General features: G+C 62.1%; 51 protein-coding genes and 2 pseudogenes (1 of these 53 running past the window's edge). 20 read left to right on the forward strand and 33 right to left on the reverse strand.

What is annotated here, in order from left to right; all coding sequences use genetic code 11:
* On the reverse strand, window positions 1–443 hold a 443-nt coding region (locus PGX04_RS22325), incomplete at its 3' end, for an enoyl-CoA hydratase/isomerase family protein (protein WP_273740509.1).
* 129 nt (window positions 444–572) lie between these two features.
* Here PGX04_RS22325 and PGX04_RS22330 point away from each other — a divergent pair.
* Window positions 573–1,742 (forward strand): acyl-CoA dehydrogenase family protein, encoded by a 1,170-nt coding sequence (locus PGX04_RS22330; protein WP_273740511.1) that lies wholly within the window; start codon window positions 573–575, stop codon window positions 1,740–1,742.
* Between the two features lie 168 nt (window positions 1,743–1,910).
* On the opposite strand, the gene PGX04_RS22335 is transcribed toward PGX04_RS22330, so the two are convergent.
* Together PGX04_RS22335 and PGX04_RS22340 are read right to left on the reverse strand one after the other, a co-directional pair.
* Window positions 1,911–2,369: a MaoC family dehydratase gene (locus PGX04_RS22335; RefSeq protein WP_273740512.1), complete on the reverse strand. Its 459-nt coding sequence runs from the start codon at window positions 2,367–2,369 to the stop codon at window positions 1,911–1,913.
* Between the two features lie 72 nt (window positions 2,370–2,441).
* Window positions 2,442–3,221 (reverse strand): enoyl-CoA hydratase/isomerase family protein, encoded by a 780-nt coding sequence (locus PGX04_RS22340; protein WP_273740513.1) that lies wholly within the window; start codon window positions 3,219–3,221, stop codon window positions 2,442–2,444.
* A 200-nt stretch (window positions 3,222–3,421) separates the two neighbouring features.
* On the opposite strand from PGX04_RS22340, the gene PGX04_RS22345 reads away from it, so the two are divergent.
* Window positions 3,422–4,240, forward strand: a complete 819-nt coding sequence (locus tag PGX04_RS22345) for an enoyl-CoA hydratase/isomerase family protein (protein ID WP_273740514.1) — start codon at window positions 3,422–3,424, stop codon at window positions 4,238–4,240.
* 96 nt (window positions 4,241–4,336) lie between these two features.
* Window positions 4,337–5,107, forward strand: a complete 771-nt coding sequence (locus PGX04_RS22350) for an SDR family NAD(P)-dependent oxidoreductase (protein ID WP_273740515.1) — start codon at window positions 4,337–4,339, stop codon at window positions 5,105–5,107.
* A 1-nt stretch (window position 5,108) separates the two neighbouring features.
* Here the strand turns inward: PGX04_RS22350 and PGX04_RS22355 are convergent, their stop codons facing one another.
* Complete coding sequence (locus PGX04_RS22355; RefSeq protein WP_273740516.1) at window positions 5,109–5,903, reverse strand: enoyl-CoA hydratase/isomerase family protein; 795 nt, start codon at window positions 5,901–5,903, stop codon at window positions 5,109–5,111.
* 175 nt (window positions 5,904–6,078) lie between these two features.
* Here PGX04_RS22355 and PGX04_RS22360 point away from each other — a divergent pair, with 175 nt between their 5' ends.
* Both PGX04_RS22360 and PGX04_RS22365 read left to right on the forward strand, forming a co-directional pair.
* Window positions 6,079–6,339 carry an acyl-CoA dehydrogenase family protein gene (locus PGX04_RS22360; RefSeq protein WP_273740517.1) on the forward strand — a complete coding sequence of 87 codons (261 nt, stop codon included), beginning with the start codon at window positions 6,079–6,081 and terminating at the stop codon, window positions 6,337–6,339.
* The gene (locus PGX04_RS22365; protein WP_273740518.1) at window positions 6,326–7,543 is read left to right on the forward strand and encodes a CaiB/BaiF CoA transferase family protein; all 1,218 of its coding nucleotides are present in this window, start codon (window positions 6,326–6,328) and stop codon (window positions 7,541–7,543) included. Before PGX04_RS22360 ends, PGX04_RS22365 begins: the two co-directional genes overlap by 14 nt.
* A gap of 75 nt (window positions 7,544–7,618) precedes the next feature.
* Here the strand turns inward: PGX04_RS22365 and PGX04_RS22370 are convergent, their stop codons facing one another.
* The 5 genes from PGX04_RS22370 to PGX04_RS22390 form a co-directional block, all read right to left on the reverse strand.
* Window positions 7,619–8,188: a carboxymuconolactone decarboxylase family protein gene (locus PGX04_RS22370; protein WP_273740519.1), complete on the reverse strand. Its 570-nt coding sequence runs from the start codon at window positions 8,186–8,188 to the stop codon at window positions 7,619–7,621.
* Window positions 8,189–8,341: 153 nt separating this feature from the next.
* The gene (locus PGX04_RS22375) at window positions 8,342–9,547 is read right to left on the reverse strand and encodes a CaiB/BaiF CoA transferase family protein (RefSeq protein WP_273740520.1); all 1,206 of its coding nucleotides are present in this window, start codon (window positions 9,545–9,547) and stop codon (window positions 8,342–8,344) included.
* Window positions 9,548–9,732: 185 nt separating this feature from the next.
* Complete coding sequence (locus PGX04_RS22380) at window positions 9,733–10,134, reverse strand: Zn-ribbon domain-containing OB-fold protein (protein ID WP_273740521.1); 402 nt, start codon at window positions 10,132–10,134, stop codon at window positions 9,733–9,735.
* Window position 10,135: 1 nt separating this feature from the next.
* Entirely contained in the window at window positions 10,136–11,284 is a 1,149-nt protein-coding gene (locus PGX04_RS22385) for a thiolase C-terminal domain-containing protein (protein ID WP_273740522.1), read from the reverse strand.
* A gap of 121 nt (window positions 11,285–11,405) precedes the next feature.
* A complete protein-coding gene (locus PGX04_RS22390; RefSeq protein ID WP_273740523.1) occupies window positions 11,406–11,852 on the reverse strand; it encodes a MaoC/PaaZ C-terminal domain-containing protein in 447 nt (148 codons plus the stop codon).
* A 164-nt stretch (window positions 11,853–12,016) separates the two neighbouring features.
* Here PGX04_RS22390 and PGX04_RS22395 point away from each other — a divergent pair, with 164 nt between their 5' ends.
* Entirely contained in the window at window positions 12,017–13,198 is a 1,182-nt protein-coding gene (locus tag PGX04_RS22395) for a CaiB/BaiF CoA transferase family protein (RefSeq protein ID WP_273740524.1), read from the forward strand.
* A gap of 291 nt (window positions 13,199–13,489) precedes the next feature.
* Here the strand turns inward: PGX04_RS22395 and PGX04_RS22400 are convergent, their stop codons facing one another.
* The 4 genes from PGX04_RS22400 to PGX04_RS22415 all read right to left on the reverse strand — a co-directional run bounded on the left by PGX04_RS22400 (window position 13,490) and on the right by PGX04_RS22415 (window position 18,192).
* A complete protein-coding gene (locus PGX04_RS22400) occupies window positions 13,490–15,484 on the reverse strand; it encodes a TRAP transporter permease (RefSeq protein WP_273740525.1) in 1,995 nt (664 codons plus the stop codon).
* A 25-nt stretch (window positions 15,485–15,509) separates the two neighbouring features.
* Window positions 15,510–16,553: a TAXI family TRAP transporter solute-binding subunit gene (locus PGX04_RS22405; RefSeq protein WP_273740526.1), complete on the reverse strand. Its 1,044-nt coding sequence runs from the start codon at window positions 16,551–16,553 to the stop codon at window positions 15,510–15,512.
* A 258-nt stretch (window positions 16,554–16,811) separates the two neighbouring features.
* Entirely contained in the window at window positions 16,812–17,978 is a 1,167-nt protein-coding gene (locus tag PGX04_RS22410; protein ID WP_273740527.1) for an acyl-CoA dehydrogenase family protein, read from the reverse strand.
* A 34-nt stretch (window positions 17,979–18,012) separates the two neighbouring features.
* Complete coding sequence (locus PGX04_RS22415; RefSeq protein ID WP_273740528.1) at window positions 18,013–18,192, reverse strand: hypothetical protein; 180 nt, start codon at window positions 18,190–18,192, stop codon at window positions 18,013–18,015.
* 245 nt (window positions 18,193–18,437) lie between these two features.
* Between PGX04_RS22415 and PGX04_RS22420 the strand changes: the two genes are divergently transcribed.
* A complete protein-coding gene (locus PGX04_RS22420) occupies window positions 18,438–19,727 on the forward strand; it encodes an acyl-CoA dehydrogenase family protein (RefSeq protein WP_273740529.1) in 1,290 nt (429 codons plus the stop codon).
* 117 nt (window positions 19,728–19,844) lie between these two features.
* On the opposite strand, the gene PGX04_RS22425 is transcribed toward PGX04_RS22420, so the two are convergent.
* The 6 genes from PGX04_RS22425 to PGX04_RS22450 form a co-directional block, all read right to left on the reverse strand.
* On the reverse strand, window positions 19,845–20,759 hold the full coding sequence (locus PGX04_RS22425; RefSeq protein WP_273740530.1) for an SDR family NAD(P)-dependent oxidoreductase: 915 nt from the start codon (window positions 20,757–20,759) through the stop codon (window positions 19,845–19,847).
* Window positions 20,759–21,520 (reverse strand): citryl-CoA lyase, encoded by a 762-nt coding sequence (locus PGX04_RS22430; protein ID WP_273740531.1) that lies wholly within the window; start codon window positions 21,518–21,520, stop codon window positions 20,759–20,761. Before PGX04_RS22430 ends, PGX04_RS22425 begins: the two co-directional genes overlap by 1 nt.
* A gap of 31 nt (window positions 21,521–21,551) precedes the next feature.
* Window positions 21,552–21,710, reverse strand: a complete 159-nt coding sequence (locus tag PGX04_RS22435; protein WP_273740532.1) for a hypothetical protein — start codon at window positions 21,708–21,710, stop codon at window positions 21,552–21,554.
* 13 nt (window positions 21,711–21,723) lie between these two features.
* Window positions 21,724–21,867, reverse strand: a complete 144-nt coding sequence (locus PGX04_RS22440; RefSeq protein ID WP_273740533.1) for a hypothetical protein — start codon at window positions 21,865–21,867, stop codon at window positions 21,724–21,726.
* Window positions 21,864–23,558 carry an acetate--CoA ligase gene (locus PGX04_RS22445; protein WP_273740534.1) on the reverse strand — a complete coding sequence of 565 codons (1,695 nt, stop codon included), beginning with the start codon at window positions 23,556–23,558 and terminating at the stop codon, window positions 21,864–21,866. Before PGX04_RS22445 ends, PGX04_RS22440 begins: the two co-directional genes overlap by 4 nt.
* Before the next feature lie 302 nt (window positions 23,559–23,860).
* The gene (locus PGX04_RS22450; RefSeq protein ID WP_337959484.1) at window positions 23,861–25,069 is read right to left on the reverse strand and encodes a CaiB/BaiF CoA transferase family protein; all 1,209 of its coding nucleotides are present in this window, start codon (window positions 25,067–25,069) and stop codon (window positions 23,861–23,863) included.
* 205 nt (window positions 25,070–25,274) lie between these two features.
* On the opposite strand from PGX04_RS22450, the gene PGX04_RS22455 reads away from it, so the two are divergent.
* The 3 genes and pseudogenes from PGX04_RS22455 (at window position 25,275) to PGX04_RS22465 (ending at window position 28,517) form a co-directional block, all read left to right on the forward strand.
* Window positions 25,275–26,951 carry a thiamine pyrophosphate-binding protein gene (locus tag PGX04_RS22455; protein WP_273740536.1) on the forward strand — a complete coding sequence of 559 codons (1,677 nt, stop codon included), beginning with the start codon at window positions 25,275–25,277 and terminating at the stop codon, window positions 26,949–26,951.
* A gap of 220 nt (window positions 26,952–27,171) precedes the next feature.
* Window positions 27,172–27,357 (forward strand): annotated as a pseudogene (locus PGX04_RS22460) (SDR family NAD(P)-dependent oxidoreductase); the annotation flags it as partial.
* Between the two features lie 392 nt (window positions 27,358–27,749).
* Window positions 27,750–28,517 carry an IclR family transcriptional regulator gene (locus PGX04_RS22465; protein ID WP_273740537.1) on the forward strand — a complete coding sequence of 256 codons (768 nt, stop codon included), beginning with the start codon at window positions 27,750–27,752 and terminating at the stop codon, window positions 28,515–28,517.
* Window positions 28,518–28,729: 212 nt separating this feature from the next.
* On the opposite strand, the gene PGX04_RS22470 is transcribed toward PGX04_RS22465, so the two are convergent.
* The 3 genes from PGX04_RS22470 to PGX04_RS22480 form a co-directional block, all read right to left on the reverse strand.
* Window positions 28,730–29,479, reverse strand: a complete 750-nt coding sequence (locus tag PGX04_RS22470; protein WP_273740538.1) for an SDR family oxidoreductase — start codon at window positions 29,477–29,479, stop codon at window positions 28,730–28,732.
* Between the two features lie 175 nt (window positions 29,480–29,654).
* Entirely contained in the window at window positions 29,655–30,827 is a 1,173-nt protein-coding gene (locus PGX04_RS22475) for an MFS transporter (RefSeq protein WP_273740540.1), read from the reverse strand.
* A gap of 206 nt (window positions 30,828–31,033) precedes the next feature.
* Window positions 31,034–32,194, reverse strand: coding sequence for an acyl-CoA dehydrogenase family protein (locus PGX04_RS22480; protein ID WP_273740541.1), 1,161 nt, complete (start codon window positions 32,192–32,194; stop codon window positions 31,034–31,036).
* Window positions 32,195–32,430: 236 nt separating this feature from the next.
* Between PGX04_RS22480 and PGX04_RS22485 the strand changes: the two genes are divergently transcribed.
* Entirely contained in the window at window positions 32,431–32,892 is a 462-nt protein-coding gene (locus tag PGX04_RS22485) for a VOC family protein (RefSeq protein ID WP_273740542.1), read from the forward strand.
* A gap of 9 nt (window positions 32,893–32,901) precedes the next feature.
* Here PGX04_RS22485 and PGX04_RS22490 read toward each other — a convergent pair whose 3' ends face one another.
* Complete coding sequence (locus PGX04_RS22490) at window positions 32,902–33,909, reverse strand: LLM class flavin-dependent oxidoreductase (protein ID WP_273740544.1); 1,008 nt, start codon at window positions 33,907–33,909, stop codon at window positions 32,902–32,904.
* Window positions 33,910–34,002: 93 nt separating this feature from the next.
* On the opposite strand from PGX04_RS22490, the gene PGX04_RS22495 reads away from it, so the two are divergent.
* Window positions 34,003–34,560, forward strand: a complete 558-nt coding sequence (locus PGX04_RS22495; RefSeq protein ID WP_273740546.1) for a carboxymuconolactone decarboxylase family protein — start codon at window positions 34,003–34,005, stop codon at window positions 34,558–34,560.
* Window positions 34,561–34,633: 73 nt separating this feature from the next.
* Here PGX04_RS22495 and PGX04_RS22500 read toward each other — a convergent pair whose 3' ends face one another.
* The gene (locus PGX04_RS22500; RefSeq protein WP_273740547.1) at window positions 34,634–35,869 is read right to left on the reverse strand and encodes an MFS transporter; all 1,236 of its coding nucleotides are present in this window, start codon (window positions 35,867–35,869) and stop codon (window positions 34,634–34,636) included.
* A gap of 97 nt (window positions 35,870–35,966) precedes the next feature.
* Window positions 35,967–36,386: a universal stress protein gene (locus PGX04_RS22505; protein ID WP_273740548.1), complete on the reverse strand. Its 420-nt coding sequence runs from the start codon at window positions 36,384–36,386 to the stop codon at window positions 35,967–35,969.
* A 301-nt stretch (window positions 36,387–36,687) separates the two neighbouring features.
* On the opposite strand from PGX04_RS22505, the gene PGX04_RS22510 reads away from it, so the two are divergent.
* The gene (locus PGX04_RS22510; RefSeq protein ID WP_273740549.1) at window positions 36,688–37,830 is read left to right on the forward strand and encodes an acyl-CoA dehydrogenase family protein; all 1,143 of its coding nucleotides are present in this window, start codon (window positions 36,688–36,690) and stop codon (window positions 37,828–37,830) included.
* Window positions 37,831–38,185: 355 nt separating this feature from the next.
* Here the strand turns inward: PGX04_RS22510 and PGX04_RS22515 are convergent, their stop codons facing one another.
* From PGX04_RS22515 to PGX04_RS22525, 3 genes are all read right to left on the reverse strand, one after another.
* Window positions 38,186–39,490 carry an MFS transporter gene (locus tag PGX04_RS22515; protein WP_273740550.1) on the reverse strand — a complete coding sequence of 435 codons (1,305 nt, stop codon included), beginning with the start codon at window positions 39,488–39,490 and terminating at the stop codon, window positions 38,186–38,188.
* A 10-nt stretch (window positions 39,491–39,500) separates the two neighbouring features.
* A complete protein-coding gene (locus tag PGX04_RS22520; protein WP_273740551.1) occupies window positions 39,501–39,641 on the reverse strand; it encodes a hypothetical protein in 141 nt (46 codons plus the stop codon).
* 70 nt (window positions 39,642–39,711) lie between these two features.
* Window positions 39,712–40,677, reverse strand: a complete 966-nt coding sequence (locus PGX04_RS22525) for an LLM class flavin-dependent oxidoreductase (RefSeq protein ID WP_273740552.1) — start codon at window positions 40,675–40,677, stop codon at window positions 39,712–39,714.
* Between the two features lie 710 nt (window positions 40,678–41,387).
* On the opposite strand from PGX04_RS22525, the gene rdfA reads away from it, so the two are divergent.
* A complete protein-coding gene (gene rdfA / locus PGX04_RS22530) occupies window positions 41,388–42,035 on the forward strand; it encodes a rod-determining factor RdfA (protein WP_273740553.1) in 648 nt (215 codons plus the stop codon).
* Between the two features lie 360 nt (window positions 42,036–42,395).
* The gene (locus tag PGX04_RS22535) at window positions 42,396–44,270 is read left to right on the forward strand and encodes an archaea-specific SMC-related protein (protein ID WP_273740554.1); all 1,875 of its coding nucleotides are present in this window, start codon (window positions 42,396–42,398) and stop codon (window positions 44,268–44,270) included.
* Window positions 44,271–44,441: 171 nt separating this feature from the next.
* On the opposite strand, the pseudogene PGX04_RS22540 reads toward PGX04_RS22535, so the two are convergent.
* A pseudogene (locus PGX04_RS22540) lies at window positions 44,442–45,380 on the reverse strand (IS630 family transposase).
* Between the two features lie 1,237 nt (window positions 45,381–46,617).
* The gene (locus PGX04_RS22545) at window positions 46,618–49,383 is read right to left on the reverse strand and encodes an efflux RND transporter permease subunit (RefSeq protein ID WP_273740555.1); all 2,766 of its coding nucleotides are present in this window, start codon (window positions 49,381–49,383) and stop codon (window positions 46,618–46,620) included.
* Between the two features lie 560 nt (window positions 49,384–49,943).
* On the opposite strand from PGX04_RS22545, the gene PGX04_RS22550 reads away from it, so the two are divergent.
* A complete protein-coding gene (locus tag PGX04_RS22550) occupies window positions 49,944–50,552 on the forward strand; it encodes a TetR/AcrR family transcriptional regulator (RefSeq protein WP_273740556.1) in 609 nt (202 codons plus the stop codon).
* A gap of 211 nt (window positions 50,553–50,763) precedes the next feature.
* On the opposite strand, the gene PGX04_RS22555 is transcribed toward PGX04_RS22550, so the two are convergent.
* Entirely contained in the window at window positions 50,764–51,801 is a 1,038-nt protein-coding gene (locus PGX04_RS22555; RefSeq protein ID WP_273740557.1) for a sodium:calcium antiporter, read from the reverse strand.
* A 366-nt stretch (window positions 51,802–52,167) separates the two neighbouring features.
* Between PGX04_RS22555 and PGX04_RS22560 the strand changes: the two genes are divergently transcribed.
* A complete protein-coding gene (locus tag PGX04_RS22560; protein ID WP_273740558.1) occupies window positions 52,168–52,599 on the forward strand; it encodes a zinc ribbon domain-containing protein in 432 nt (143 codons plus the stop codon).
* Between the two features lie 11 nt (window positions 52,600–52,610).
* Here the strand turns inward: PGX04_RS22560 and PGX04_RS22565 are convergent, their stop codons facing one another.
* Entirely contained in the window at window positions 52,611–53,234 is a 624-nt protein-coding gene (locus PGX04_RS22565) for a TetR/AcrR family transcriptional regulator (RefSeq protein ID WP_273740559.1), read from the reverse strand.
* A gap of 180 nt (window positions 53,235–53,414) precedes the next feature.
* Here PGX04_RS22565 and PGX04_RS22570 point away from each other — a divergent pair, with 180 nt between their 5' ends.
* Genes PGX04_RS22570 through PGX04_RS22580 form a run of 3 tightly spaced genes read left to right on the forward strand, consistent with a single transcriptional unit; the run spans window position 53,415 to window position 56,304 of the window.
* The gene (locus tag PGX04_RS22570; RefSeq protein WP_273740560.1) at window positions 53,415–54,014 is read left to right on the forward strand and encodes a TetR/AcrR family transcriptional regulator; all 600 of its coding nucleotides are present in this window, start codon (window positions 53,415–53,417) and stop codon (window positions 54,012–54,014) included.
* Window positions 54,011–55,483 (forward strand): MATE family efflux transporter, encoded by a 1,473-nt coding sequence (locus PGX04_RS22575; RefSeq protein WP_273740561.1) that lies wholly within the window; start codon window positions 54,011–54,013, stop codon window positions 55,481–55,483. The genes PGX04_RS22570 and PGX04_RS22575 overlap by 4 nt, the downstream gene beginning before the upstream one ends.
* A 2-nt stretch (window positions 55,484–55,485) precedes the next feature.
* Window positions 55,486–56,304, forward strand: coding sequence for a polyprenyl synthetase family protein (locus PGX04_RS22580; RefSeq protein WP_273740562.1), 819 nt, complete (start codon window positions 55,486–55,488; stop codon window positions 56,302–56,304).
* Window positions 56,305–56,425: 121 nt separating this feature from the next.
* Here the strand turns inward: PGX04_RS22580 and lonB are convergent, their stop codons facing one another.
* Window positions 56,426–57,335, reverse strand: partial view of an ATP-dependent protease LonB gene (gene lonB / locus PGX04_RS22585; protein ID WP_273740563.1) — the end only. Its footprint extends 1,235 nt past the window's final position; only the last 910 of its 2,145 coding nucleotides appear in the window; the start codon falls outside the window, past its right edge — the gene reads right to left on this strand; it ends in the stop codon at window positions 56,426–56,428.

Consider the following 57,335-nt stretch of genomic DNA (forward strand, 5'->3'; position numbering starts at 1 on the left):
AGGCGCTGGGTGCCGCCACCGCCGGGGAGGATCCCGAGGCCGACTTCCGGGAACCCGACCGTTGCGTCCGGCGTCGCGACGCGCAGATCACAGGCGAGCGAGACTTCGAGGCCGCCGCCGAAGGCGTAGCCGTCGATCGCGGCGATCGTCGGCTTGGTGAGATCCGCGACGTCGTTGTACAGTCCCTGGCCGTAGTTCGTCAGGTACTCGAGCGCGTCGACCCGATCGAACTCGGCGAACGCCTCGATGTCGCCGCCGGCGATGTACGAGTCGCCCTTTCCCCGGAGGATGACGACCCTGATACCGTCGTTCGCGTCGATATCGTTGAGACGGTCGCGAAGCGCGGTCCGCGTTTCCCGATCCATTGCGTTCCGCTTATCCGGATTGTTGACGGTCAGCGTGGCTATTCGATCCGAAACGTCGAGCAAGACCTTCTCGGACATCAGTGGCCCTACGACCGATCGCTAGTTAGTCGTTAGCATTGGCAGTAGTACGGCTTGGCAGCCGCGAGACGAGCGGCCGAAATTCCGACTACCGGTGCCTATAAGTTTTCTTCCCGAAAACCACTTGGTATGGACTTCGAGCTCAGCGATGAGCAGCGACTCATCAGAAGCGAGATTCAGGACCTCTGCGACCAGTTCGGCGACGAGTACTGGCGCGAAAAGGACATGCAACACGAATTCGGGTGGGAGTTCTACGAGGAGTTCGCCGACGGCGGCTGGTGCGGCGTCACGATTCCGGAGGAGTACGGCGGACAGGGGTACGGCGTCCAGGAGGCGAGCATCATCCAGCAGGAGATCGCCCGCTCCGGCGCTGCGATGGCCGGCACGTCGATCACGTCACACCACGTCTTCAGCGCCGCGCCGCTGGTGGAGTACGGATCGGACGACCACAAGGAACGGTACCTGCCGGAGATCGCCGACGGATCGGTCATGGTCTGTACGGGCGTCACGGAACCGAACGCGGGGACCGATACGTCGCAGATCGAGACGTTCGCGGAGCGAGACGGCGACGAATACGTCGTGAACGGCCAGAAGATCTGGACCTCGAAGGCACAGGAAGCGGACGTCATCATGCTCCTCGTGCGGACGCAACCGCGCGAGTCGAACGACCGGTTCGGCGGCCTCACGCTGTTTTTCACCGAGTTCAACAAGGACATGGACAGCGTCGACGTGAGCGAGATACCGAAGGCCGGTCGCGGTGCGGCGGATTCGAACGAGGTCTGGTTCGACGACTTCCGCGTTCCGGCCGCCGATCGAATCGGTGAGGAAGGGAAGGGATTCAAATACCTGCTCTCGTTCGCGAACTCAGAACGGATCAGCATCGCTGCGAACGCTGTCGGGACCGGACAGGCCGCACTCGAGACGGCCGCATCGTACGCCAGAGAGCGCGAAGTCTTCGACAACTCCATCGGCACCTATCAGGCGATTCAACATCCACTCGCGGACTCGTGGACCAAACTGACGCAGGCCGAACTGATGATTCGGAAGGCCGCGTGGCTGTACGACAACGACAAGAATTCCGGGCCGGAGGCCAACGCCGTCAAACTCCGCGCGAGCGAGGACGCGATCGAGGCCTGCGAGCGCGCCGTTCGGGTTCACGGCGGAATGGGGTACGCGAAGGAGTACGACGTGGAGCGATACTGGCGCGAAGTCATGATCAACGTGCTCGCACCGATCTCGAACGAGATGGTCAAAAACTACATCGCACAGCACGTCCTCGATCTCCCGCGCTCTTACTGAGTCGGTTTCGGCGACCGCGTTTTTTCGGCGCATGACGTGCTGCCGGTCGTGTGGTTGGTTTCCCGTCCTCGAGCGGTAACAGGACTTCGAGCGGGAAGAACCTCGAGCGCCAACAGGCCTCGAGCGGTATAGCACCGTGAACGATAGCAGAACGCCGCTTACGGACGCTCAACTCTCCTCGTCGGCCGCACGCCGTCGAACGATGTTGTGCGAGATGACCGACATCACTTCGTCTCCGTCGTCGTTGTAGACCCGGCGCTTGAAGTCGACGTAGCCGCGATCAGGGCGGCTGTCGCTCGGTGTCTTCTCGAGTATCTCCGCGCGGACGGTGAGCGTGTCGCCGGGACGAACCGGCGCGTTCCACCGAAGTTCGTCCATGCCGCTCCCGCCCATGTTTTCGATTTCGCTGAGGCAGTCGTCGACGGTCAGCCGGGTGGCGAGACTGAGCGTGTGCAGTCCGCTGGCGACCAACCCGCCGAACATCGAGTCCTCGGCCGCCGCTTCGTCGACGTGAAACGGCTGCGGATCGAACTGTTCCGCGAACGAGACGATCTCCGATTTCGTCACCGTGTGCGTTCCGCTCTCGAACGTCTCTCCTTCGTGCAAGTCTTCGAATAGCTTCGGCATGGACGGGGAGACGAAAGCGACCAATAAATAGCTAGCGGCGCTTCCGTCGTCGGATTCGAATCGCCGGACCGCCTACCGCCCCTGAAACTCCGGCTCCCGGTTCTCGAGGAACGCTGCCATCGCCTCTTGTTGATCGTACGTGTCGAAACAGGCGGCGATCGTCTCGAGGCTGTGATCGATACCCGATTCGACGCCGTTCGATCGGAGCGCCCGAAAGACCTGCGTCTGCCACTGGATGATGCGCGGACTCTTGCTCGCCAGCGTCTCGACGAGGTCGGCGACGGTCTCGTCGTACGCCTCGGGCGCGACCGCCCGATTGACTAACCCAAGTTCCTCGGCTTCCAGCCCGGAGACCGGCTCGCCCGTGTAGACGATCTCTTTTGCGGCCTGAAGGCCGACCAGTCGAACGAGGAGTCCGCCCTGGATACCGGTGACGAGCCCCGCGTCGATCTCCGGGAGCCCGAGCGCGGCGTCCTCGGTCGCGACGCGAAAGTCACACGACATCGCGAGCTCGAGCCCGCCGCCGAGCGCGTACTCGCCGCACCGACAGACGGTGACCGCGTCGAGGTTCCGGACCCCTTGCATGAGTTCGTACAGGTTCGTCAGCATCGCCCGCGCTTCGGAAACGGAGTAGTCCTTCACCTCGTCGAGTTTCAGGCCGGCGGTCAGTCCGCCGACGCCGTCGTCGGTATCGGGGCCGATAGTGAGGACGGAAACGTCGTCGGGAACGGATTCGACCCGGTCGCGGAGGGTGACGATCGCGTCGGGAGAGAACAGGTTCAGGTCGCCGAAGTCCAGTCGAAGATGGGCGACGCTGTTCAGGTCGGTATCGGGCTCGAGGGTTACGGCCATGCACACGAGTTCACGGGAGACCGACGTTAACCTTTGTGCCGCGGTCACGTGAGTCGTGGATGGACGGACGGTGATCGCAGCGTCGTCGGCCCATTCGGGCGACCCGAGGGGTGATCGCAGCGTGTACTGGCCGCACCCTCCCGACGCCCGACCGAACGGGACACAGTAATTATTGCTACGGCTACCGTGGTCTCCATCGTATGTCATCATTTCACAAGGTATCGGTGACGACGGCCGAGGCGAACGACAGCGTCGCCCGCGTCTCGCTCGACAACGAGGCCCAGCACAACACGCTCGATCTCCGGACGATCCAGGAGTTAGACGACGCGTTCATGGCGGCCGACCGCGACGCGGAGATCGACGCGATCGTCCTCGGGACGACCGGTGACGTCTTCTGCTCGGGAGCCGACCTCGGCGACCTGACCGAGATGGCGTTCGAGGAGGGAACGCGCTGGATGAGTCAGTACTTCGAGACGATCGACGTGCTCAGGGACACGGGCAAGCCCACGGTCGCCGCCATCGAAGGGATTTGCGCCGCGGGCGGCAACGAACTCGCGATGGGGTGTGACCTGATCGTCGCGGGCGAATCGGCCAGGTTCGGGCAGCCCGAAGTCGGCGTCGGCTCGACCGCCGCCGGCGGCGGCGTGCAACTGCTCCCGCTGCTCGTCGGTGAGAAACGGGCGCGAGAGATGCTGCTGCTCGGGGAGATGTACCCCGCATCGCAGATGCAAGAGTGGGGACTGGTCAACCGCGTCGTCGACGACGGGTCCGCTCGAGACGAGGCGGTCTCTCTCGCGAACGATATCGTCTCCACCAAAAGCCCGCAGGCGTACCGCGCCATCAAGACGATCATGAAGACCTGGACGAACATCGGCATGGTCAATCAGGAGATGGCTCGAGACATGACGGCCGCGGTCTGGGACTCCGAGGAGTTCCGCGACCGCGCCGAGGCGTTCGTCGACAGGGAGGACCAGACCCCGCGATCGTTCACCGGATCGCAACCCGTGGACGGGGAGTGACGCCGCGGCCGTATTCGGGTTCGAACGACGCATCTTCGGCGTCGGGTTCCCGTTCGATCGCAATCGTTATGCGGTGTGTTGTCATTGATGAAGAGCATGCGTGGACTCAGCGACAAGCGCGTCATCGTCACCGGGAGCGGCCGCGGTATCGGTCGCGGTATCGCACGGCGACTCGCCGAGGAGGGCGCGGTCGTCGTGGTGAACGACATCGACGAAGCGAACGCCGACGAAACGGTCTCGTTGATCGAAGCGGACGGCGGCGAGGCCGTCACCGGGATCGCCGACGTGATGGATGTCGACGCCGTCGAAGAGATGGTTTCGGAAGCGGTCGACGAACTCGGCGGCGTCGACGTGCTCGTCAACAACGCCGGCTGGGACCGCATCGAGTGGTTCGTCGACCAGGATCCCGAAATCTGGGACCGCCTGATAGATATCAATCTCACGGGACAGATCAACTGTTCGCGGGCCGTCGCCGACCACTTCGTCGAGTCGGGAACTGAGGGCTCCATCGTGAACATCTCGTCGGACGCCGGACGCGTGGGGAGTTCCGGCGAAGCGGTGTACGCCGGCTGTAAAGGCGGCGTCATCGCGTTCACCAAGACGCTCGCACGGGAGCTGGCCCGAAACGACGTGAACTGCAACGTCATCGCGCCCGGTCCCGCGGATACGCCGCTCGTCGCAGAGATGCGAGAGGACTCCGAACTGGGGGACAAAATCCTCGGCAGCGTGGCGGACCAGATCCCCCTCGGACGGATGGCCGAACCGGAAGACATCGCGGGTGCCGTCGCGTTCATGGCGTCGGACGACGCGGCGTTCGTCACCGGTCAGGTGCTGAGCGTCTCCGGCGGGCTCACGATGGTCGGGTAGGTTACTCGCCCCGGAACTCGGGTTCTCGTTTCTCGTCGAACGCGGCGATGGCCTCCGCGTGGTCGTCCGTTTCGCGACACTCGCCGAGCGCCTCGATCGCGTGCTCGAGCCCCGTCTCCATGTTGATGTCGTGGGCCTCGTTGACGAGCTGTTTCGCGTTCCCGAGCGCTACGGTGGGCCCGTCCGCCAGCTCGCGGGCCCGGTCGAAGGCGACCTCTCGAGTGCGCTCGGCGTCTCCATCGACGACCGTCGAGGCGATTCCCAGTTCCTTGGCCTCCGTCCCGGAGATGCGACGACCGGAGAAGATCAGGTCCTTGGCGACCTCTTCGCCGACGAGACGGGGAAGCATGTACGCGCCGCCGTCCCCCGGCGACAGCCCCACGTTCACGTACGATTGGCTCAGCTCGGCGTCGGCTCGGACCACTCGGATGTCACAGCCCAGCGCGAGATCCATCCCCGCTCCCATCGCGTAGCCGTTGACGCCGCCGACGACGGGAAGCGGCGCGCGTCGGAGCGCCTTGAGCACGCGCTGTGCTCGGTGGACGGTATCCAGCGCCTCCGGCGTCGATTCCGAGAGCCCGCCTTCGTCGCCGAGGTCGACTCCGGCGCAGAACGCCCTGTCACCGGCGGCCGTGAACAGGATCGCACGGACGTCGTCGTCCGCCTCGAACGACCGAATCGCGTCGTGTAACTCCTCGAGGACGCGAGGGGTGAACGCGTTCAGACTCTCCGGCCGTTCGATTCGCATGCGACCGACTCCTTCCGTAACCGTGGCAGTAACTACGTCATCGGACATGAGAGAGTCCACGGAACGTCGGGGAATAACGTTTTCCCTCGATCGCGGTCGCTGTCCTACCGGGCCGTCGTCTCGAACTCGAGAGGTGCTCGTGCACTGTCCCGCGTCGCGGTGAGTCGTGACGCACACCGACGGCGGCGTAACAGATATGGGTCCGGTCGCAGAACGGTACACCGTGATAATTGATACCACCCCCTCCCTCCGGATGTGGCGGGATATCGTCCACGAGTTCATGGACGAGAAGATCGGCGTCGAGTACTGCCGGAAGTGCTACGCGAACCGGGAGTACCCACACCGGATCTACGACGGCGTCGTCGAAAACGACTGGATCGGGTTGCTCGTCCCGGAGGAGTACGGCGGGCAGGGCGGCGATATGATCGAACAGGTGATGAACCACCTCGTACGATACAGACACGCACACCATGACAACCACTGAGTCAGCAGCGCGACTCCCGCTGTCCGGCATCACCGTCGTCGAACTCGGCAACCTCGTCGCGGCACCCTTCACCGGACTCATGCTCGGCGATCTCGGTGCCGAAGTGATCAAGGTCGAACGGCCCGGAACCGGCGACGTGATTCGCCAGTCCGGCGACTCCGGCGACGCGATCTTTACCGCGCTCAACCGGAACAAACGCAGCGCGACGATCAATCTCCAGAGCGACGCCGGACGCGAGGCCTACCACGAACTCGTCGCGGCGGCCGACATCGTCGTCGAGAACCTCCGACCCGGCGTCACCGAACGACTGGGTATCGGGTACGACGCGCTCAGCGACGAGCGCGACGACCTGATTTACGTCTCCATCGCCGGCTTCCTGCAGGGCGGCCCGTACGAGGACCGGCCAGGTATGGACGTCGTCGGCCAGGCCATGTCGGGGATGATGCGAATGACCGGCCAGCCGGGCGGAAAGCCGCTTCGAGCGGGAACGTCGGTGATCGACATCGGAACCGGCGTCTACGGTGCGTTCGGGGCGATGCTGGCGCTGTGGATGCGCGAAACGACCGGGACGGGTCAGAAGATCGACGCCGGGCTCTTCGAAACGGCCTCCCACTGGAGCCACTACTGGACGATCTTCGCGCAGCTCTTCGGCGACCATCCGCCGCTCGGCTCCTCCCATCCCGCGTTCGGTCTCTACGACGTGTTCGAGACCGAACCGGACGAGTGGCTCTTTGCCGGCGTCATCACCGAACGCCACTGGCCGGCGTTTTGCGAGGCCATCGACGCACCGGAGTTGCTCGCGGACGAGCGCTTCGAGACGAACGAGGGCCGACAGGAGAACGACGACGTTCTCTACGATTCGATTCAGGAGACACTTCGCGGTCGGGACCGGTCGACGGTAGTCGACGCACTACTAGATGCGGGCGTCCCGGCGGCTCCCGTCAATCATCCGTCGGAACTGCTCGACGATCCGCACCTGACTGCACTGGACCTCCTCGTGGAGACCCAGTCGGACGACGACGAAACGGTTCAGGCGATACTCACGCCGTTGGCGGGGACTGACATCGGCGTCTCGCACCGCCGAGACCCTCCGAAGCTCGGCGAAAACACGGCGGCCGTTTTCGAATCGCTCGGGCTGAGCGATCGGTACGCCGAACTCGAGGCGAACGGCGCGTTCGGCGACGAGTCGGCGAATAACGAGTGAGGCGGGGTCGTCCGAGGACTGAATCGGACGAGCAGTTCCAGCGGTGAACGCGTGCCGTCGATCGAGAGTTACGACCTACTCATCGTCGCGATCGTACGTCTCGATCGTCTCGTCGTCGGGCTCCCAGCCGACGAACGCGGTCTCCGGACGCAACGAGAGCGCGTCGATGACGACGGCAGTGCCGAGGTAGTGGCCGACCAGCGACGCGATACCCGCGATCGTCTCGTCGTCGAAGTGGTCGCCGATCTCCTCGTGTGCCTCGTCGTCGACCGCCCGTCTCGCGGCGAGTTTCGCGTACTCGAGCAACGCGCTATCCGCGGGGTCGAACTCGTCGACGCGGTCGGTGCCGATCGCTCTGATCTCCTCGTGCTCGACGCCGACGTCTCGAGCGAGTCCGACGTGCTGGTGCCACTCGTACTCGTTTTCCAGTTCTCGAGCGATGGCCAGAATAACCAGCTCGACGTCCCGCGAGGCGAGGCCGGCGTGTTCCCACAGCGCGGTCCCGTGGCGCATGTACGTCTGGAGAACGGGCGGGTTGGATCCGATCGCCTGCAGCAATTCGAGTTCGCCGAGCGCGTCTTCGCTCAGGAGATACTGATACTCCGCCGGGAGATCCGACTGTCGCGGGAGCGGGATGCGAGCCATATCTGAGAGGGGCCGCAAATCGACTTAGTTCTTCGGTCCCGACCGGGAGAGGGCCGGTTGATGCCAGGGACGGACGCGGGTCCGTGTCTGTCACTTCCGGAATGGCTGCGGGTCCCCGTCACCTCGCTACGGCCCGGTTCCGGTCCCGGTCCACTACTGGATGACGCCGTCCTCGCGAAGCTGGGAGAGTTCGTCCGCCGAGTAGCCGTGGCGCTCGAGGATCGAGTCGGTACTCTCTCCCAACTGCTGGGGTGCGACCTCGAGTCGGGTTCCGAGCTGGGCGAAGTGGACGGGTTGATCGATCACGTCCGCGTCCTCCCGGTCGTCGCGTTCCATGATCTGATGGAGTTCGCGCTGTTTCACGTGTTCGTCCTCCCAGACCGTTTTCGTATCGTAAATCGGGCCGGCGGGGACGGTCTCCGCGTGAAGCCGATCGAGCCAGTACTCGATCGGTTCCGATTCCAGAATCGGTTCGAGGATGTCGTCCAGTTCCTTCCGGTTTTCGACCCGGTCGTCCATCGTGGCGAACCGATCGTCTTCGAGCAGTTCCGGGCGCTCGAGCGCCCGGCAGAAGCCGCGCCAGAAGTCCGGCGTCCCCGCTGCGATGATGATCGGCCCGTCGGCGCAGTCGTACTTTCCGAAGGGGACGATCGACGGGTGGTGCGTGCCGAGGCGAGGGAACGGCTCGTCGTAGCCGAACGTGTAGCCGGCGCGAGCGGTGAGCCAGGTGATGGCGGCGTCTAACATGGGAACCTCGATCCACTCGCCGTCGATGCGGCCTCGCTCTCGAGCGTACAGCGCGGCGAGAACGCTCTGGCTGGCGTAGGAACCGGCGATGAGATCGCCGCTGGGAAGCCCCGACCACAGCGGTTCCCCGCCTTCTTCGCCGGTGATGCTCATGATCCCGCTCATTCCCTGGATCAGCATGTCCCACGCCGGTAGGTCTTCGTACGGGCTGTCGCGGCCGAATCCGGAGATCGAACAGTAGATGAGTTGTGGATTCAGTTCGGCCACGGTCTCGTACCCGAGTCCGAACGAGTCGGCGCGTCCCGGTTTCGTGCTCTCGATGAACACGTCGGCGTCGGCGACGAGCCGTTGGGCCGCTTCCTGCCCCGCGTCGCTCTTGAGGTCGATGGCGACGCTGTACTTGTTCCGATTCAGGGTATCGAAGTAGGCGGGCGTGGGCTGAATGTCCCGACTCCGATCGCCGCGTCCGACCGCTTCGATCTTGATCACTTCCGCGCCGAGGTCGCCGAGGGCCATCGTCGCGAACGGACCGGCTGCGACCTGGGTCAGATCGACGACGGTGATTCCGTCCAGTGGTAACACGTCCGTTTCAGGGGACTTCGCTGCCTCCATACCTGTCCCTACTCTTGATCTGGGGTAAGTGTTTGGGAACGACACCTACTGGTCGTCGAGTCGGACCCGTGATACCGACGGGTGGGCGGATAGACGGCTGGTCGGGATATCCGATCGGCCACGTCACTGCCGGCGGAAACCTGTGTCCGAGAGGAAGCAAGCCTGTATCCGAAAAGAAGCGTCGGCTATCGCTCCGCGAGTTCGAACTGGTACAGCTGCTGGTCGCCGCGTTCCTCCCAGAGCAGCTCTACCGAGTCGCCGACGGAGACGTCCGCCGGCTGGGCGAGGACGTTCGCCATCACCGTCACGTCGGCCCCCATCGCGACGAGCGCGACGACGTACGGCGTCTCCCCCTCGAACGCCTCCGTCGGAGCGCGGTGGACGACGGTGAACGATTCGACGGTTCCGCTCCCGTCCAGTTCGACTTCTTCGGACGCCGTGTGCCAGCAGTTCGGGCAGGCGGCCGCCGGGTAGAATCGCTCGTGTCCGCAGTCGGTACATCGCTGGACGACGAACCGCCCGTCGTTGCAGGCGTCCCAGAATCGGGTCGTGTCTTCCGACGGCGTCGGAACGGGTTTGTCGGCCATTTCACCACGCCTCCATGAGCAGCGTCGCGTTCGTAGACAGGACGCCGCCGACGCCGTGAGCGAGCGCGAGGTCGGCGTCCACCTGCGTCTCCGCGGCGTCCCCTCTGATCTGCCGTGCGGCCTCGAGAATGTGGAAGACGCCCGCGCCGGCGTAGGAGAGTTCCCCGCCGTGCGTGTTCACCGGTAGTTCGCCGTCGGTCGTGATCCCCCGCTCGCGGACGAACGAGCCGCTTTCGCCGTTCTCGCAGAAGCCGAGATCCTCGAGGAGGAGGAGCGGCGTGATCGTAAAGCAGTCGTACAACTGCGCGACGTCGACGTCGTCGGGGGTTCGATCGGCCATCTCGAACGCCGTCGTCCCGCTCGCTGCCGCTGGTGTCTCCAGCAAGTCGTCGCGTCGGTGGATGTACTCCGACCCGTGTCCCTCCCCGTACCCGGTCAGCTCGACCGGGGCTCGCGTCTCCGCGGCCGCATCGGCCGAGGAAACGACGACGGCACCGGCACAGTCGCTGATCAACGCGCACTCGAGTTTGTGCAGCGGCGACGAAATCAGCCCCGAGGAGAGGACGTCGTCGACGTCGATCGGTTCGGTGTGCTGTCCGGCCCCGCGCATCGACGCGTGTTCGCGGCAGGCGACCGCGACCGTCGCGAGCTCTTCCGCGGTCGTTCCGTACGTCGCCATGTGCTTCTGTGCGAGCAGCGCGTACATCGACGGCACCAGCGGCCCGAACGGGTTCTCGAATTCGGGGTGGCCGACCTCCGTCGCGAGGCTGCTGACCCCGTCGTCGCCCTTCGCGAATCCCGTTTGCCGATTGTCACCGAACGCGACGACGACGTTTTCACACTGGCCCTGTCGGACGGCGTTCGCAGCGTGACAGACCCCGACGAACGGCGTCGCCCCGCCGAGTCGAAGGCTCTCGTTGTACGTGAGATTCAATCCCAGGTAATCGGCGACGACCGTGCTGTGCATCAGCTTCGGATCGACGAGCGAGTACCCGGTGACGAGTCCGTCGATATCCGCTTTCTCGAGGCCGGCGTCGTCGACCGCCTCGAGACAGGCGCTCGCGTAGAGATTGATCGAGTCCATATCCGGCGTCTTCCCGATCGGCGATTCGCCGATACCGGTCACTGCGACCCGCTGTGTCGAACCCATGTACTGGTACCCGCCACAGATCTACATAATTCTTGTTGAAGCGAGCGCCTCGGTCGCGAAAAACGGGGCCAGAGCGGTCGTTCCGATCGACCCGTGGTCGCGACACCGCCGATCCCCTCAGTTACTCGTCGTCGGCGTACTGGACCATCTTCCGATGGTCCCAGACGACACAGACGTCGTCGTCCTGATTGGAAACGGTCGTCCGGAGCGTGACGACGCCGCCTTTCTCCTTCTCCTCGAGGTCGGTGACTTCCTGGACCGTTCGAACGGTATCGCCCGGGAAAACGGGGGTCGGGAACCGCATGTTGTCGATCCCGTAGAGGCCGACGACGGTCCCCTCCGTGTAGCCGATCTGCGTCGTCAGCCCGAGCCCGATACTGAACACGAGCGGGCCGTGGGCGATCCGAGAGCCGAAGATCGTCTCCTCGGCGTACTCCTCGCTGACGTGTATCTCGTTGTAGTCACCCGAGAGACCCGCGAAGGACGTCACGTCGGCCTCGGTGATCGTCCGGGTTCTCGATTCGAACGTTTCTCCGATCTCGAATTCCTCGAAGTATTTGCCGCTCATCTACGCGTCGACTCTCGCGGGGAGAGGGTATAGACCTTGGTGTGACTGTTTAAACCTTGGTGCGACTGTTCCGTCGCCCGTCACTGTGCGATGGGCTGCGGCCGAAGTGATACTGACGAGTAAGAAGTGATAACCCATTGCGTCACGTGGATCGAATCGTTCGCATGCAACCACTGAGAGGAATTGACGTGCTTGACTTTACCCAGTCGATCGCTGGCCCCATCTGTACCCAGTCGCTGGCCGTCCTGGGAGCAAACGTTGTGAAGGTCGAACCGCCCGAAGGAGACGCCTTCAGGCCTCTTATCGAGGGATCGATGTTCGCGTCGTGCAACCGCGGAAAGCGAAGTATCAGTCTCGATCTGAAAAGCGAGCCGGGACGGGCGATCGCTCGCGACCTCGCGGCCGACGCGGACGTCGTCGTCGAGAGCTTCCGACCGGGGGTGATGGAGCGCTTCGGCCTCGGATACGAGGATCTCAGCGCGGCAAACGACGATATCGTCTACTGCTCGATCACCGGGTTCGGGCAGGACGGACCGTACGAGGAGTATCCGGCCTACGACCCGGTCGCACAGGCGATGTCCGGCCTCATGAGCGTCACCGGTCCCACCGACGGCGACCCGGTTCGAGTCGGAACGAGTGCGATCGATTACTCGACCGGGCTGACCGGCGCGATGCTCGTCATGGGCGGGTTGATCGGCGACGGATCGGAGAGCGGGACCCACATCGACCTCTCGTTGTTTGACGTCGCCACGACGTGGATGGGGTACTGGGTCGCCCACTATACGTCGACCGACGAACTCCCCGAACGCGCTGGGGCAGGTCTCCACGGGATGGCACCGTACGGTATTTTCGAGGCCGGAGACGGACAGCCGTTTTACCTCGCGACGGCCTCGGAGAAACTGTACGGCCGACTCTGTGATACCCTCGAGCGGCCGGACCTGCTCGAGGACGAGCGCTTCGGGACCGCCGAGGACCGATGGGAGAACCGCGACGTTCTTCGGGCGGAACTCGAGTCCGAGTTCGGTGAGTTCGACCGTCGGGAACTCGTCGAATCGCTGGCCGAGTCCGGCGTTCCCGTCGGACCGCTTCAGTCCATCGACGAACTGGTCGACGACGACCCCCACGCCGACCACCGGGGCCTGTTCGTCGAGACGTACAATCAGCACCTCGAGACCGAGTGTCGGACGACGCGAATGCCGTTTCGCTTCGCCGATCGCTCGCTCGAGCCCGCATCGTCGCCGCCGCGAAACGGCGAACACACGCGAGCCGTCCTCGGCGAGAACGGCTACGATGAGGAGACGATCACCGAGCTACTGGCTGCGGGTGTCCTGGGAGAATCAGCGTAGTTCGGTCTCGCCAACGGTGCTGCCCGTTCATCGGCCGCCGTTTGAAACGAGTATACCCCCGATCACTGGCCGAGAGATCGGCTCGAGTCGCCTCGGAAACGGCCGCACTCCGCTCGCGATGCTGTCGATTCGTTTCCTCGAGACACGATCGGAACGGGAGAGACCGCTCCGTGCGAATCGGCACGGATCACTGTCGACGGAGTACTGTCGATCGACGGACGGTCGACGCGTTCGTCTCGCAGTACTCCGGCGGACGTATCCGATGATCCGTACTCGAAAAAAGAAGGATCCTCAGGCGGGAGTGGCCGTTGCTGACTCCTGACGTTCCAGATAATGGAACGCGACGACAACGAGGACCGCCAGAACGAATCCCCCCATCTGGATGGTGGACGTTCCCCAGAACATGATGGCGACCAGTACGCCCACTCCGACGGCTTTGATGCCGCCGGAGACGTACTTGTTGTAGTCGATGTCGAAGTGGATGATGGTGACGATCGCGATGAACGTTACGAGCAGGTAGATGAACGTCAACGGTGTATCACTGCCCCACTGAGCGATGCTCGGGTGGTAGATGATCGTGTACGGGAGGATGAACAGCGGCGCTCCCATGATCATCGCCTTCTTCGCTACCTGGGTGAAATCGGCTTCGGCGATGCCGCTGGCGATAACGGCCGCGAGTGCGACCGGTGGCGTGATCGCGGACAGGATCGCGAAGTAGAACACGAACAGGTGCGTGTTGAACACCGAGATGCCGAGGTCCCCGACGGCCGGCGCGACGAACACCACGACGACGACGTACGCGGCGACGGTCGGCATCCCCAGGCCGAACATGATCGACAGGATCATCGCCACGAGGAGCAGCGGGAAGAGGAGTTCTCCCGAGAGACCCAACATGAGGAACGACAGTTCCTGTACGATGTTTCCGCTGCCGAGCATACTGACGAAGATCGCGATCGCGCCGAGGACGACCATGATCTCCGCGCTGGCTATCGCACCCTTCTGGAGGCCGACCAGCAAGTTACGACCGTAATCTCGGAGCGCAGTTCGTCGGTCGCTCATGAGGATCATGTTCCAGACGAGCTGGAGTCCGATGAGGGAGATGACCGAGTGGAAGCCAGCGGTAAGCGGTCCCGTCTGGCGGATTCCGAGATCGTAGATGAGGATCAGTACGGACGCGAGCAGGGGCAAGTAGACGTACCACGGTTGGTTCGCTGCTTGTGTCGTCTCCAGGATCTGCTCCTCGTCTGCGTCCGAATTATTGAGATCGTACCCTTTACTGACGTAGTAGACGGTAATCGACACGGTGAGGTAAAAGATGATCGCCGGGAGCAACGCCCCCACGACGACGTCGAGGTAGCTGATATTCAGGAAGGAGGCCATGACGAACGCCGAGGCCCCCATGATCGGAGGAAGGACCTGGCCGCCCGACGAGGCGTTCGATTCGATGGCCGCAGCGGTCTCGCCGTCCATCCCGTAACTCTTCATCAGCGGAATCGTCACGGCACCCGTCGTCGCGGTGTTGGCCGCTGCACTGCCCGAGATCGACCCCATGACGAAACTCGTCACGACCGCCAGTTGCGGCACGCCGGACTGCAGGTGTTTGTTCATCCGTCTCCCGAAGTCGATGGCCAGTTGCAGCGCACCGAACTCGATCAGGAGACTCGCGTAGACGAGGAAGATGACGATCCACTGCGCGCCGACGCCGGGGAGGAATCCGAAGAGTCCGATGTCGAACACGAGGGAGGATCGCTCGAGGACTCGAGCGAGTGAGATGCTGCTGTGACCGAACGTCCCGGGAATGTACGAACCGAACATCGCGTATCCGACCGACAGAACGACGATTCCGGAGACGAAGAACCCGTATCTGAGGTACGTGAAGAGGAGTATTAATACGATTAATGTGAGCGCGAACATGTACTCCATCTGCGTGTAGTTGAGGATCCGTGACAACATCTCGGAGTACGTCGTCACGAAATAGTACGTGATGTAGAGCAGCAACGCTGACGTGGCTACCTTCGCGACGAACAGCACCTTACCGGTGACCGCATCCAGGTCGGCTTCGACCAGCTGGACCATCAAAAACACCGACAGGCACAGCGAGATGATGGTATGCTGGTCGCTATTTACGAGATACGTATACCCGTACGCGACGTGATAGACCGAGAAGACGAGTGCGCTGAGGGTGAGTAACAGCCACTGCGCGTTCTCGAGAGTAAAATTCAGTGCCGGTAACTGGTCCCCTTTCTCTTCTAAACTCAGTCCCTGATCGGAGGATGTGTTCGACATAATTGGAGAGTGAAGGGACTGCCACTTATCCTTCGATCAGGTCTTCGTTCCAGAGATCGTTTTCCTGGTACCACTCGACCGCACCCGGATGGACCGGCGACTGCGTGAGCCCCTCTACCGCGTACTCTTCGTTGAACAGTCCGAGCGCGTCGTGGACCTCCTGTATCTCGTCTACGTTGCTGAACGATATCTCACAGAACTCCTTGACGAGATCGTTGCTGAGGTCCGGGTGAACGTACCACTGGTACGGCGCCGTCGGCGATTGGACTGTGTCGATGTTCGTTTCGAACCCGAAGGCCTCGTTGACCGGCACCTCGGTGACGTTGAGGTACGGGTCCTCTTCGATCGTCGAAAGCTGGTCGTCGCTGAACTCGAGGACTCGCAGGCTGTCCATACTGTTCAGCTGTTCGGCCCACCCGGGAAGCGACGTCCCGCTCGCCATCACGTACGTGTATGCGGCATCGACTCGACCTTCCTCGAGCGCGAAGGGAACGTCCGACCAATCGCCCTGGGTGAGCTCGATGTCTTCGTAGAGCCCGACGCTGTCGAAGGGAATCGCACCGACGAAGCGGGACCCGGCAGCGCCGTTGTGAACGGTCTTTCCCGCTAAGTCATCGATCGATTGGATGCTATCGTCCATCGTCACCCAGAACGGGCGGATATCGGCGATCGCCATGACCTGTTGTGGGACGGTCGGAATGGTGTTGTCACCGCCGAACTGGGCACCCGGTCGACTCTCCTCGTTGTAAGAGGCCATCCCCATCGCACTCGTCCCCCGAGTGATGTGGTTCTCACCCGCGGCACAGAGCCTGTACGCCTCTTCCGATCCACCAGTCGTATTGAGGGTCAGGGTGATATCCGTGTCTGCGTTCTCGAAAAGCTGGGCCCACCCGCTGGCTTTTATATACCCGATCGTCCCCTCCCGCGTAATCCCGAAACTCCAATCGGTGGTGTCACTCTCAACGCTACTGTCACCGTTTCCGCCACCGATACAGCCCGCTAACCCTGCTAACCCCGCTACACCTGCGGCCGCCATAAAGCGCCGTCTGTTGTACGACATCCGTGTCATGATAACCCAATCCAACCCGTATATACTTATCTGTATATATCATGCATATTCCACGAGAATAGAACTGGACCGATGAGAAATCAACGACCTCCTCAGCCGAACGGCACCACCCGTCGGCCGATTTTGAGTTACTTCGTCCGAGTGAAATGCGGGAGAAGAGACTCAGACGGTCTGCTGTCACTGTGCCCCGGCGCACCCGCATGGGGTCGCGGCTGCGTCGGAACTTACTGACAGTCGTTCGTCTCCACTGTCCGACCATCAGTAGGACTTCGGCAGCCCCAGTTCTCGCTCGGCGATGAAGGTCTTCGCCAGCTCGTTGGAGACGGGGCCGATCTGGAAAAAGCGAGCATCCCGCCACAATCGATTGATATCGTACTCCTCGGTCACCGACCAGCCGCCAAACGTCTGCATTCCGTGGTTCGCCGCCTCGTATGCGGCGTTCGATGTCGCGACTTTTGCCGAATTCGCAGCGATCCCGACATCGCTGCCGTCGCGGTCGTAGATGTCAGCCGCCCGCAAGACCTGTAGCCATGCACCCGTGGAATTTACCTTCGCCTCGGCGAGCGGGAGCTGAATGGCCTGGTTCTTTCCGATCGGTCGGTCGAACACTTCGCGTTCGGCGGCGTACTCCGACGCAAGTTTGATCGCGAGCTCGGCGGCGCCGGCGAGACCGGCCGAAAGGGTAATTCGCTCGACGTTCAGGAGATCGAGGACGTGGTACCAGCCGCGTCCGCGTTCGCCGATGAGGTGATCCGCAGCGACCTCGACATCGTCCAGGAAAAACTGTGTCGTCGTCTCCGTCCGTATCGCGACTTTGTCGATAGGCGTTATCGTCACGCCGTCCGCGTCGGTCGGAACCATGAACAGGGAAATTCCCCGGCTTGGGTTCGCTTCGTCCCTCGAGGCCGTCCTCGCGACGACGAGAACGTGATCCGCGATATCGGCACCGGAGATGAAGACTTTCTCTCCGTTCAGTTCCCACCCGGAATCGGTTTCCGTCGCGCGTGTCTTCATCCGGAGCGCGTCGAACCCTGCGCCGGGTTCGGTGATCGCGAAGGCCGGAATCGACTCGCCCGTAACGATGTCCTCGAGGAACAACTCGCGCTGTCGCTCGTTCGTGTAGTTCGCGAGTACTTCCCCGACGAACATCGTCCGCGCGATCGGAAGGACCGGAACGAGGCCGGCGTTCGACTCCGCCATCTGCTTCAACATGATCGCGGCGTCCTGTAGGCTCGAGTCGGAGCCGCCGTCGGCTTCCGGGAGCGTCATACTCACCCACCCTGCCCGAGCGGCGTCCGTCCAGAACGACCACGGGAATTCGTGGTCGATGTCGTGGATCCGCCAGTACTCGCGATCGTAGTCGCTCATCAGCTCGGCGACCGATCGCCGAATCAGTTGCTGCTCCTCGGAATACTCGAAGTCCATGGCTGTGTTTTCTCTACGACGCTATATCAAACCGCTAGCCCGTCTCCCGGATGCGGTTAAAACGGTCCATCCGCCCTGCCTGTGGGCAGTCCCGGAGCGCGGCTGGGAACTCGTCTACCGCTTCGTATTCTCGCCCATCCGTCTCGGTGAACTCCTCGAGGACTCCGGACAGGCTCGAGGTCAGCTTCGCTTCCGGAAATCCGCCAGCGGTCATCGGTCATGGTAACTCGGCTTCGGGTCATTTCCGGCTAACCGTGGTACCAATTCACATATCCAGATATAAGCGTTTCTCACGTAAGTTGACAGGTCGCGTTTCGACCGCCGATTCGAGCGCAGATGAGTTCCCCGTCGAACGATGCCTGCTCCTCATTCTCTTCCCCTCGTATTATTCCAGATACTCGTTTATAGTATTTATTGCAACACTTATGGTCGTCGCTCGTGTCCGTTGAGCTATCCGCTATGATCGGGGAAGACACAGTCCTGACGGACGAGGAAGAGACGTATCTGGCCGACGCGATAACCACCCTCGAGACCGAGGTGTTCGTCGACGGGCTCGGACACGACCACTTCCGGGCGCTCGACGAGAACGACGGCTCTCGCGAGGAGTGGCAGGAGTACGTCAGCCGAATGGGGGACGCCGGCTTCAACGCGATCTCGGTTCCCGAAGCGCACGGCGGTCCGGGCGGGACGATCATCGAGACGGTGCTGGCCGAACAGGCGATCGGCTACTGCGGCAATATCGTCCACGCCTGCCAGACGTCGCTGACGCAACACGTCGGGCGCACGATGTACGAACACGGGAATCAACACATCAGGGAGGCCTATCTCGAGCCGATGGCCGCGGGCGACCTCGTCGTGGCGCAGGCCTACACGGAACCCCGGAGCGGGACCGATCTCGCCCATCTCGAGACCGACGCCGAGAAGGACGGGGACGAGTGGGTGATCAACGGCGAGAAGCGATTCATCGACTTCGCGCCCTACGCCGACTTCTACTTCACGCCCGTGCGTACGAGTGGTGACGACGGCGACCGCGAGGGTGTCTCGATCATCGTGATCGATCGCGATACCGACGGTATCGAACTCCTTCAGGATCAGTCCGATTGGCACGGCTTCCGGGGAACCGGAGCGTCGTGGATGCGGTTCGACGACGTCCGCGTGCCCGAGGCAAACCTCGTCGGAAACGAGGGCGAGGCGTGGTCGTACATCACCGACGAGCTCAACCTCGAACACCTGACCGTCGCCCGCTACTGTCTCGGGGCGAGTCAGCAAGCACTCGAGATCGCCGCCAACTACACCGCCAACCGAGAGGTCAACGAACGGCCGGTCTCGCGGTACCAGGCCGTCAACCACAAGGTCGCCGAGATGGTGACGAAGCTCGACGGGGCGTACCTTCTCAACACCCGTGCAGCCCGGATTATGGACGATCGCGGCGTCTCCGCCGGCCGGATGGAGAGCGCGATGGCGAAATGGCTCGGTAACGAACTGGCCCACGAAATCGCCGACACCTGTATCCAGATCATGGGCGGAATCGGGACGACCACGTCGTATCCGGTCGAGCAGACCCAGCGCGACGTCCGCGCTGGCAGGTTCATGGGCGGTGCGACCGAGGTCATGAAGAGCGTCGTCCAACACGACGCCTACAAACTGCTTCTGGACGAGGAGTTCGACGCCGAGCTCGTCGGCAACGAACGCGAGGGGCTCCCCTGGTTGAACGAAGACGAGCAGCCGGCACAGATCGCGGACGAGTAGCAGCGATCGATCACACCGCAGCCGAATCGCAACGATCGATCGCATCGCTCGCACGGGGAAGCCGTGGGCTGTCAAACGTGACGCCGAAGCGCCGACTCATCGAGTCACACTGTCCTGTCACTCGACGATCTCGTTCAACAGGCCACCGGGTTCGGTCTTCGACCGCGGCGCTCCCTCGAGCAGGTCGTCAAACTCGGCCGCGAGGGCGGACGGACTCCAGCCCCGTTCGGTCGTCAGTGATCGATCCAGTTCGGGATCGGTGACGGTGAAGACGGTATCGCCGCCGATCGCGAACGTCCACCCGGTGACATCGGTCGCGTCGTCGGACAGCAACACGATGGGCAACGCGACCACCTTTTCGGGGCCCAGTTCGTCTCGCGGCAGTCGCTCGAGAACGTCGTCCGGAACGTTCGCATCGAGCATTCTGGTGATCGCTGCCGGCATCATCGCGTTGACGCGGACGTTGTACTGATGGAGTTCGCGGGCGGCCGTTCGAGTGAGCCCGAGCACGCCCGCCTTCGCCGCGGAGTAGTTGAGCTGTGCGGGACTCCCTCTGGACGACGCCGACGACACCGAAACGAACGAGCGTTGGGTCTCGAGGCCCTCGGAATTGCTGCGCTGGCGCCAGTGACTTCCCAGATGGTGAATGAGGTTGAAGTGACCGGTAAGGTGGACATCCGTCACCGCGCTCCAGTCTTCCGGGTCCATATTGAACAGCATGTCATCCCGAAGGAAGCCGGCGTAGTTGACCGCGCCGTCGATGCGACCGTACGCCGCGACCGTTTCCTCGACGAGCGAGCCGACGTACTCGTAGTCCGTGATGTCTCCAAAACTCGCCGTCGCCTCGCCGCCGTCCTCGGTGATTTCGTCGACGACGTCGCGAAGCGGTTCCTCGTTCGCCCCCTCGCCGTGGGGCTCCGAACCGAGGTCGCTGACGACGACGCTCGCTCCCAGCTCGGCCATCTGAACCGCCGTTTCGCGCCCGAGGCCGCTGGCACCGCCGGTAACGATGACCACCTTGCCGTCGATCATCACGGCTCACCCCGGTAGTCGACGTTCTCCTCGACGACGTCCCAGATGCCGCGGGCCATCGGCTCACGGGCCTCCTCGTTGAGGTGGCCCACGAGTCCCGCCGAACGAGAGACCAGCGCGATTCCGCGAGCGACGAGCGGATCGAGACCGAGTTCGGACACTCCGACGCCGATCGCTCCCGTCGCATTGATCAGCGGACGGGACCCGAACTGCTCTTCGGCCGCGTCCTGAACGTCGTGGATAAACTCGAGGTATGGACCGTCCATCCCTTCGGCCTCGAGGATGTCGAAGATTCGCTCGGTCCGCGGGTCGGTCGGGTCGTGTTCGGGGTGTCCGAATCCCGGCAAGCGATCGTGCGCGGCGACGATATCGCGTGCAACGGCATCGCTCGGCTCGCCGTCGTCGATCCGCGAGACGCCGTCCTGAACCATTTCCGCGACGTCCTGCATCGATCCGAGGAACGTCTTTCCCGCGCCGAGCAGACCGCTCGCGACCGCACCCTGTACCGCCTCCGGCGCGGAGTCGTACGTGAGCCGCGCCGCGATCACGCTCGGAGTGATTCCGTGTTCGACGACCGTGACCAGGAGCGTGTTGAACACTCGAGACTCCGAGTCGGTCGGCATCTCGCCCGTCAGCTGGAAGTAGAAGAACTCGCCGAAATCGAGGGTTCCCATCAGCTCCTCCGTGAGATCCGCCCCTCTGACGGTGATACGCTGCTCGTCCGACGTCGCTATCGATGTTTGCAAGGGTTTCTCACCCATGCGAAGAGCGTCTCCGAACTGCGGCTTATATCTACTCCCCGCGGAACTCCGGGTCGCGGTCCTCGAAGAACGCGTCGACGCCTTCGCGGTGGTCTCGAGGCGACTGGAGTATGACGTTCCGTTCGTGACAGCCTTTCATCCGACCGATGTCGCCGCCTGCACAGAACGCACTGCCGGCGCCCGACAACACGACGCAGTGGACGTCAGGATCGCGCTCGACCAGTTTCGAGGACGTCCGACAGACGCTCGACCAGGGCGTCGTTCAGCGCGTTGTACTTGTCCGGGCGGTTCAACTCGACGCGTGCCGGACCGCTGGTCACGTTCAGAAGAACGGGTTCGTCAGTCATTGCGCCTCGCCGCCGTCTCGGAGCCGGTTTCGTTTTATCTTGCCGGTTATCGTCTTCGGCAGGTCGTCGACGAACTCGATCTCGCGGGGATACTGGAAGCGGGCCAGATTCGATTTAACGTGTTCCTGAAGCTCTTCGACCAGGTCGCCGGACGGTCGGACGCCCGCCGCCGGCTCGAGGACGGCTTTGACGATGTTCGTCCGCTCGGCGTCGGGAACGCCGACGACCGCCGCCTCCTTTACCGCCGGATGGGCGTTCAGGCTGGATTCGACTTCCGCCGGACTGATCCGATAGCCGGAACTGATGATCATGTCGTCCCTCCGGCCGAGGTACCAGACGTAACCGTCGTCGTCGATTCTCGCCGAATCGCCGGTCCGATGCCACCGGCCCTCTCTGACGGCCTCCGTCTCCGCCGGTCTGTCGAAGTATTCGAGAGACATGGTCGGGTTGTCGTCCGTCGCGACCGCCAGTTCGCCCGCCTCGCCCGCGGGGAGTTCGTTCCCGTCGTCGTCGAGGATCGTCACCTCGCAGCCCGGCAGCGGCTTGCCGAGCGCGCCGAGCTTCTCCGCTCGCTCGTCGCCGAGGGGCGGATATCCGACGCTGTAACACTCGGTCTGCCCGTAGCCGAGCGTCCCGAACGCGTCGAAGCGCTCCTCGGCCCACTCGAGCATATCGGGCGTGACGCGCTCTCCGCCCGCCGAAACGACGCGAAGGGAGAGATCGTACGAATCGATGGTCTCGCGGGGCAGATCCATCATCTGCCGGAGGGCCGTCGGCGCAGTGACGAAGATCGTCACGCCGTAGGCCTCGAGTAACGCCAGCGCCCGCTCCGGATCGAACTTGCCGTCGTACTTCACGATGGGCATCCCGAGCGTCCACGCCTCGAGCAGGTTCGCGAAGCCGCCCGCCCAGGCGAGGTCTCCCGAGTGCCAGAGGAGATCGGTCTCGTGGAAGTCGCGCATGTACTGGCCGACGTACCGGTGTCCCAGGGCGTACCGGTGGGCGTGGAGGACGCCTTTCGGATCGCCGGTCGTTCCGGACGTGTAGAACAGCTGCGCCGGATCGGCCGGCGACGTCTCGACGGGATCGAACGAACTCGAGCGATCGGCGAGCAGCTCCGCGAACGGAATCGGCCGGTCGTCGAGAGCGGGTCCGGTATCGGTCTCTGATCCATCGTCGGAAGCGACTCCGTGCCCGTCGTCGCCCCGAACGACGACGACATCGAGCGACTCGGGAGCGTCTATTTCCGCGAGTTTCTCGAGGCCGCACTCGTCGGTGACGATGAGTTCGGGTGATGCGTCCCGCAGGCGATCCGCGATCCCGTCGGGCGCGAACAGGTGATACAGCGGCATGTTGATCGCACCGAGCTTGTGACCGGCCAGCGTCACGATCAGGGATTCGGGAAGCGTCGGGAGGAAGATCGCGACGATATCCTCGCGGTCGATCCCGCGGTCGCGAAACGCGTTCGCGCACCGATTCGATAGCCGAGAGAGTTCGTGGAACGTGTATGACTCCGCATCGCCAGCGGCGTTCTCCCAGTAGAGAGCCACGGCGGACCGATCGGTCGCCCACCGATCGCAGACGGCCTCCGCCATGTTGTACGTCTCCGGAATCTCCCACTCGAACGACTCGTAGACGGCGTCGTAGCGACCCGGTTCCAGCTGTCGGAGATCGGACGCGTTCCCGGTCATTAGGGGCCCACCTCCGACGCGATCGTCTCGAGTCGAATCTCGGTGAACCCACCCGGGGGCGTCTCCAGCAGTTGTCTCTCCTCGACAGGGTCGAACGGGATCATCGTGGTACCATTTCACACAACAGCGCATAAAACTAGGTCTCAGCCGGGTCCGAACACCGCTTATTGAGGAAGACCGCCGGTTTCGTCGGTGACCGCTCGTCGGTGATGTCCGATCGGTACTGTCGCATCGGTGCGGCCGCTGACGGAGAGCGGACCGCGCTCGCTCGCCGTTTCGTCGCGGACTTTGTGCCGGAGCGATTACTCGATAATGCCGTTGATTCGGAGGGTTTCGATCCGTTCGTCGGAATACGCGAACTGCTCGAGCACTTCCGTCGTGTGCTCACCCTTCGTCGGCGGTGGGCTGCTGTATCCGGGCCGTTCGCCGTCGGACTCGAACGTGAACGGGAGGGCCGCGATGTCGACCGGTTCGTCCACTTCCGGGTTGTACGATTCGGTGAGCATGGATCGCGCCTCGAGATGCGACAGTTCGACGACCTCGTCGATCGATCGCACCGCGGCCGCGGGAACGCGCGCCTCTAACAGGAGCTGCTCGAGTTCCTCGGCGGTGTACGAGGCGAACGCCTCGTGTAGCTCCTCCCGCAACGTCGGACGGTGTTCGATCCGATCGTCCATCGTTTGATACTCGGCTCTGTCGAGCAGATCGGACCGATTCACGGCCTTACAGAGCCGTTCGAACATGGTCTGGGTCATCGTAATCAGATACACGTATCCGTCCGATGCCTCGAAGAGCCCGTTGGGTGCGCTTCCGATTCCCAGCTCGCCGTTTCGTTCCGGGACTTCACCCGTCGTGTCGTAGTTGGCGATCCAGTAGGACATCCAGGAGATTCCGACGTCGAACAGCGAGACGTCGATGTGATCACCCTCGCCCGTCTTATCTCGCTCGCGGATCGCGGCCATGACCGCGAAGGCGGCGTTGGTCCCGGTGCCGCAGTCGATCAGGCTCGAGCGGATTCGGACGGGCGGTTGGTCCGGGTAGCCCGTCGTCGCCATCAGACCCGACATCGCCTGAATACACGGATCGTATCCCGGAAAGCTGCGGTTCGGTCCCGTCTGTCCGTACCCCGACAACGAGCAGTAGACGATGTCCGGATTGTCCGCGGAGATGGAGTCGTAGTCCAGGCCGTACTCGTCCAGGACGCCCGGACGGAAGCTCTCGATCAACACGTCGGCTTTCGCGGCGAGGTCCGTGAGGAGCTCCTGTCCCTCGTCGGTCTTCAGATCGACGCAGATGCTCTTCTTCCCGTTATTGTACGCGGAAAAGAGGCTCCCTTTCATCAGGGGCCGAAAGGCATCTCCGCTCGGCGGCTCGACCTTGATCACTTCCGCACCCATCTCACCGAGCATCTGCGTGCAAACCGGCCCGGCGATCGATTGAGTGAAATCTATCACATTTATGTCTCCTAACGGTTGCATGCGAAGTAGTCGCATAGATGAGTATATAAACATTCGGTCGCGGACGCTTCGTCGCGTTCGTCCCGGCGGGCTCGTCGTCCGCGTTCGTACTGCGGGCCGGTAATTCACGCGTCACTGACGGCTGCTCCCACGCTCGAGCACACCGGCGACGCGACGACTGTCATCCCGGTCGAGTCGGGACGGACCGCGTTCACCGGTACTACGATAACGGTGGGAACCTAGTATCGAGGAGAAGACTATGAAAGTCCACGAAGCAGTCATCAGGCTGTTCAACGAGGAGGGAGTCGAGACGCTGTTCGCGCTGATGAGCGAGGATACGATGCGCACGCTTTCGACGGTACACGAGCAGTGGAGCGGAGAGATGGGCGTCGTCCACACGCGCCACGAGCAGGGTGCCGTCGCGATGGCCGACGGCTACTCGCGGGCGGGTGACGACGTTGGCGTCTGTCTCATCGGTCGAGGGCCCGCCGTCGCACAGACCGGCACCTCGCTCGTCACGGCTCGGAAGAAGGGGTCGAAGCTGCTCGTCATCGTTCCGGAGATGTCCGTGTCCGACACCTACGATATCAAGGACTTCGAACAGGAATCCTTCCTGGAGTCGACGGTCGGCACCGTCCGTTCCGCTCGAAGCCCCGAAACACTGCTTCCGACGCTCGAGGAGGCCTTCCGGAGCCTCCGAGTCGGAGAGGGGCCGATAGCGGTACAGGTTCCGTGGGACGTACTGGACGGCGAACTTCCCGATTCCGACGTCGAGATCGACCGAAATCGATCGGCGACGGCGACGAATGCTGCGACATCGAACGCTCGACTCCACCCCGACGACGACGCGATCGATGCGGCCGTCGACCTGTACCTCGATTCGGACGCGACCAAAATCCCGATGGTCGTCGCCGGTCGCGGCGCGATCGAGGCGGACGCGAAGGAGGCGATCGAGTCGTTCGCTGAGCGGACGAACGCCGTGCTCGCCACCACCCTGCAGGCTCGAGGCTACTTCGACGATCATCCGTTCTCGCTCGGGGTCGTCGGCGATTTCGGGAGCAACATCGCGAACGAACACCTGCACGAAAGCGACTTCGTGCTGGCGGTCGGCTGTAGCCTGAACCCGTATACGACGGATTCCGGACACCTCATCGAGGACGAGACCAAAGTCGTCCACGTCGATGCGGACCCGAGCGCAATCGGTCGGTACGAGTCCGTCGATCTCGGCGTCCGAGGGGACGCCCGGCTGACGGTCGACGCGTTGACCGCGCAGCTAGAGGCGCACGGAATCGACCGAAGCGGCGAGTTCTGGACCGATCGGTTCCGGAATCGGATCGCGGACACGCCGGCGCTGGACGAGGGCGAGTTCCCCGAACAGGAGGGGCGAATCGATCCGCGTGAGCTGGTCCGAGGTCTCGATCGCATCCTGCCCGAAAACCGGGTGGTCGTCAGCGACGGTGGGCACTTTTCCCGGTGGGTCCTCGACGGGGTTTCGACGCCGGAACCGGCCGATTTCCACTGGACGCTCGACTTCGCGGCGATCGGGCAGGGACTCTCCCACGGGATCGGGGCAGCGTTGAACTCGGGTGACCGCACTCCCGTCACGATCTGCGGCGATGCGGGATTCATGATGGCGCTTCAGGAGGTGGACACCGCCGTCCGCCACGAGATACCTGTGACGATCGTCGTGATGAGCGACAGCGCGCTCGGAACGGAGTATCACAGTCTGCAAACCGCCAACAAGTACGCCGACGTCGCTCTCCTGGAGGCACCCGACATCGCAGACGTCGCACGGTCGCTCGGCGCGGACGGCTACACCGTTCGCTCGAGCGGCGATCTGGACGCTCTCAGCGACGTTCTCGACCACCAACCGGACGGGCCGGTCGTCGTCGACTGCAAGACGAACAGCGCCGTCCGCCATCGAAGCAAGATGTAGCGGGATGTCGAACGACGCATCGTCGAACCTGTCCCGCCTTCACCGTTTCCTTTTCTCGCGTCCGCCCATCCACCCGTCCGCCCGTTTGCCGTCCGCCCGTCTGCTGTCCGCCCGCTCGTGCCCGTCAGTAGTCCGAAGTGGTTGTTTCCGAAAATCCGGCGTACTGCCGACTCAGCGTCAGTACCGGTACGCTTTCGTTCGGTTACCGACATGGTAACGCATGGATCTCGGACTGGACGGTACCGTCGCGCTGGTTACGGCCTCGAGCAGCGGTCTCGGAAAGGCGTCCGCGAAAGCCCTCGCGAGGGAGGGCGCACACGTCGTTATCAACGGGCGAGACGAACAGCGGTTGGCCGACGTTGTCGAGCAGATCGGCGATCCGGACGCGTTCGGCGATATCGTCGCGTTTCTGCTCTGGCGGCACCGTCGCGACCATCGTCGCGACGATTGTCCTCCACGCCGGTGGTTTCGCCTGTCGCTGGGATCGTTGTGGTCGCTGAGACGGACTGTTGGAAGTCATTCCCGGAGCAACCACGCACTGTCCTGCGGTCGCGCCGGTAAATCGTTACAACAGCCCGTATGAGGCGGTAGCGGCCGGAACACTCGAGATCGGAGCCGGAATCGAATCTACTCGACCCGAAGCACGGAGTGCGAGCGTTCTATTCGGGCCGGAAGCACAGATAGTTACGAAACCGATCGAATTCACCGAAATCGTTCGGAAAAGCCAGATCTCGGTCGGGACAGATAGGTGTTCGAGTATACGGAATCTTTATGGAACAAGATACGTTACCTGTTCGCATGGAAACGTACACGGATCCGGGGACGGTGAAGGCGACGCGGACGACGTTCGAGATCATCGAAACGCTCGCCGAAGCGGACGGCGGTCAGATCACCGAGATCGCGGACGAACTCGGTCTCGCAAAGAGCACCATCCACCGGCATCTGGCGACGCTCGAGGACCTCGAGTACGTGGTCAAAGACGGGGACCGGTATCGAATCGGCTTTCGATTCCTGGAACTGGGTGAAGGGACGAAAAAGCGCACCGACACGTACCAGATGGCGAGTCAGAAAGTCAAGAAGATCGCCGAACAAACCGCCGAGCGAGCGCAGTTCGTCGTCGAGGAACACGGCAAGGCCGTCTACGTGTTCGGAGAGACCGGTGAACACGCCGTGCAAACCGACTCCGTGATCGGCAAGTACCGGCCGCTTCAATCGATGGCTGCGGGAAAAGCGATCCTCGCATACCTCCCCGAGGAGCGCGTCGAAGAGATCATCCAGCAACACGGGCTGCCGTCGTTGACCGAGAACACGATCACGGACGAGGACGAACTCTACGAGGAACTCGAGGAGATCCGAGAGCGAGGGTACAGCATCAACGATCAGGAGACGATCCCCGGGCTTCGGGCGATCGGTGTCCCGATCGAGTGCCCGGACGGCGGCGTCTTCGGCGCACTCAGCGTCTCCGGCCCCACACACCGCGTGCAAGGTGATCGCCTCGAGGAAACGATTCCGAATATCCTTCTCGGAACGGCGAACGAACTCGAACTGGATATGAAATACTCTTGAACCCGCACTGTGACGGTCGACTCAGGGAACAACGCACCGTGTTCCGAATTTCGGCCCGATCTGACCGTATCATCCCAAAACCCGTCCCGATCGGTCCGTAGCGTATCTTCCCCAAACCCGTTCTGATCGGTCCGCAGCCGTTCGATTCACCGACGCGGCGCTATCGATCGTTCCTCGATGGAGAACGGAATCCGCTCACGCGTCGGGACGAGCTAGCCGGAAAACTTGTCGCGACGGTACAGGCCCAGTTCGCTCACCGTGTTCGGCGTCTCCTGACGCGCGACGAACGCGATCGCGTCGGCGACGTCTCGAGGTCCGGTGACTTCGTCCCGTTCGTACCGTTCCTCCGAGGTCTGTTCTCGGAACTCCTTGCCGAACTCCGTCCTGACTTCCGACGGGTTGACGATGCTGACGGCGATGTCATCCGTCCCGACCTGTCCCGCGAGGCTCTTCGCGAATCCGCGGGTCCACCACTTCGACGCCGCGTACAGCGGCGCGTCCGGACGCGGGTTCTTGCCCGCGTAGCTCGCGACGAAAATCGCCGTTCCGTTCGTTTCGCGGAGGTGCGGAATCGCCGCTCGGGCCGTGTAGAACATCCCGTCGACGTTCACGCCCATGACGGTTCGATACTGATCGGTCGGAAACTCCTCGACGGGCGTCTCGGAATCGGTCGCGATCCCCGCGTTGTTCACCAGCACATCGAGGCGGCCGAATTCCGAGACCGTCTGCTCGACGGCCGCCTCGACCTCGTCTTCGTCGCTCACGTCTGCGGGACAGACGAGCGCCGACGCATCCGTCTCGGACTCGATTTCGGCGGCGAGTGCCGTCAACCGATCTTCGCGACGGGCGACGAGTGCGACGTCGGCACCGTCGGCCGCGAGTGCACGAGCCGTTTCCCGTCCGATTCCCGCACTCGCGCCGGTAACGATCGCTCCGTTGTCTGCCAGTGGGTGGGTAGCCATCGGTGAGACATTGTCGCGGTGATGCTAAACTCTACGTGTTACTGCTGTGAGCGTATTCAGACTCGTGTCGTTTCCGACGGGTCCGCTCGAGGGGCTTCTCCTACCCACGGCACACGCGCTTCCATCCGCGGTGTGCGTCCGATGATCGACCACCGGAAGACGACGGAACGGTCGGCTACAATCCGAGCCGAAAGATTCGATTCGCCGCGAGGATACCGAGGCCGAGGATCATGATTCCGGCGAGTAACGTGAACGAGACGTCCCACCCGTACAGGTCGGCGAGAATACCGATCACGACGCTGCCCGTCGCGCCCGTCGTCATGTACGCGGTCCTGACGAGCCCGAATCCGGTACCGCGCTCGGACGCCCCCAGGAGATCCATGAATCGCGACTGGATCGGCGCTCCCCAGCTCATCGCGAGTCCGATGAACAACACGCCCGCGACGAACTGCGGGAGGCTCCCGGCGACGACGAGCAGTCCGTACCCGGCGATACCGGCGCTCATCGTCACGATCGCGGCCGAATCGCGACCGATTCGATCCGAGAGCGCGCCCATCAGCGGTTGCGTGAGCCCGTGGACGACGAAGTACAGCGAGAAGAGCGCGCTCGCGATCGCCGGTGAGAGTCCCTGTCCCTCGGCGAAAAACGTCGGCAGGAACGATGCCGTCGCCTGCCAGACGAAGGCGCAGAGAAACGAGAGCAGCGTCGTGTACGCGATCGACGGTCGGAAGAGCAGCTCGAACATCGCGCCGAGTTCGGCCCGTTCGCGCATCGGCTGCTCGGGTCGATCCGGTTCTGTCGGGCGGATTCGCCACGCGAACAGGACGAAAATCGGGGCTGCGACGGAAAAACCGAGTAACACGCCCGCTCGCCACCCGTACCGAACGGCGATCAGCGTCGCGGCGACCGGCGCGACGAGGCCCGCGACGGGGCCGCCGGCGATGTGCAACCCGATCGCGCGACCCGTGTCCGCGAACTGCTTCGTGAGATACGTCGTTGCGACCGTGTAGTGGAGCCCGGCACCGACGCCGAGAACGATCGTAAAGAGGACGAAAAATTCGTACGACGGAGAAACGGCGAGCAGTACACTGGCGATTGCGGTCAATCCGAGCGCGACGAGAATGACCCGTCGTTCTCCGAACCGATCACCGAGGATGCCGCTCGGGAACTGGGTGAGCGCGTACGTCCCCCACATCAGCGATAACGCGGTTCCGAGAGCCGCGTTCGAAACGGCGAAATCGTCCGTGATAGCGGGAACGAGCGGGCTGATCGCGAGCCGAGCGGCCATCGTCGCCATGAACGCAAACGTGCAGAGAAGCAGCGCCGTACGTTGATATCGCCAGTTCACAGGCACCCTACAGAGAGCCGATGAAAACGATTTGCGGTATCGGACTATCTGGCCGAATTACGAGTCGTCGCCGTCGGAACGCGTTGCGCCGGTCCGTACAGACAGGCCCGGGACGGACATTAACGGGCTCGAGACGGACACTGACTGAATCGGGATGGACACTGACGGGCTACCGACGGACGACGGGGAGGACTCGATGGCGATCATTACGACGATAGCAGGTCGTCGGCGATGATACGTTTCTGTATCTCGTTGGTTCCCTCGAAGATGCGAGTCACTCGAGCATCCCGCCAGTATCGCTCGACGTCGAAGTCAGTCGTGTAGCCGTAGCCGCCGTGAATTTGAATCCCTTCGCTGGTGACCTCCTCGGCGATATCGCTGGCGAAGAGTTTCGCCATCGCGGCTTCGGCGTCTGCTCGCTCGCCGGAGTCGACCGCGTCGGCGACGAGCAGCGTCAACGCCCGCGCGGCCTCGACCTGCGTCACCATGTCCGCCAACTTGAATCTGATCGCCTGAAACTCCGAGATCGGCTCGTCGAACTGCACGCGTTCCGTCGCGTACTGAACCGAGTCTTCGATCGCGCCGCGCGCTAATCCCACCGACCGGGCGGCGGTGTGGACGCGGCCTTCCTCGAAGAAATCCATGATCTGATAGAAGCCGTTTCCTTCCTCACCGCCGACGAGCTTGTCGGCGCTGACGCGCACGTCGTCGAAATTCACCTCCCACGTTTTCCAGCCGTGGTAGCCGATCTTGTCGATCGCCTGGCCGCTGAGACCGTCGCGATCGAACGTCCCGGCCGGCTTCTCGACGATGAAGCCGGAAATGCCGCGATGGGCCGGCTCCGCGTCCGGGTCAGTGACAGCGTACGTGAGAATGAAATCCGATCCCTTCGCGAACGTCGTCCACGTCTTCTGGCCGTTGAGGACGTACTCGTCGCCGTCGCGCTCGGCGCGGGTCTGCATGTTCGCGACGTCGCTGCCCGCGTTCGGCTCGCTGATCGCGATGCTCTTGAGCGCGTCTCCGGAGGCCATCTTCGGCAAATACTCCTCTTTCTGCTCGTCCGTCGCTCCCGCAAGGCTCTGTCCGCGGGCGATGATACTGCCGACGCTGAGCCACCCTCGAGAGAGCTCCTCGGCGATAACCGCGTACGACTTCAGATCCATCCCGAGTCCGCCGTATTCCTCGTCGATGAGGATGCCGAAAAACCCCATCTCGCCGAGCTGAGAGACGAGTTCGGCCGACATCTCCTCTTTTTTCGGGTCGCGTTCGCTCGCCTCCGGGCGGACCTCGTTCGTGACGAACCGCTTCGTTTCGTCACGCAGCAGCTTGTGTTCGTCTGACAGTATCGTGTCCGAAATGTTGTTCATACGTGTTCCACGTTGCGCCGATATTTATTAAACCTTTTAATATATTCCGGATCAGTCACTCAGTGAGTGAAGGACGGCGGTGATTTGCGATGGGGTTCGTCATCCGCCGGGGCCGTCGGCGTCCCACATCTCCGTCGAACAGTTCGAAGCAGCGCTCGAGCGGTGCTCACGCAGCATTCGAGCGGCGACCGATCCGACTAAACGAATATAAGTGCGGTCCGCATTGCCATACCACGATGGATGAAATCGATCACATCGCACACGCAGTGTGGGACCTGTCGGACGCGCTCGAGACCGTCACGGCCGCGGACGGCGTCGAACACGTCTGGACCCTCGAGAGCGAGAAATGGCAGTACCGAACGGCGTACATCCTGTTCGGCAGCGATATATTCACCCTGCTTTCCCCGACGAGCGAGGCGAGTTTCGTCGCCGACTACCTCGAGCGCAACGGCCAGGGGCTTCATCACATCGGTGCAACCGTTTCGGACCTCGAGACGGCCGTTGCACAGCTGACGGCGGTCGGCGGGGAGGTCATCATGGAGGACGTGGTTTCGGGTGTCCGAAGCGAGGCGACCCTGCATCCGAAATCGCTGTTCGGCCTCCAACTGCAACTCATCGAGTGGCACGACGACGTCGGTCCGACTGCGCGCGACCACATCGAGGCGATGCGCGCCGCCGCGGCGGACGATCGACTCTGAGTCGACGAGTTACGCGATCGTCTCGCCGACGTTGTCGATCGTCTCGCGTATCTCTTCGACGGTGGCGGTGGTCGGCGGAAGCAGTGCGAGCGTGTCGGCGATCCCCTCGTATCGCTCGAAGCGGTCACCGACGGTATCCGGACTGCCGGCGATCGCGATCTCGTCGAGGAGGTCGTCGCTGACGGCCGCCCGGGCCGCATCCTTCTCGCCGGCCTCCCACTCGTCCTGGATCCGGTCGGCGGCGTCCCGGAACCCGTGATCGGCCACCGCATCGTAATGGAACGCTCCCATCGCGCCGACGTAGAACGCGATCATCTCCCGGCACCTGTCCCGAGCCCGCTCGCCGTCTTCGAGGACGCATGTCGTCACCCACGGGATCGTCGCGACCGCTTCGGGATCGCGATCTCGCTTTCGAGCGCCGCGATCGACGTGTTCGCGCTTCGCCGGGAGCGCCGACACCGGAATGCGGTTCGGCATCCATCCGTCGCCGAACCCGCCCGTCAGTTCGATGTTCGTCTCGCCCTGTGCGGCGACGTAAATCGGAACGTCCGAGCGACGCGGTTCGAATCGGAGACGGAAGTGCCGGAGGTCGAATAGCTGGCCGTCGTAGCTCATCTCGTTTCCGGAGAGGACGCGTCGGACGATCTCGATCGTTTCGCGCTGGCGGCGCAACGCCGGTCGAAAGTCAACGCCGTGCCAGTTCTCGATGACCTTCGGCCCCGACAGGCCCAGCCCGAGTACCGCCCGTCCGTCCGTGAGTTCGTCCAGCGTCGCCGCTCCCTGGGCGATCAGCGCGGGCGACCTCGAGTAGACGGGGATGATTCCCGTTCCGAGCCCGATCGTTTCCGTGCGGGCCGCGAAGTAGCCGAGGCGGGTAAACGCTTCTCGGCCCCACGTTTCGGGGACCATCACGAGATCGTATCCGGCGTCCTCCGCCGCGAGCGCGAGGTCACACTGCTCCACTGTGGTGACGTCGCCGGTGGCTGGCAACGGCAGCGCGAGGTCGTACGATGGCATGGTATACCAAACGAGAAGAGACCGTCTTAGCTGTTTCCCACCCGCTCGAGTGCCGTCCCATTAATGTGGTCACCGCTCGCTCTAGTCGATACGATGTCGAACGAAGGAACGTCCAGGGTGCCGTACATCACCGCCAAAGAGCAGCTTTCGGACGACTGGCACGACCACTACGATCGGATCGCGGCCAGCCGGGGCCACGTTCGCGGTCCCTTCAGCGTCCTCATGAATAGCCCGGCGGTCGCGACCGAGATTGCAGACGTCGGAACGTACGTGCGCTTCGAGGGAACGCTCCCGGGGACGGTGCGAGAACTCGCGATCATCACGACGGCCCGGGAACTCGACTGCGCCTACGAGTGGGCGATACACGAGCCGCTGGCACGAGACGAGGGGGTCGCTGACGACACGATCGATATCGTCGCCACTCGAGAGTCGACGGCTCCCCTTCCGGCGGTCGACGCGCTCGTCGTCCGCTACGGCCGCGCGTTGTTCCGCGAAAACGAGGTCCCGGAGTCGCTCGTTCGGTCGGCGAGAGACCGGTTCGGCGTCGAAGGGGTCACTGAACTGACGGTGACGTTCGGCTACTACAGTATGCTGGCCTGCGTCCTGAACGCCTTCGCGGTCGACCCGGGAGAATCGCTCGAGCAGTGGTGATCCCGTCTCGAGTGCGGGTCTCACAGGCATCGACGCGACAGTACGAACCACATTCTCAGTCGTTTGATCTCCGTCAATCGTTCGATCTAGCGACCAGTACCACGGCGAGGCCGGCACAGAGTACCGTCACGCAGGTGAGCACTCCGAATAACGCGGGAGTACCGCCGTAATCGAGCGTGACGCCGGCGACGGCCGAGCCGACCGCGCCGATGCCGAACAGTCCCATGTAGATGTACCCGAACGAGAGACCGTGGCTTTCCGCTGGGACGTACTCCGCGATAAGGCTCTGCACGATCGGTGCGAACATGTAGATGAAAAAACCGAGTGCGACGCAGACGGCCAGCAGCGGGAGGACGCCGATTTCGGAGGCGGGAACGAACAGCGCGGATGCGATACCGAGTGCGATAAACGTCCCGAGAAGGGTCATTTCAGAGCTTCCCCTATCGCTGATCTTGCCGCCGGTGTACTGCCCGAAGATGCCGACCAGCAGGAGCCCGGAGTACGCGATCTGGCCCGCTTCGATCTCCCGGTCGCCAACTGCGACGGTCTCGAACATCGGCAGGTCCGTGAGGACGTCGGGAAGGAACGTGAAGATCCCTCGATAGTAGACGCCGTACAGTATCTGTATCGCGAACACGAGAACGAACCCACCGATCAGCAGGGTCCGAGTGTTCGTCACGACGTCACGAAGCGACGTTACGAGAGCCGGATTCGCCGTCCGGTCCGGATCGCGCTGCTCCGAGGCCGCCTCGGAAACGGTGTCGTCGAACGAGACGAAGAGGCCGACGATAACGCAGATCGCTGCCGGGGCGGTGAGGAGGAGCGCGACCAGCCGCCACTCGAAAAACGCGAGCAGGACGATCGCAGCGAGCGGAACGACGACCATTCCGACGTTTCCCCCGGCACCGTGGTACGCGAGCACCGTCCCTCGTTGCTTCGCGCTCCGACTGATGAGCGACAGTCCGGACGGATGGTAGAGACTCGCCATCGCGCCCCAGATCATCAGCGTCACGGTGAGCGCCGCGACGGACTGAAGCACGCTCAGCGCGGCGAACGAGAGCCCCATCCCGCCGGTAGAGAGCAAGACGAGCCGTTTCGATCCGTATACGTCCGCCAACACGCCCGCGAGGGGTGCGAACAGTCCGATGAGAGCGTACCCCGCACCGACGACGAGTCCGAGCGTCGTCGCCGAGACGTCGAACATCGAGAGCCAGATCGGGACGAAGAGCGGAATTACCAGCTCGAATCCGTGAAACACCCCGTGACCGAGACCGGTGAAGACCGCAATAGACGAGTCGTTATTCTTCATTGTCCGTTTCTCACGGAGGCAATGTTCAATATTCTACTGATCGCGGAACGGTGCGGCGTCGACGCGTCTGATCTCGACGTTCCGGCTCCCTCGAGACTCAGTCACTCGTGGCGACGATCACGGGGCGGTCGGCGGAGAGGAGCAGGGACTGCGTGACGCTTCCGAAGATAGCCTTCCCGGCGGGGCTCCGCTTTCGTCCGCTGACGGCAATACTGTCGGCGTCGATTTCCTCGGCGACCGCGAGGATTACTTCGGTGGGTTCGCCGTGTTCGCGTCGCTTCACCGGGTCGATACCGGCCGCTTCGAGGATCTGCGTCGCGGCCGTCACGCTCTCCGGGAAGTCGTCTTCGTCGTACAGTTCGGACGAATCGACCCGCGCATCGCCATCGCTCACGTTGAACTCTTCGAACACGTTCACGAGGACGACCTCGATCTCTCCCGGGAGATTCGCGACGGCTTCGGCCGCCAACGCTGAACGATCTTCGTTCGTATCGACCGCTAGTAGTACGTTGTACATAGGTGTACTACCAGTTCTATCTACTTATCTCTCCGGGCAGCTCCGTCGACGGTCGCCCGCGAGTCGATGCGAACGGGTCCAACGCGCAGTTCCATCGACGTTCCCGACGAACGTCGAGCGACGAGGGCTCGAGAAGACGCGTCGCACGGACGGAGCCGATACGTTCGATTGGGTATCGACGGTTCGGCGGACAGTGCGAGTCGGAAGGTATCGATGAGTGAACGACGACTCACCGCGGGACCCCGGTCCGCCATCCGAATAAACAGAAGACTTTACTGTGAGAGCCGTAATATTCGCTGTAATGCTGTCGCTATCGGCGGAACAGGAGATGGTCGTATCGTCACTGGAAGCGCTCGCCCACAACGAGTTTTCTGACGCCGCGTTCTCGTGGGACGGGAACATTCCGCTGGAGAACATCGAACTGCTCGCAGACCGCGGCTATCTCGGACTGAACATCTCCGAAGAGTACGGCGGCGGCGGCATGGGCGAATTCGAGGCGATGCTCAGCATCGAAGCCGTCGGGCAAGTCTGTCCGGATACGGCCGAATACCTCTACAACCAGCAGATGGTCGCCCCTCGCGGTATCGAGATGTTCGGGAGCGACACCGTGAAGGACCGGTACCTCCCCGGCGTCACCGCGGGCGAAGACGCGATCGCGATCGCGATTTCCGAACCCGAAGCGGGATCGGACGTCGGTGCGATGAATACCACGGTCGAAGCGGAGAACGGAGAACTCGTCCTGAACGGCGAAAAAGTATGGGTGAGCAACATTCCGCACGCATCTGCTTGCGTCGTCTGGGCGAGATTCCCAGACGGACTCGGTTCGGTCGTCATCGACCTCGATGACAACGAGGACAGCGTCGAGATCGAGCAACACTACACGAACATGGCGAACCACACCCAGACGCAGTTCCGCATGCACGACATCGTGATTCCCGAAACGCACGTCCTGACTCGAGGGACGGACGGGTTCAAACAGCAGCTCCAGGCGTTGAACTGGGAACGCCTCGGAAGCGCGACGCTCTCGAACGCCATCGGCCGATGTGCACTCGACAAGGCGCTGGAGTACGGCCAACAGCGCGAACAGTTCGACCAGCCGATCGCGGATTTCCAGGGCATCGAGTGGAAGCTCGCCGATATGGTCAAGGAACTCGAGGCGTCGCGTTCGCTCACGTACCGGGCGGCGCTCAACGCGGAAGAGCAGGGCCGGATCCCCGATCGGATGGACGCCTCGCTGGCCAAGCTCTACTCCGGGGAAATGGTCGAAACGGTGGTCAGCGAATCGCTGCAGATCCACGGTGCGAACGGCTACCAGCAGGGACACGCGCTGGAGTACCTCCACCGGCTCGCGCGGGGCCGCCGGCTCGCGGCGGGGACCGACGAGATCCAGAAGAACCAGATCGCGGCGGCCCTCAAACAGGATGGCCTCCCCTCGCTCACGTAACTCCCCTCGCGGAGACACCGATCCCTCGTCGATCGAGTCGTGACGTGTCTTCTCGGTCGAAGTTGGCTCCGGACCGACGTTTCCTGCCTGTCACCGACGAACGCCCGTATCCCCACGAGACGGTTTACTTCGATTCTACGTTCCAGCAGCCGTCGATACCTTGGGCCCGGCCCAGTTCGGGCTCGTCCGACGTTCGGCAGGGAACCGGGTCGTATCTCGAACCGCGTCGGTCGAGGCGTCTCGAACCGTTTCGAACCGCTCTCGAGTCGGCTTCCGCGAACGGTTTCGGATAGCAAAACGGGACAGCCAGCCGGGAGAGGGGTCCCTCCGTGACGGACGGGGAATCCCCAACCGATCAATCGGAATCGGCGAGTGCGGGCTGCTGTGGAAGGGGTGACGCCGTGCGGGCGACGACGAGACAGGCGATGCCGATGAGCCCACCGCCGACGCCGATGCCGCCGACCATGAGCTGTAACGATTCCGTCTGGGGAACAGCCCCGTCGAGGAGTTTGATTCCGAACCCGACTACGATCGGTGCCGTGGTCGCCGAAAGCCGCCCTACTGATTCGAACACGCTCACGAGACCACCCCTGAGTTCCATGGGCGCGAACCCGGTCGCGACGCTCCGTAAGAGCGACAGCGAAAGCCCGAACCCGGCCCCGAGTGCCAATGCACCGACCGTCGCCAGGGCGACCGTCGGGACGAACGCGACGATCACGAGTCCGAGCGCCATGAGCGATATTGCGGCCGTAAGGGGGAGTATCCGCCCGGCGAACGACGAGCCGAATCGCCCGGCTTGCGTCGCCGCAACGGCGTAGGTGGCGCTGGCCAACGCGACCAGGATACCGGCCTGCCCCGCCGTGCCGCCCATCGATCTCACGACTAACAGCGACACGTACGTCATGAACGTGATATACAGGAGTATCGGAATCATGCGAAACACGAGAACCGAGGCGACGCGCGGTCGGAGCAGGACGGTAGTCAATTCGCGAACGTAGGTCCCACGGTCGGCGCGATCGACCGCTGAAGCGGTCTCCCGCGACGGCGCCGTCGGTTCGGTAAACCACAGCGCGAGAACGATCGAGATCGGGATACCGATCGCGTACAGCAACAGCGGATACTGCCACGCGACGCCGACCAGTATACCGCCGATCAGCGGGAAGAACCCCTGCGTCAGGCCGGATACCGAAAACCGTAATCCCTGCCCCGTCGCTTCGGCACGACCAGTGTATAGGTCGCCGATACTCGTGATGATAACCGGCGTCACCGCGGCGAAGCTGACGCCCTGACAGAACCGAAGGAACAGTACGACGCGAAAATCCGTCGTCACCGTGAGTGCGGTTCCGGCGATGGAAAAGACGAACAGCCCGGCGACGAGAAACGGCTTCCGTCCGTACCTGTCGGCCAGAACACCGACCGCCGGAATCATCAGGATACCCGGGGCGGTGAACACGGTCATCAGCAATCCGATGGTCGCGTCCGTCGCGCCGTAGGGGTGCTGGAGTGACTCGAGAAGCGGAGAGATCAGTGCCGTGCCGAGTGGTGCGACGAGGTTCGCCAACAACAGAAGCTGGAAATCCGTGTCGCGTAAAACCGCCGCTTTCTCTCCGAAGAGCGACTGTATCATCGGCACGTCACCGAGTTTCTCGGCGAGGCTCAAAAAGATTCCCTCACCGACGCCGTCGAAAATCGTGCCGATCGCAGGATGGGAGGATGATCGCTTCCGAAAACGACGCGTCGTCCATGTCGCGGGACGATGCGACCGCGTCGAGCAGGTCCGTGTATCGCTCGACGCCCCTTCCAAATGGCACGATCGAGAGCCCGGCCTCCGAGAGAAACGTTTTCCGGGAACGTGTTGGAAATAGTGCTAGTTCGTTTTCCCTACAACAGTTCTCGAAACCGGCGGAGTTGCGCGTGCTGATCCGTCGTCGCGAACCGCGTGACGAACGTCTCGACGCCCGCGGCGGCGTACCGTTCGAGATGCTCGGCGACGGCCGACGGCGGACCGAACGCGCCCCGGCGCTCGAGTTGCTCGTCGGACAGCTCTCCCCACTCGGGATAGTACGCCGCGATGAAGTCACGAGCCTGATCGAGCGCCGCCCGGCGCGTCTCGGCGATAACGACGTCCTGGTAGTACGCCGCATCGAACGGCGACGGGTCGCGACCGGCATCCGCGACGATCTCTCGAGCGTGGTCGATTCCGTCGGCGTACATCTCCGGTGACTTCGAGATCGGCAGCCAGCCGTCGCCGTGGTCCGCGATCCGCCGACGGATCTGTTTCGGATACCCGTCGCGCGGGTCGAACGTCGCCGATGCGACGTAGATCGGAAGATCCCCCGTCGGCCGTAACCCGATATCAGCGTTCTCGAGCGTGACGAAGTCACCGTCGTACGTGGCTATCGCGCCGTCCCACAGTCCGCGAATCACATCGAGGGTCTCGTCGAGTACGCGACCGCGTCGGTCGAACGGGACGTCGAGTTGTTCGTGTTCGGTCGCGACCGATTCACCGCTTCCGACGCCGACTCCGAGCGACAGACGGCCGCCCGAGAGCAAATCGACCGTCGCCGCCTGCTGGGCGACGGCGACCGGACGCCGGAGATGCGGGAGGTGAATCGCAGTCCCCAGTTCGATCGCATCCGTCGCGGCCGCCACGGCCGCGAGCGTCGACAGCGGATCGAGGCGCGGTTTCGCGAGAACGCTGTCGCCGGCCCAGACCGATTCGAATCCCATTGACTCGGCCGCTCGAGCGAGCGTCGAACACGACTGCGTGCGTGCGAGCTGGTCCTGTGCCCCATCGGAGTCGAGTACGATGCCCCGCGTCGGAAGGACGTATCCATGATCCACCATACAATCCGTTCTCACGAGTTCCTCCGTAACAGCTCCATCGGTCGAAGTCCTTCTCGACGGTGATTTTCAAAAGGCCCCGTTTTCGATCTCGTTCTGCACACAGGAACGGGATGATCCACTCGATAAATAGTCTCTATATCGCTCGATATTTTCCGAATAGAGCCATAGATGTACAGAATATAGGGAAGAATGGAAATGGCTAGCTATTCAAAAGCATGTTGGTACCAATCACCAAGGAAAAGCTCGTTCGAGATTATCGAACGTGATCATTGATGCACGAACGACACGAACGATCACTGCCTATTGCTTCTCGAGCTGTCAGTTGCGACGGCGATACTGTGACTGAATCCACGGTGCGGTCACGTGGCATTGACCCGCGACGATAGTCTGTTCGACGCATTCTTCGGACCGGAAAGACAACTGGGAAAGTAGCCGCACACCGAGTGTCGCCAGCACGGTGGAGAGATCGGTAAGTTTCGTCCCGCGGAACGAACCGTGACGGCGCTCGCTATCGACGACGTGATTTACAACAGTACTACTGGAAAGCAAGTGCTGCGCGATCGGGACGTGAGTCGCCAGAAGGGAAACGGTTTTCCCCGTGATACACTATGAACAATCTGAGATGACAAGTCAGGGTTCAGGCGGTCGTTGGCGGTATCTGGAGGCGAAACCAGAACGGGTGACGCTATCGAATCAGGGGTGGAATGGTGATGGGTGACGCCATCGAGAACGAACACCAGTGCACGTGCAAAATCGGTCGCGACATCGATCGGTACGATCTCGACGGACTGAACGGAGAACTCCAGCACCGACGCGACGTCGCGGATGCGAGCCTTCGGACGCTCGCGGATTATATCAACGAGCGGATCCTCGAGACGGCGCTCGCCGAGGCAGAGACCGATCTGACGGACGTCGCGTACGGGGCAGTGAGCGCCGACGACGCCCTCTCAGCGGTGTATGAAACGCTGACGAGCGACACAGCGCCGGCCGATCGCGAAGCGCGGGTCCGGAAGCGCTTCGAACAGAACGGAATCGATCTCGAAGAGCTCGAGTCTGACTGGGTCACGCATCCCACCGTCCGATCCCACCTCAACGATTGCCTAGAGATCGACACGGCCCGTCCGACGAAGATCACGGCCGAATCGGCGCGAAATACGATCGAATGGGCGCGAACGCGATGCACTCGAGTCGTCGAACAGACGATCTCGCGGCTCGTCAGCGCAGGGATCGTCTCGATTCGCGATACCGAAGTCGCCGTCACGATTCAGATAACGTGTTCCGACTGTGGTTCGACGTTCCGATTCGGAGAGTTACTCGAGCACGGATCGTGTCCTTGCTCCGCCGACGAAACGACCTGATCGGATCACCATAGCGCTTCCCCGTTCCCCGCCACGCTATCGCGACTTCCGTTTCCGGCATACGCGATGGATTTCGCGAGTGCGCACTGAGACCGCGTCACGAGTCGGCCGTCCCCGTGAGGCCGTGTTATCGATCGGTGGTGGGTGTAGAAACACGCACATTGATTTACAGTTCGATTCCCAGTCCGCCGGAACAGCCCCGTCAACGAAAACCCGATTTCTGTTCAAAGATGTTTTCGTAACCACCCTCATGCGATGGATATAAATGTGCGAGCTGTGATAATACGAACAATGGGACACTCGGATAGGACCGTACAGAACACGCATGTCGGGGAACCAGTCGAGTTAGCGGCCGAAAACATGGGCGGAATCGATTCGTGCGCTATCGAGTTCCAGAGCGGGGTCAATCTTCTCACCGGACGGAACGCGACCAATCGAACGAGCCTGCTTCGAGCGGTTAGCGGCGTCCTTGGTGGAACAAGCGCCACGCTCAAGAGCGACGCAGACGAGGGCCACGTGACGCTCACCATCGGCGATCGGGAGTACTCACGCCGGTACAACCGCACGGAAACCGGCGTCCAGGTGACGGGCGACCCGTACGAGGAGAACAGTGAACTCATCGACCTCTTCATCTCCCTCCTCGAGAACAACCCGGCCCGTCTGGCGGTCGAACGCGGTGACGACCTCCGCGAGCTCATCATGCGACCGGTAGATACGACCGAGATCGAACAGCGGATCCAGCGCTTACAACGCGAGCGCGACGAAATCAGCGACACGGTGGATCGCGTCGAACGGCGCTCCAAAAAGCTACCGGCACTCGAGGAACAGCGGCAGACGCTGACGTCGGAACTCGAGTCGCTCGAGGAGGAAATCGAGTCGCTTCGGTCGGAGGTAACCCAGTACGAGGCCGACGCCGAAATGGCGGAAGAAGCCGAGGAGCTGGTCGACAGGCTCGATGAGCGGCGGAAAGAGCGAAGCGAACTCACGGACCAGATCGATCTCGTGACGGCCGAAATCGAAGCCCTCCAGGAACGGCCCGAGGAACTCCGCGCTGAGCGCGACGAACTCCCCGAGTACTCTCAGGCCGATCTGGAAACCGTCCAAGAGGAACTCCAATCGGTCAGAACCCGGAAACGAGAGCTCGAAAATACGGCTGCGGATCTCTCCGCGATCGTCGAATTCAACGAGGACATTCTCTCCGACAGCCTCTCGAATCTGCCCGAGGAATCGACCAGCGACGATCCGGTCGCGGAACTCGCTCCCGAAGCGGACCAGGAGGTCACCTGCTGGACCTGCGGAAATCGGGCCGAACGCGGGGCGATAGCCGATCGTCTGGAGAACCTTCGGAACATCGTTACGGAAAAGCGAAACGAATCCACCGAACTCGAGTCTCGGATCACCGAACTAGAGCGCGAACAGGAGGAGATTCGAGCGGCAATCGAGGAACGAAACGAACTCGACCGGAAACTCGACGACATCGAACGGAAACTCGAGGCGAAAGAGAAGCGGAAGGAAGCCCTCGAGGAAGAGGCCGAGGAGGTACGCGAAACGATCACCGAACTCGAGACCAAAGTAGCGGACACCGAAGAGTTGCGCGACAGCGATCTGTTGGAGACGTACGAGCGAATAAGCGAATTACAGTACGAGCAGGGCCAGACCCAACAGGAGCTAGCGTCCGTCGAAGACGAAATCGAGGAGATCGAATCGTTGCCGGACAAACCGACGCTGCAAGAGCAACTCGACGAGATCCGCAAGGAACTCAACTACGAGCGCGGACGGGTGGCCGAACTCGAGTCCGAATCAGTCTCGAAGTTCAACGAGCACATGGACGAAGTGCTGGACATCCTCAACTACCGAAACATCTCCCGGGTCTGGATCGAGAGAAAAGAAGCGGAAAGCGGGAGTCACGGGTCGAATGCGACGTTCGACCTTCACCTGGTCCGAGAGTCAGACACGGGATCCGTATACGAGGATACGGTAGCGAATCTGAGCGAAAGCGAACGCGAAGTAATCGGTCTGGTAGTCGCACTCGCCGGCTATCTCGTGCACGAAGTGTATCAGCAAGTGCCGTTCATGCTACTCGATTCGCTCGAGGCGATCGACTCGGAGCGTATCGCCGACCTCATCGATTACTTTTCGGAATACGCACCGTATCTCATCGTCGCACTGCTCCCCGAAGACGCATCCGAAATCACGGACAAGTATACGCAGATTACGGCTGCGGAACTGAATTAAGCCGGTTACGGAATTCGTTTCGGAAAAAGCTACCGCTCCAGAGGCGGCGACGGCTCCCCGGACCGAGACGCAGTGTAGCGAACCGCTCTACGGAGCACCGTCTAACGTAGTGCTTTCGTTGGTCTATCCACTGACTGACTCGTGATGCTTCGAAGCGCCGTCTATAGTATATTAGAAATAATTACTCGATCCTGAACTGAGGATTGAGTAAGAGCGATATCAGTCGCTGTTGGTAACTCGCCGAGGGTGTCGAAGAACCGATTGCTGGAGACGTTTGCAGCCGTCGATAACACGCACCGACTGGAATCGATTCCGGCGAATACGCCGGTAACATGACGAAAGCAGGGTCGCCGCGGACCTCGCGGCCCGTGACGACCGACGTCAGGACGGACGGTGCCCCCTCCAGAACTACGATCGAGTCATCTCTGAATTCTTTGTATGATGGGAAACTGAAATTTTCCAGGTGATCGCCGGTAACATAGCCTTCGGATCGAGAAAAAGCGATCACCGTCCTCGGTGATCGCGCCCGAGAGACATGTCCGGCCGATTGCCCGGGTAATTCGACAGACGGCCGCGAACCTGCGGAAACCACGTAGCATGTGGATCGATTTGGACGGATTTCTTGGTTCGGTCGAGAGAGACTACTGTAGCGTCCATTTCCCGCCGCTTTTTTCGGGTTCCTTGCGCAACGTTTCTTGCTCATCAGCATCAGATTCAGCGGCTGTCAGGCGTGATTTTTGATACCTCAATCCCGCTTCTTTAAGCAGCCGGCGACAACTCGGAATCGAGTATTCGACAGCATAGGTCTCGTCGAGAGATTGCTGGACGAGCGCCGGCGTCCACGCCGGCGCATCGAAACCAACGTCCTCGGGTGATTCGTGGACAGCTTCTTTGAATTCTTTTTGCTCTTTTTCTGAGAGTTTCCGCTTTCTCCCAGATCTATGAGCATCAGTTACTGCCTGTTCGAGCGACTCGTCGGTGTCGAGTCGTTTGAGCCAGCTATAGATTGTCCGTCGTTGAACGTCATACCACTCGGCTAGCTCAGTCTGCGTGAGTCCATTTTGTACGCTATCGCCGCTAAGAGCCGTTGTGTCGGCTTTTTATCTCCACGTTGTCGAGGGCATCTTACAATTCCTCGACAGAGATTTCGTCGAGATGTTCCACTGTGATCAATACTAATTTCTGAGTAAAAAATTCTAACGGATACTATCGACACTCCAACACCGAGATCTCCGAGATCCGTGAGGACGTTCGATTCCCACAGTACAGCGGCTGTGGTAACATTCAGGGACGATTCTAAGAGAGTTGGAATCGGGGCGAAGTTGACAACAGTCGCACCGGATAGGTTTACTGTCGCGTTTCCCACCACGCGACATGGCCGATCCAATTGCACCCTTGACATTGTCCCAGCCTCACCCGGCTGCGGCCGTTGCCCCCGGCCCTCCGGGTCTTTCGAGGCTTTTCGAGAATACCACCAAACTTCGAGTGACGGCTCTCCGATGTCTGTTGTATCGCGAGTAGAACCGTCTTCCCGGTAGATCGGTGCTCGAGAAACGCTGGCCGGAGGCCAGCGTTACATCCCCCTCCCCGTAGGTGATCTGTCTCAGGGATGGGTCCGAGACCGGTGCATGTGACAACTGGCTTCACGCCAATCCGATCTCGGCAGGCGAGGGACCGTCTGTCTCGAGTCGGGCGGATTCTGTCGGCAACGACTGAATCCTCTCCCCTCGCCACGTACACAATTCGAATATCACATAGTAAGCTCATTGCCTACATAAGCAGGTAACACCGATTTTATTGGATACTGACAGCAGCGGCATTGGCGCGGCATCGTATATACGCCTCTGGCTCGGCGCTACTGGACCCGGACGCTCGTAGACGGGAATGAGAAGGGTGGTATGCCGGCAGGGCAGTATGCGTGTCTGGTGTAGGGATGATGTGGCAATCGATCTGTTGCCCTGCCGTACTCTGTCTATCGACTCGATACAGCAACAGCCCCGTACGATCCGAGCTATGGTCCGAACAAACGAGAGGTCTACGCGGTGCTCGAGGAACTGACGGCGAACGGCGCAGCCCTCCGCGGCTCTCTCGTCTCACCCCTTTATCGCCGACAACGACGGTTGACGGGGCCGTTTGTATGCTCGAGTGAGAGGGACGCAGGTGTTTCCCACGGGCTGGTCGATCTCTCACGACCGTTTGACAGTATCTTCGGGATCGAACGATCGGCGGTTCCCGGATCGAAGATCCTGATCTACGAAACACTCCGAGAGACCCAGAAATGGTATCAGAGGATACCAACCAGCCATCCGCTATCGACCGAAGAATACCACCGGCGTCTGTGGTCCGTCTACGAGTCGTCTGAGTCGCTGGAACGAGTGGGTTCCGTTCCGGACTCCTCGACCCGCCCGCCGTCGCTAGCTGCGGGTGCGGTCGAATCGCTACTCGGCGCCTGGAAGGAGACGTCGGGGCCGAGATATTTCGTCCAGACGACGAGCAGACTCGGGAGGACGAGCACGCTCGCGAGGAACGCGTAGATGATCGTCATCCCGGTAATGATCCCGAACTGCTGTAGCGGCGGGAGGATGGCGAACGCGAGGACACCGAAGCCGCCGACGGTCGTCGCGGCGCTGCCGAGCAGCGCGCCGCCCGTCCCGGTGACCGTCCGGGACATCGCTTCCCAGACCGATCCCGTCCGTTTCAGCTCCAGGCTGTACCGTTCGCTCATGTGAATGCTGTAGGCGACGCCGAGTCCGACAGTGAGGCTCGTGATCATCCCCGTCATGACGTTGAACGGTATTTCGAGCAGGTACATCGTCCCGAGAATCCACGAGACGCTGAACACGACCGGAAGGAGCGTCACCGCACCGAGGGTCGCACTCCCCTCCCTGATCCGGTAGCTGACCATCAGGAAGGCGAAGACGGCCACGAGCGTGATCAGCAGGCTCTGGATGACCGTGTCCATCAGCTGCTTCTGCACGATATCGAACAGGATCGTCTGCCCGGTCGCGGTCGCCTCGAGCCCATTTCCGTCGATCCCGTCCGCGATGGATCGCATTTCGGTCGTGACGTCGCTCATGGCGGCCGTCCCGCTGGTCGAGATGACCATCCGAACGGCCTCGTAGTCGCCACCGGTGGACGAGTCGTCCACCGTGGATCGGGATCCGTCGGATCCCTCTCCGTCATCTGTCCGATGAATGACGGCGGCCGCTTCGTCGGGGGCGACCTCGAACAGTTCGTCGTACACCTGCTCGAGGTTCCGATCGGGCACTCTGTCGCCGTCCGTATCGGCCGCGGTGAACGTCGCGTTGAACGACTCGTTCTCGGCGGCGACCTGTCGCATCGTCCGGAGGGGACTCTGGACGTCGGCCTCGCCGCTCGAGAGGGTGACGGCAACGTCGCTGTCGGCGGTCTCGTTCTCGGCGTCCGAGACCCGCTGTAACGTCTCGGGATCAGTTACGTTGCCCTCGATGAGGATCTGCGCCTGGGAATCCTCCCGAACGAAGTTCTTGTTGACGAACTCGAGATTCTCTTTCATCGAGTAGTCGCCGGGCTTGAACGGCTCGGGGAGGTTTTCGGTCCACTCCGGCGGGTCCTCCGCGATGAAGTCCTCCTGATTGAAGCTGGTGTCGACTTGCGTCGCGCCGTACGCGCCGCCCGCGCTCATGAGGGCCGCGATCAGGATGATGATGATCGGTATCCGTCGCGCCGCCGTCGAGCCGATCGAGAGCGTTTGGCTGAATCGGCCACCGCCCGTTCCGAACGCGCGCTTTTTCCGATCGAACCCGCGATTCTCGAGGAACTCGTCGAGTTCGGCCTTGAGTGCCGGAACCAGGGTGCCGAACACGAGCAGGGCGACCGTGATGCCGACCGCGCTCACGACGCCGAAGTCCTGAATCGGCGGGACTGGGCTCGTGAGGTTCGAGAGGAATCCGATGGCCGTCGTCGCAGTCACCAACACGAGCGCGATGCCGACGCCGGCCAGCGCCACGCGCATCGATCCTCGAGCGTCATCGTCGCCGTATGCACCACCGTGCTGGCGCTGCTCGCGGTGGCGCATGAATATGTGTATCGCGTAGTCGATAGAGAGCCCGATTAGCAGAACCGGGACCGCGATGAACATCTGGTTGAAGTCGATACCGGCCCACCCCATGAAGCCGAACGTCCAGACGAGGACGGCGGCGATTCCGAACAGGCCGAGCAGGATATCCAACACATCGCGGTACGCGACGATCAGGGCGACGACGACGAACAACAGCGCGAGCGGACCGACGATCGCGAGGCTATCGCCCATCGAGTTGTTGATCTCTTCGCCCATGATCCCGCCGCCGAAGACGATAACCTCCGATCCGCTCGCCTCGACGTTGTCGTTCGCGATGGACTGCATGGCCAACTGCGCGTCGACGAGCGCATCGGATGCCATTCCGCCCTGACCGCTATCGCCCTCGGACTGGTGCGTGACCAGCAGCATTGTCGCGTTCGCGCTCGTCGAACCCGCCTCGTAGTTCGTCGGCATGAACGCCAGCCCGCTCGTCTGGCCGGCGGAATCCTCGCTCAGTACGGCACCGAGTGCGCGTTCGTACTCCGTGGCGTTCATCGACTCGAGCGCGTCGATCTGGTCCTGCAGCGTGGGCGACGCGCGCGGGGCTTCCTGGGCCGCCTGCTGTTGACTGGTGCCGTTTTCCTGGGTCGCTTGCTGTTGACTCGAGCCGTTCTCCTGGGCCGCCTGTTGCCCCCCGGAGAGCGACGCGAGCGCGACGAGGTTCGCCGCGCCGACCGTCGGCTGTTCGTCGACGAGCGTCCGATTGACCGTCTCGTTCTCTCGGAACGACTGTTGCAATCGGAGTTGTTCGACCATCGACTCCTGAGAGAGGACGTTTTCGCCTCTGACGATCACTTGTGCCGACGTCGTATTTTCCTGCCCGGTCGTGAAGTTCTCCTCGACGTAGCTCAGTTTCTGCGCTTCCGTCGAATCGCTCTGGAACTGGTCGAGTGACGAGGACTGCTCGATCATACCGGCACCGGCGCCCATGACGACCGTGAGAACGAGCATGATGGCGATCACGGCCCGACTGTGAGCCATAATCGCCTCGGAGAAGCGGTCGACCCAACTCATGCGTCGAACCGTTCCCCGTGAGCCGCGTCCCCGGCCGTGTTATTCGAACGGAATGCGAGTCGTTCGCGGAGTTGATGTGCTAATACCGCGGACGATAGCCGTCTGGTCTGCACCGGGCTCATCGCCACCCACTCCGTCGAGAGTCGGATTCGGATCGACGGTACTGGGGAGCGATTCGCGCTCGTCCCGACACGACTCCCTGCAATGGGCGCGAGGATCCCGTGGCGTCACACGCCAGGCACCTCGTTTCGGTCGCCCGTCTCGGTTCTTCGGTCATCTTGTGACTAACTATTCAGTCAGCCCTTATGAACCTTCTCACTACAGGCCGCTGTACAACGGCTAACACGGGGGATGAGAGGCTCTCCCACGTCCGGAACTGACCATTCAATCAATATTTATAGGTGGCGATAGTATACCGTTTTCAGAATGGGAACTGCTACAGAACCGAATCGGAGTCGGCGTCGCTCCGAAATCGCCACGAACGGTGTGATCGTGGGTATCCCCGTCGCCGCTCTGAACACGCTGGAAACCGCACGCCTCGGCGCTGGGAGGATGTCGATATGACGCACCCACCACCGTTCCTCGAGGATCCAGACGATACGCGGGACGCGATCATGAAAGCGACGTACGTCGCGCTCTGTAAACACGGGTACAGCGATCTCACGATCCAACGGATCGGGGACGAGTTCTCGAAGAGTAAGTCGCTGTTGTACCACCACTACGACAGCAAGGACGACCTCCTCCTCGATTTCCTCGAGTTCATGCTGGACCAACTCGAGGAACAGCTGCCGACGTACCGAGAGGGGGGAGCCGACGACTACATCGAAGAGATCGTCGATAGCACGTTCTCGTTCGGCGACGGCAGACCGGACACCGATTTCACGCAAGCGCTCGTCGAGCTCCGAACACAGGCCGCACACGACGAGGACTACCGCGAGTATTTCACCCGGAGCGACCAGTTCGTCAGAAAACACGTCGTTCACACGATCCGCTCGGGTATCGAACAGGGCGTCTTCCAGGAGGTGGATCCGCAGGAAACGGCAGCGCTCTTCCAGATCGTGTTCTCCGGAACGATGACCCAGCGCGTAACCAGTGATGACGACATCTTCGAGGACGCCCGTGCCGAGTTCGAGCGATACGTGCGGGACTGTCTCCTCGCAGCGGAGTAAGACGGCGAGCAAACGACCGGATTCTCCGCAGAATCCTCGAGACGTTCGCAACGCGACGCGCCGATCGCTCCCATTTCTCCCGACTCACCGCGTGATCCAAGCCCGCAGTAGTGTCCCTTCGCGTTGCCGACCGCCCTCGAGGAACTCGGCCCGTCTCATTTCCGACCCACAGGTCGAGGTATTCCGGGTGCCTGCTACGTCTGGGTGCCTGCTACGTTCCCTTGAGGAGATGTGTTACGCCGACGGTTTCGGCGACGATCCACGTGACGAACAGGCCGTAGGCTAGGAGTAACACGGCGGACTCCCGTTTCGTAACCGAGAGATCGGTACGCAAAAACGTGAATAAGAGAACGGTGGCCAGGGTCAGGACTCCGAGCATCGGGACGGCAACCGCGAAATCGACGGCCACGCTACCGACGATGAGAACGCCGATCGGAATCGCTACCAGGAGGTCGAACGTGTTCGATCCGAGCACGTTCCCGAGACTCGTGATCCCCTTGTCCGCTTTGGCAGACCGGACGCTCACGAGCGTGTCGGGAAGGCTCGTGGACGCCGCGATGATGGTGACACCGGCGAGAAACTCGGGGATACCGAACGTCTGGCTGAGCGATTCGACGCCGCCGACCAGCTGCTCGACGGCCACGAGGATGACGAGTAAGCCGACAGCGAGTTTTCCCCACTCGCGGCCGACGGAAATCCCAGTCGGTGCGTCGTCGGCCTCGTAGTCGCTGACGTCTTGCCACTGGATGAAGAGATACAATCCGTAGAGAAAGAGGGGGAGCAGCGCCAACGGACGCGTGAGCCGCCCGGCGAGTTCGGGTCCGTCGGGAACGGGAACGTAAATCACGGCGAGTGCGAGGGTGATGATCAGTGCGGCGACGGCGATCATGTAGAACTGGGCTTCCTTATATACGATGGTTCGGTTCGTTTCCAGATCACCGTTCGTCGCGATTCCGGACAAGGCGGGGATGACGAGAATATTGAAGATAGCGGAACCGACGATCGCGCCGATGCCCATGTTGAACGTTCCGGCGAGCGCCGTAAAGACGACGCTCGACAACTCGGGAAAGCTCGAGCCGATAGCGACGACGATTGACCCCTGGACGACCGCTGGCAATCCGTAGTATGCCGAGAGGTGTTCCGCCGAGTCTTCGAGCCAGCCGCTGCCGAACCAGATGAGGCCAGTTGCGACGACGATGACGAGCCCGTTGACAACGGGCACGTCAGGGAGTACACCACCGAGGACCATTGCCTGTCGGTACCGACTCGAGTCCTTTTAATTATTCTATGTGTCGTTTGCCTCAATCCCGGATCTCTCGTAGAAGACGCCCCTCGTTGTGGTTCCGGCTCTCACAGGTAGCGATCGAAGAGTCACTGGAGGCGGGGAACGCGTTCGTTTGCCGATCACTCAGATAGTGAGATGTGTGAACCCACGGAGAGGCGAAACTAGACCGGTCACTTGAGCGTCTCGAGCGATCAAGCGAATCGATCCGCAGCAGTAGAATCGGTCCGAGCAGTACGACTCTGCATCGGGCGTCGTCGACAGGTGAGCGAAGCTGTTCGAGGTGAGCCGAGATGGAGAAGGCTTATTGCTGACTAACTGGTTAGTCAATATATGGCCCAGTCGCTACCACAGAAACGACCGTGGTTCGCAGCGCTCCTCGCAGCGCTCGCTACCGGCCTCGGCCACCTCTATCTCCGCCGGTGGAGTCGCGGGATCGGATGGCTCGTTGCCTCTTTCGGCGCGAGTATACTATTCGCCGATCCGGCGGCGGTCGACGCGTTTCTGACCGGGAACTGGACGCTCGGAACGCTGCTGGCGGTCGCACCGATGTTCATCGTCATCGGACTCAGCGTCGTCGACGCGTATCGGATCGCTCAGCGACAGAACGCTGCCGCCAGTTCGTCCGACGGTTCCGCCGAAAGCGCGGTCGCCTGTCCCCACTGCGGACACGATCTCGACCCGGAACTCGAGTTCTGTCACTGGTGTACGAATTCCGTCGAGGACGTCGACCGGAAGCGACCGGCGGCGTCAGAACAGCGGTGAGTAGTACCCCGTTAGCCGCGCTGTGACCCGTCTCCTCGACGGTCGTTCACCAGCACGTTCGCCACGTAATCGTCGGCGGTCCGCCTCGCCGTCGTCAGCGCACGCTCCTCGTCTAGCACGACCGCTCGAGTGCGGGCGCCATCGACGATCGTCATGAGTGCTCGCGCCTCGTGTTCGGCGTCGACGGCTGCGAACACGCCCTCGTCGATCCCGTGGTCGATCACCGTCTGAAGCATATACCGGACGTACTCGTCGTTCTGCCGAAACCGTTCGCGAAACCGTTCCTTATACGGCGCCTGACTGCGCATTTCCAGTATCGCGACGAGCAGGTCAAGGTGGTCCTCGGGGTCGACGAGCAGTTTGTCGAGTAGCAACTCGAGTCGCTGTTCGGGGTCCGTCGTTTCGACCTCGTGGACCGCATCCTTGAATTGCTCGAGGATGTAGTCCAGAAACGCCGCGAGTAGATCCTCTTTCGTATCGTAGTGATAGTGGATCGCAGCGGTCGACTTCCCGTACTCGTCGGCAATCCGTTGGATCGTGAGATCGGCGTACCCGTGCTCTCGGAGTGCACGGTACGTTGCCCGCATGATTGTCTCGTTTGGGTCAGAGACAGCCTCTGTCGACGGATCAGCCATCGTATCGCTACTCACGTGGGCGAGGGATAACAGTTTTGACCCACTCGTCAGGATAAACCGTTTCGGTATCACCTCGATCGCCGCCGACTGAACGAACGCGATACGAAACGATAGTTTCGGGACGATCCTGTTTCCGAACCCTTTTGACTAACTAGTCAGTAAGCACCCGTATCGACCGACATGAACGACGAACCAACCAGTGAAATCCTGAACGCAACGTATCGTGCCCTCTGCAAGCACGGATACGCTGAACTCACGTTGCAGTGTATCGCTGCCGAATCCGAGATGAGTAAAGCAGCTATCCACTACTACTACGAGAGCAAGAACGAGCTGTTCGTTGCGTTTCTCGATTTTCTCTACGACCGGTATACGACCCAGATAGACTCGACTGCCAGGGACTCTCCTCGAGAGCATCTCCGCTCACTACTCGAGGTGTTGCTCACTACTGATGAGGACACTCCCGGGACGGAGTTCCGCACTGCGATGCTCGAAGTGAAGGCACAGGCTCCGTACGACGACGAAATCCAGGACCGACTCGTCGAATTCGGCGACTATCTCTTCGAACGGATCCGAGAGATAATCGCGGCTGGCATCGACGCGGGCGAATTCGACGAGAGCGTCGCCCCATCGCGTATCGCCGAGGTGTTCACAACGATCATCGTGGGATCTCACACACGTCAAGTCGCGGTCGATTATTCGACGGATCGACTCGGTGAGACCATCACGTCGTATATTGAGACGCATCTACTGATCAGTACGGCGGTGGAGGGAACGCAATGACGGATATTCGACGTCGCATCGGTTCTCTCTTCAAGGGGCGCGAGGAGTTCGATCTCACGTCGGGCGACATCGGAAAACCGCTCTTCTTCCTGTCGATGCCGATCGTCGTCACGAACCTGTTTCAGACCGCGTACAATCTCGCGGATACGTTCTGGCTCGGTCAGTATAGCACGGATGCACTCGCGGCGATCAGCTTCGCGTTCCCGATGGTGTTCCTCCTGATCTCGCTCGGAATGGGCATCTCAGTCGCCGGAAGCGTTCTCGTCGCCCAGTATACGGGTGCCGGCGAGGAGAGGGAAGCCGAATACGCTGCGTCACAGACGGTGACATTCGCCGGCATTGCGTCGGTCATCCTCGGCGTCGTCGGCTACTTCTTCGTTGGAGACTTCCTCGGGTTCATGGGCGCGTCTCCCGACGTGCTCCCGATGGCCTCGAGTTACATGGAAGTCATCTCGCTGGGCCTCCTGTTCATGTTCGGGTTCGCCGTGTTCGTTTCGCTCATGCGAGGCTACGGCGACACGATCACACCGATGCTGGTCATGTTCGGCTCGGTGGTTCTCAACATCATCATCGACCCGTTCCTGATCTTCGGGTGGACGGTCGTCGAGAACGCACCGCTGGTGGGTACGATTTCCTTCCCCGAACTCGGAATCGAAGGTGCCGCAATCGCGACGGTGTTCTCGCGCGCGCTGGCGCTTGTCGTCGGCCTCGCGATCATGTTTCGCGGCGAGCGCGGCGTCCAGATCAACCTCCGAGACATGGCGCCCGATTTCACCTATCTCCGCCGCCTCGCTCGGATCGGCGTCCCCGCCTCTATCGAGGGGACGGGACGAGCCGTGTCGATGAATCTGCTATTGTTCATCGTCGCGTTCTTCCCCGATACGGTCGTCGCCGCGTACGGGATCGGTACGCGCGTCTTCTCGGTCGTCTTCCTGCCCGCGATCGCGGTCGCCCGCGGTGTCGAGACGATGACCGGACAGAACATCGGCGCTGACAAGCCCAACCGAGCCGAGCAGGCGACGGCACTCGCAGCGAAGGCTCTCTTCGGTATCCTCACGGGTGCGGGAATTCTCATCTGGTTCGGTGCGGTCCCTATCGCCGACCTGTTCACGACGGATCCCGAAGTGGTCGAAATTTCCGCGGCATTCCTGCGCTACGTCGCGCTGACGTTCGGGTTCATCGGAATCATGCGGGCGTACACGGGTAGTTTCCGCGGTGCCGGGAAAACGCTCACTGCGGCGGCGATCTCCGTGCTGATGCTCGGGGTCATCCGCTTCCCGATCGCGTGGATTTCAGCCAGTTCGATCGGCGAATCGGGCATCTGGCTCTCGTTTGCCGTCTCTAACGTCGCCGGCGCAGCGATCGCGTACGCGTGGTATCAGCGCGGGACGTGGCGGAAGGGCGATCTAACCGAGTCGGACGTCGATATCGATGATACCAATATCGAGGTCCCGACAACGGACGACTGACGATGGCTCGCGAGCTTTCACTCACTGACCGACGGGCCGAAATCGACGGCCGACTCGAGCTGGCGCTCGACGCTGCAGATAGCGGCCGGTTAGCTCCTGCCTCGACGACGGTTCTGGAACGTGATACTCGGTGGTACGGGCAACTGGTAGCCCTTTCACACAACTCTCTGGCGACGACGCCAGATCGGCCGGAAGTGGTTCCCGCCGCGACAGCGATCGAACTGCTTCGTGGATACCTTCGGCTTCGCGAGGAACTGATACTCCAACTCGGCACCGAGGCCACCGACTCGGTGCAGTGGGAGGTGACGCCTGCATTGCTGGCCTCGGATTACCTCTATACGTCCGCGTATTCCACGCTCGGAACCCTTACCGCTGATCGCATCGCGGAGTGCGTCGAAGAACTCACGACCGTCTCGGAGTCGATCATCGAGGCGTTGGGAAGCGACTGTCTGCCGTCACCACCGTCGCCGGCCGAGTACTGGTCGTCTATCGATAACACTGCCGGCGCACTCGGACGAGGGGCGGCCGTTATCGGTGCAACGCTGGCGGATATCGATGACCCAGACGGCGACCACTTTGCGACACTGGGGCGCGGATTGGGAACGGTATGGCAGATACAGGACATCCTCGCTTCTGATGGGCCAGCTGTCCGGGCGGGTACGTCACTTACTGAACGGCGACTCCGTCAGCATGCGAAACGACGCCTCCGAGAAACGGATCACGCGCTCCAACAGCTTTCGTCCGCTGTCGACGTAACCTCCTTGCGAGCGTTCGGTGCGGAAACGGTCTCGGAGAGTATAGCAGGTAGCAACGGGGACTGAACACAGCGGTCAAGTACGAGTGAGTAGTCGCGACGAAGCAGCGCCGCGTGACACGTCTTCTCTCGAGTTGGTCCCAGCGAAATACGACTCCTCTCTTCCGCAACAGCGACTACCGAGTCGGTTACTGCGGGCTCGGATTCGAGCCGGCGGTAGAGCCGACGGTGCCCTGATCGAACGTCGTACCGGTGATCGACTTGAGGCGGTCGACCAGCGAGTCCTTCTTCGGTTCGCCCATGAGGGCGACGTCGAGGACTTCACTGATGTTCGAACAGGGGATGATCTCGACCATCTCCTCGTACTCGTCTTCGATCATCACGTCCTGCTCGTTCGCTTCGGGGATGATGATCTTGGTGCAGCCGGCCTTCGCGGCGGCCTCGATCTTGTGGGTGACCCCGCCGACCGGTAGCACGTCGCCGCGCACGGAGAGCGAGCCGGTCATCGCGATCGACTGGTCGATCGGGATGTCCTCGAGCGCGCTGATGACGGCCGTCGCCACCGTGATGGAGGCGGAGTCACCGTCGACACCGCCTTCGCCGGCCTGAACGAACTGGATGTGGACGTCTTTTTCCGAGAGATCGACGTCGGAGAACTTCTTGATGATCGCGGAGACGTTCTGGACCGACTCCTCGGCCATCTCTTGCAGTTTGCCGGTCGCGATCACCGTTCCGCCGGCCTGTGCGGGCGCGATTTCGGCCATGACGGGGAGCATGATACCGGAGTCCTCGCCCATGACGGCGAGGCCGTTGACGCGGCCCTCGACGCCGCCGTCGTTGATCTGCAGCTCGTAGTCCTTGCGGCGCTCGATGTAGTCGTCGGCGAGCTGTTGCTCGATCGAGCGCGAGCGGTCTTTGGCTCGAAGAACGTCGTCTCGAGTGGTGTACTCGCGATCCTCTGCGCGGGCGATGTCGCCCGCGACGCGGACCAGCCCGCCGAGGGTACGGAAGTGCAGTGTGAGGTGGTTTTTCCGACCCGAGCGCCGCTTGGCTTCGAGGAGAAGTTCCTCGACGGCTTCGTCGGTGAAGTGGGGGAGG

It is taken from the genome of Natrinema soli (assembly GCF_028618695.1).

Excerpts from the sequence above, each read along its gene's own strand:
- PGX04_RS22330 (WP_273740511.1), top strand. The coding sequence starts at position 573 with ATGGACTTCGAGCTCAGCGATGAGCAGCGACTCATCAGAAGCGAGATT.
- PGX04_RS22335 (WP_273740512.1), bottom strand. The coding sequence starts at position 2,369 with ATGCCGAAGCTATTCGAAGACTTGCACGAAGGAGAGACGTTCGAGAGC.
- PGX04_RS22340 (WP_273740513.1), bottom strand. The coding sequence starts at position 3,221 with ATGGCCGTAACCCTCGAGCCCGATACCGACCTGAACAGCGTCGCCCAT.
- PGX04_RS22345 (WP_273740514.1), top strand. The coding sequence starts at position 3,422 with ATGTCATCATTTCACAAGGTATCGGTGACGACGGCCGAGGCGAACGAC.
- PGX04_RS22350 (WP_273740515.1), top strand. The coding sequence starts at position 4,337 with ATGCGTGGACTCAGCGACAAGCGCGTCATCGTCACCGGGAGCGGCCGC.
- PGX04_RS22355 (WP_273740516.1), bottom strand. The coding sequence starts at position 5,903 with ATGTCCGATGACGTAGTTACTGCCACGGTTACGGAAGGAGTCGGTCGC.
- PGX04_RS22365 (WP_273740518.1), top strand. The coding sequence starts at position 6,326 with ATGACAACCACTGAGTCAGCAGCGCGACTCCCGCTGTCCGGCATCACC.
- PGX04_RS22370 (WP_273740519.1), bottom strand. The coding sequence starts at position 8,188 with ATGGCTCGCATCCCGCTCCCGCGACAGTCGGATCTCCCGGCGGAGTAT.
- PGX04_RS22375 (WP_273740520.1), bottom strand. The coding sequence starts at position 9,547 with ATGGAGGCAGCGAAGTCCCCTGAAACGGACGTGTTACCACTGGACGGA.
- PGX04_RS22380 (WP_273740521.1), bottom strand. The coding sequence starts at position 10,134 with ATGGCCGACAAACCCGTTCCGACGCCGTCGGAAGACACGACCCGATTC.
- PGX04_RS22385 (WP_273740522.1), bottom strand. The coding sequence starts at position 11,284 with ATGGGTTCGACACAGCGGGTCGCAGTGACCGGTATCGGCGAATCGCCG.
- PGX04_RS22390 (WP_273740523.1), bottom strand. The coding sequence starts at position 11,852 with ATGAGCGGCAAATACTTCGAGGAATTCGAGATCGGAGAAACGTTCGAA.
- PGX04_RS22395 (WP_273740524.1), top strand. The coding sequence starts at position 12,017 with ATGCAACCACTGAGAGGAATTGACGTGCTTGACTTTACCCAGTCGATC.
- PGX04_RS22400 (WP_273740525.1), bottom strand. The coding sequence starts at position 15,484 with ATGTCGAACACATCCTCCGATCAGGGACTGAGTTTAGAAGAGAAAGGG.
- PGX04_RS22405 (WP_273740526.1), bottom strand. The coding sequence starts at position 16,553 with ATGACACGGATGTCGTACAACAGACGGCGCTTTATGGCGGCCGCAGGT.
- PGX04_RS22410 (WP_273740527.1), bottom strand. The coding sequence starts at position 17,978 with ATGGACTTCGAGTATTCCGAGGAGCAGCAACTGATTCGGCGATCGGTC.
- PGX04_RS22415 (WP_273740528.1), bottom strand. The coding sequence starts at position 18,192 with ATGACCGCTGGCGGATTTCCGGAAGCGAAGCTGACCTCGAGCCTGTCC.
- PGX04_RS22420 (WP_273740529.1), top strand. The coding sequence starts at position 18,438 with ATGATCGGGGAAGACACAGTCCTGACGGACGAGGAAGAGACGTATCTG.
- PGX04_RS22425 (WP_273740530.1), bottom strand. The coding sequence starts at position 20,759 with ATGATCGACGGCAAGGTGGTCATCGTTACCGGCGGTGCCAGCGGCCTC.
- PGX04_RS22430 (WP_273740531.1), bottom strand. The coding sequence starts at position 21,520 with ATGGGTGAGAAACCCTTGCAAACATCGATAGCGACGTCGGACGAGCAG.
- PGX04_RS22440 (WP_273740533.1), bottom strand. The coding sequence starts at position 21,867 with ATGACTGACGAACCCGTTCTTCTGAACGTGACCAGCGGTCCGGCACGC.
- PGX04_RS22445 (WP_273740534.1), bottom strand. The coding sequence starts at position 23,558 with ATGACCGGGAACGCGTCCGATCTCCGACAGCTGGAACCGGGTCGCTAC.
- PGX04_RS22450 (WP_337959484.1), bottom strand. The coding sequence starts at position 25,069 with ATGTTTATATACTCATCTATGCGACTACTTCGCATGCAACCGTTAGGA.
- PGX04_RS22455 (WP_273740536.1), top strand. The coding sequence starts at position 25,275 with ATGAAAGTCCACGAAGCAGTCATCAGGCTGTTCAACGAGGAGGGAGTC.
- PGX04_RS22465 (WP_273740537.1), top strand. The coding sequence starts at position 27,750 with ATGGAAACGTACACGGATCCGGGGACGGTGAAGGCGACGCGGACGACG.
- PGX04_RS22470 (WP_273740538.1), bottom strand. The coding sequence starts at position 29,479 with ATGGCTACCCACCCACTGGCAGACAACGGAGCGATCGTTACCGGCGCG.
- PGX04_RS22480 (WP_273740541.1), bottom strand. The coding sequence starts at position 32,194 with ATGAACAACATTTCGGACACGATACTGTCAGACGAACACAAGCTGCTG.
- PGX04_RS22485 (WP_273740542.1), top strand. The coding sequence starts at position 32,431 with ATGGATGAAATCGATCACATCGCACACGCAGTGTGGGACCTGTCGGAC.
- PGX04_RS22490 (WP_273740544.1), bottom strand. The coding sequence starts at position 33,909 with ATGCCATCGTACGACCTCGCGCTGCCGTTGCCAGCCACCGGCGACGTC.
- PGX04_RS22495 (WP_273740546.1), top strand. The coding sequence starts at position 34,003 with ATGTCGAACGAAGGAACGTCCAGGGTGCCGTACATCACCGCCAAAGAG.
- PGX04_RS22500 (WP_273740547.1), bottom strand. The coding sequence starts at position 35,869 with ATGAAGAATAACGACTCGTCTATTGCGGTCTTCACCGGTCTCGGTCAC.
- PGX04_RS22505 (WP_273740548.1), bottom strand. The coding sequence starts at position 36,386 with ATGTACAACGTACTACTAGCGGTCGATACGAACGAAGATCGTTCAGCG.
- PGX04_RS22510 (WP_273740549.1), top strand. The coding sequence starts at position 36,688 with ATGCTGTCGCTATCGGCGGAACAGGAGATGGTCGTATCGTCACTGGAA.
- PGX04_RS22525 (WP_273740552.1), bottom strand. The coding sequence starts at position 40,677 with ATGGTGGATCATGGATACGTCCTTCCGACGCGGGGCATCGTACTCGAC.
- rdfA (WP_273740553.1), top strand. The coding sequence starts at position 41,388 with ATGGGTGACGCCATCGAGAACGAACACCAGTGCACGTGCAAAATCGGT.
- PGX04_RS22535 (WP_273740554.1), top strand. The coding sequence starts at position 42,396 with ATGGGCGGAATCGATTCGTGCGCTATCGAGTTCCAGAGCGGGGTCAAT.
- PGX04_RS22545 (WP_273740555.1), bottom strand. The coding sequence starts at position 49,383 with ATGAGTTGGGTCGACCGCTTCTCCGAGGCGATTATGGCTCACAGTCGG.
- PGX04_RS22550 (WP_273740556.1), top strand. The coding sequence starts at position 49,944 with ATGACGCACCCACCACCGTTCCTCGAGGATCCAGACGATACGCGGGAC.
- PGX04_RS22555 (WP_273740557.1), bottom strand. The coding sequence starts at position 51,801 with ATGGTCCTCGGTGGTGTACTCCCTGACGTGCCCGTTGTCAACGGGCTC.
- PGX04_RS22560 (WP_273740558.1), top strand. The coding sequence starts at position 52,168 with ATGGCCCAGTCGCTACCACAGAAACGACCGTGGTTCGCAGCGCTCCTC.
- PGX04_RS22565 (WP_273740559.1), bottom strand. The coding sequence starts at position 53,234 with ATGGCTGATCCGTCGACAGAGGCTGTCTCTGACCCAAACGAGACAATC.
- PGX04_RS22570 (WP_273740560.1), top strand. The coding sequence starts at position 53,415 with ATGAACGACGAACCAACCAGTGAAATCCTGAACGCAACGTATCGTGCC.
- PGX04_RS22575 (WP_273740561.1), top strand. The coding sequence starts at position 54,011 with ATGACGGATATTCGACGTCGCATCGGTTCTCTCTTCAAGGGGCGCGAG.
- PGX04_RS22580 (WP_273740562.1), top strand. The coding sequence starts at position 55,486 with ATGGCTCGCGAGCTTTCACTCACTGACCGACGGGCCGAAATCGACGGC.